37 protein-coding genes, 1 tRNA gene and 1 pseudogene (1 of these 39 only partly in view) are annotated in these 57,671 nt (G+C 38.7%); 23 read left to right on the top strand and 16 right to left on the bottom strand.

Annotation, left to right across the window (positions count from 1 at the left end; genetic code table 11):
• Window positions 1-59 precede the first annotated feature (59 nt).
• Entirely contained in the window at window positions 60-9,641 is a 9,582-nt protein-coding gene (locus V7S76_RS08285; protein ID WP_459509612.1) for an Ig-like domain-containing protein, read from the top strand.
• 40 nt (window positions 9,642-9,681) lie between these two features.
• On the opposite strand, the gene V7S76_RS08290 is transcribed toward V7S76_RS08285, so the two are convergent.
• Window positions 9,682-10,497, bottom strand: a complete 816-nt coding sequence (locus tag V7S76_RS08290; protein WP_459509613.1) for a 1-acyl-sn-glycerol-3-phosphate acyltransferase — start codon at window positions 10,495-10,497, stop codon at window positions 9,682-9,684.
• 156 nt (window positions 10,498-10,653) lie between these two features.
• Here V7S76_RS08290 and V7S76_RS08295 point away from each other — a divergent pair.
• From V7S76_RS08295 to rpmA, 12 genes and pseudogenes are all read left to right on the top strand, one after another.
• Window positions 10,654-10,729, top strand: a tRNA-Phe gene (locus tag V7S76_RS08295).
• Between the two features lie 291 nt (window positions 10,730-11,020).
• Window positions 11,021-12,322, top strand: a complete 1,302-nt coding sequence (locus V7S76_RS08300) for a hypothetical protein (RefSeq protein WP_459509614.1) — start codon at window positions 11,021-11,023, stop codon at window positions 12,320-12,322.
• Between the two features lie 38 nt (window positions 12,323-12,360).
• Window positions 12,361-13,293, top strand: coding sequence for a sugar phosphate isomerase/epimerase family protein (locus tag V7S76_RS08305; RefSeq protein WP_459509616.1), 933 nt, complete (start codon window positions 12,361-12,363; stop codon window positions 13,291-13,293).
• 152 nt (window positions 13,294-13,445) lie between these two features.
• The gene (locus tag V7S76_RS08310) at window positions 13,446-15,848 is read left to right on the top strand and encodes a glycoside hydrolase family 95 protein (protein ID WP_459509617.1); all 2,403 of its coding nucleotides are present in this window, start codon (window positions 13,446-13,448) and stop codon (window positions 15,846-15,848) included.
• 140 nt (window positions 15,849-15,988) lie between these two features.
• A complete protein-coding gene (locus tag V7S76_RS08315; protein ID WP_459509619.1) occupies window positions 15,989-16,282 on the top strand; it encodes a hypothetical protein in 294 nt (97 codons plus the stop codon).
• Window positions 16,283-16,378: 96 nt separating this feature from the next.
• A complete protein-coding gene (locus V7S76_RS08320; protein ID WP_459509620.1) occupies window positions 16,379-17,086 on the top strand; it encodes a 6-phosphogluconolactonase in 708 nt (235 codons plus the stop codon).
• An 18-nt stretch (window positions 17,087-17,104) separates the two neighbouring features.
• Entirely contained in the window at window positions 17,105-18,790 is a 1,686-nt protein-coding gene (locus tag V7S76_RS08325) for a GMC oxidoreductase (RefSeq protein WP_459509621.1), read from the top strand.
• Between the two features lies 1 nt (window position 18,791).
• Window positions 18,792-19,295, top strand: a complete 504-nt coding sequence (locus V7S76_RS08330; protein ID WP_459509622.1) for a gluconate 2-dehydrogenase subunit 3 family protein — start codon at window positions 18,792-18,794, stop codon at window positions 19,293-19,295.
• A 633-nt stretch (window positions 19,296-19,928) separates the two neighbouring features.
• Entirely contained in the window at window positions 19,929-20,900 is a 972-nt protein-coding gene (hemB, locus tag V7S76_RS08335) for a porphobilinogen synthase (RefSeq protein WP_459509623.1), read from the top strand.
• Between the two features lie 6 nt (window positions 20,901-20,906).
• Window positions 20,907-22,073: an AIR synthase related protein gene (locus V7S76_RS08340; protein ID WP_459509624.1), complete on the top strand. Its 1,167-nt coding sequence runs from the start codon at window positions 20,907-20,909 to the stop codon at window positions 22,071-22,073.
• A gap of 96 nt (window positions 22,074-22,169) precedes the next feature.
• Window positions 22,170-22,484, top strand: a complete 315-nt coding sequence (gene rplU / locus V7S76_RS08345; protein ID WP_459489418.1) for a 50S ribosomal protein L21 — start codon at window positions 22,170-22,172, stop codon at window positions 22,482-22,484.
• 39 nt (window positions 22,485-22,523) lie between these two features.
• Window positions 22,524-22,781 (top strand): annotated as a pseudogene (gene rpmA / locus V7S76_RS08350) (50S ribosomal protein L27); the annotation flags it as partial.
• A gap of 382 nt (window positions 22,782-23,163) precedes the next feature.
• Here the strand turns inward: rpmA and V7S76_RS08355 are convergent.
• From V7S76_RS08355 to bshC, 6 genes are all read right to left on the bottom strand, one after another.
• Window positions 23,164-23,451, bottom strand: a complete 288-nt coding sequence (locus V7S76_RS08355) for a helix-turn-helix domain-containing protein (RefSeq protein WP_459509625.1) — start codon at window positions 23,449-23,451, stop codon at window positions 23,164-23,166.
• Window positions 23,448-23,786, bottom strand: coding sequence for a type II toxin-antitoxin system RelE/ParE family toxin (locus V7S76_RS08360; protein WP_459509626.1), 339 nt, complete (start codon window positions 23,784-23,786; stop codon window positions 23,448-23,450). The genes V7S76_RS08355 and V7S76_RS08360 overlap by 4 nt, the downstream gene beginning before the upstream one ends.
• A gap of 346 nt (window positions 23,787-24,132) precedes the next feature.
• Window positions 24,133-25,005: a cysteine synthase CysM gene (cysM, locus tag V7S76_RS08365; RefSeq protein ID WP_459509627.1), complete on the bottom strand. Its 873-nt coding sequence runs from the start codon at window positions 25,003-25,005 to the stop codon at window positions 24,133-24,135.
• 2 nt (window positions 25,006-25,007) lie between these two features.
• Window positions 25,008-25,811, bottom strand: coding sequence for a serine O-acetyltransferase (locus tag V7S76_RS08370; protein ID WP_459509628.1), 804 nt, complete (start codon window positions 25,809-25,811; stop codon window positions 25,008-25,010).
• A gap of 10 nt (window positions 25,812-25,821) precedes the next feature.
• Window positions 25,822-26,856, bottom strand: coding sequence for a tRNA 2-selenouridine(34) synthase MnmH (mnmH, locus tag V7S76_RS08375; protein ID WP_459509629.1), 1,035 nt, complete (start codon window positions 26,854-26,856; stop codon window positions 25,822-25,824).
• A gap of 2 nt (window positions 26,857-26,858) precedes the next feature.
• On the bottom strand, window positions 26,859-28,409 hold the full coding sequence (gene bshC / locus V7S76_RS08380) for a bacillithiol biosynthesis cysteine-adding enzyme BshC (RefSeq protein WP_459509630.1): 1,551 nt from the start codon (window positions 28,407-28,409) through the stop codon (window positions 26,859-26,861).
• A 106-nt stretch (window positions 28,410-28,515) separates the two neighbouring features.
• On the opposite strand from bshC, the gene V7S76_RS08385 reads away from it, so the two are divergent.
• Window positions 28,516-29,544, top strand: coding sequence for a PorP/SprF family type IX secretion system membrane protein (locus tag V7S76_RS08385; RefSeq protein ID WP_459509631.1), 1,029 nt, complete (start codon window positions 28,516-28,518; stop codon window positions 29,542-29,544).
• 1,216 nt (window positions 29,545-30,760) lie between these two features.
• Here the strand turns inward: V7S76_RS08385 and V7S76_RS08390 are convergent.
• Both V7S76_RS08390 and V7S76_RS08395 read right to left on the bottom strand, forming a co-directional pair.
• Window positions 30,761-31,216 (bottom strand): NADH-quinone oxidoreductase subunit A, encoded by a 456-nt coding sequence (locus tag V7S76_RS08390; RefSeq protein WP_459509632.1) that lies wholly within the window; start codon window positions 31,214-31,216, stop codon window positions 30,761-30,763.
• Window positions 31,213-31,830: a DedA family protein gene (locus V7S76_RS08395; protein ID WP_459509633.1), complete on the bottom strand. Its 618-nt coding sequence runs from the start codon at window positions 31,828-31,830 to the stop codon at window positions 31,213-31,215. Before V7S76_RS08395 ends, V7S76_RS08390 begins: the two co-directional genes overlap by 4 nt.
• Before the next feature lie 183 nt (window positions 31,831-32,013).
• Between V7S76_RS08395 and V7S76_RS08400 the strand changes: the two genes are divergently transcribed.
• Genes V7S76_RS08400 through V7S76_RS08410 form a run of 3 tightly spaced genes read left to right on the top strand, consistent with a single transcriptional unit; the run spans window position 32,014 to window position 37,814 of the window.
• On the top strand, window positions 32,014-32,355 hold the full coding sequence (locus tag V7S76_RS08400; protein WP_459509634.1) for a hypothetical protein: 342 nt from the start codon (window positions 32,014-32,016) through the stop codon (window positions 32,353-32,355).
• 10 nt (window positions 32,356-32,365) lie between these two features.
• Window positions 32,366-36,691, top strand: coding sequence for a CusA/CzcA family heavy metal efflux RND transporter (locus tag V7S76_RS08405; RefSeq protein ID WP_459509636.1), 4,326 nt, complete (start codon window positions 32,366-32,368; stop codon window positions 36,689-36,691).
• Entirely contained in the window at window positions 36,684-37,814 is a 1,131-nt protein-coding gene (locus V7S76_RS08410) for an efflux RND transporter periplasmic adaptor subunit (protein ID WP_459509637.1), read from the top strand. The genes V7S76_RS08405 and V7S76_RS08410 overlap by 8 nt, the downstream gene beginning before the upstream one ends.
• Before the next feature lie 328 nt (window positions 37,815-38,142).
• Here V7S76_RS08410 and V7S76_RS08415 read toward each other — a convergent pair whose 3' ends face one another.
• Window positions 38,143-38,745 carry a hypothetical protein gene (locus V7S76_RS08415; protein ID WP_459509638.1) on the bottom strand — a complete coding sequence of 201 codons (603 nt, stop codon included), beginning with the start codon at window positions 38,743-38,745 and terminating at the stop codon, window positions 38,143-38,145.
• Between the two features lie 158 nt (window positions 38,746-38,903).
• Here V7S76_RS08415 and V7S76_RS08420 point away from each other — a divergent pair, with 158 nt between their 5' ends.
• From V7S76_RS08420 to V7S76_RS08440, 5 genes are read left to right on the top strand one after another with little or no spacing between them, the layout of a single operon-like run.
• A complete protein-coding gene (locus V7S76_RS08420) occupies window positions 38,904-39,533 on the top strand; it encodes a TetR/AcrR family transcriptional regulator (protein WP_459509639.1) in 630 nt (209 codons plus the stop codon).
• A 1-nt stretch (window position 39,534) separates the two neighbouring features.
• The gene (locus V7S76_RS08425) at window positions 39,535-40,917 is read left to right on the top strand and encodes a TolC family protein (protein ID WP_459509640.1); all 1,383 of its coding nucleotides are present in this window, start codon (window positions 39,535-39,537) and stop codon (window positions 40,915-40,917) included.
• Between the two features lie 11 nt (window positions 40,918-40,928).
• On the top strand, window positions 40,929-41,996 hold the full coding sequence (locus tag V7S76_RS08430; RefSeq protein WP_459509641.1) for an efflux RND transporter periplasmic adaptor subunit: 1,068 nt from the start codon (window positions 40,929-40,931) through the stop codon (window positions 41,994-41,996).
• 4 nt (window positions 41,997-42,000) lie between these two features.
• A complete protein-coding gene (locus V7S76_RS08435) occupies window positions 42,001-45,039 on the top strand; it encodes an efflux RND transporter permease subunit (protein ID WP_459509642.1) in 3,039 nt (1,012 codons plus the stop codon).
• A gap of 4 nt (window positions 45,040-45,043) precedes the next feature.
• Window positions 45,044-45,505 (top strand): DUF1569 domain-containing protein, encoded by a 462-nt coding sequence (locus V7S76_RS08440; RefSeq protein ID WP_459509643.1) that lies wholly within the window; start codon window positions 45,044-45,046, stop codon window positions 45,503-45,505.
• A 651-nt stretch (window positions 45,506-46,156) separates the two neighbouring features.
• Here V7S76_RS08440 and V7S76_RS08445 read toward each other — a convergent pair.
• From V7S76_RS08445 to V7S76_RS08470, 6 genes are all read right to left on the bottom strand, one after another.
• On the bottom strand, window positions 46,157-46,900 hold the full coding sequence (locus V7S76_RS08445) for a glycosyltransferase family 2 protein (protein ID WP_459509644.1): 744 nt from the start codon (window positions 46,898-46,900) through the stop codon (window positions 46,157-46,159).
• Window positions 46,901-46,902: 2 nt separating this feature from the next.
• Window positions 46,903-47,967: an NAD-dependent epimerase/dehydratase family protein gene (locus V7S76_RS08450; RefSeq protein WP_459509645.1), complete on the bottom strand. Its 1,065-nt coding sequence runs from the start codon at window positions 47,965-47,967 to the stop codon at window positions 46,903-46,905.
• On the bottom strand, window positions 47,964-49,019 hold the full coding sequence (locus V7S76_RS08455) for an NAD-dependent epimerase/dehydratase family protein (RefSeq protein ID WP_459509646.1): 1,056 nt from the start codon (window positions 49,017-49,019) through the stop codon (window positions 47,964-47,966). The genes V7S76_RS08450 and V7S76_RS08455 overlap by 4 nt, the downstream gene beginning before the upstream one ends.
• Before the next feature lie 81 nt (window positions 49,020-49,100).
• The gene (locus V7S76_RS08460; protein ID WP_459509647.1) at window positions 49,101-50,216 is read right to left on the bottom strand and encodes a DUF6351 family protein; all 1,116 of its coding nucleotides are present in this window, start codon (window positions 50,214-50,216) and stop codon (window positions 49,101-49,103) included.
• A gap of 1 nt (window position 50,217) precedes the next feature.
• Window positions 50,218-51,222, bottom strand: a complete 1,005-nt coding sequence (locus V7S76_RS08465; RefSeq protein ID WP_459509648.1) for a phytanoyl-CoA dioxygenase family protein — start codon at window positions 51,220-51,222, stop codon at window positions 50,218-50,220.
• 96 nt (window positions 51,223-51,318) lie between these two features.
• Complete coding sequence (locus tag V7S76_RS08470; RefSeq protein ID WP_459509649.1) at window positions 51,319-54,912, bottom strand: family 78 glycoside hydrolase catalytic domain; 3,594 nt, start codon at window positions 54,910-54,912, stop codon at window positions 51,319-51,321.
• A gap of 174 nt (window positions 54,913-55,086) precedes the next feature.
• Between V7S76_RS08470 and V7S76_RS08475 the strand changes: the two genes are divergently transcribed.
• Window positions 55,087-57,671, top strand: the 5' portion of a protein-coding gene (locus tag V7S76_RS08475; protein WP_459509650.1) for a glycosyl hydrolase. It continues 721 nt past the right edge of the window; the window shows 2,585 of its 3,306 coding nt (coding positions 1-2,585); the start codon lies at window positions 55,087-55,089; the stop codon falls past the right edge of the window.

Raw genomic sequence — 57,671 nt, forward strand, 5'->3', positions numbered from 1 at the left:
CCATTAGCAATGCAACATCGAGTAGCTATAGCGCAAGTCAAGCTGGCAATTACAGTGTCTTGATTAGCGAAAACGGATGTAGCCACGAATCGAGCATCACCAAAATATTACCACCAGCGAATATCAATGTAGGAGTTAGTCCAACGGTATGCGAAGGTACGCAGGTTAATTTATCTGCTTCAACCAATGGATTCAGCAATTCGGCGACTTACCAATGGCAAAAAGATATAGGTTCGGGCTATATCAACCTAAGTACCAATGCTACCTCAGTCAATTATTTGGCTAGTCAAACAGGTGCTTATCGGGTAGTAGTAACGGATGGATTAGTAAGTTCGACATCATGTCCAATAAATGTGACCGTCAATAGTCTACCAAGTGTAAGCATAAGCAGTTTGCCAATTTCATCGGTAACATGTGCCGGCTCAACAGTCGTTTTAACATCATCTGCCTCTGGCAATGGGCCATTGACTTACCAATGGAAAGAATCAGGTATCGCGATAGCTAGCGCCACACAGTCGAGTTATAGCTCTGGAGTAAGTGGAAGTTTTGAGTTATTGGTAAGAGATGCAAACGGTTGTCAGACCACAAGTGCAAGTCAATCGGTTACGATTAACCCTTTACCAATTACTCCTCAGTTGGAGAGCGTCATTCAACCAACTTGTAGTGTTGCTACGGGAACCATTACTCTTGTGAATACAGGCATCAACACGGATGAATACAGCCTTGATGGTACGAATTATCAAAGTAGTCCTGCGTTTACAGGAATAACTGCGGGTACATATACTGCACGTATTCGCAATGCCAATGGATGTATCAGTGCCGCGCTTAAGGTGGTAGTCAATGCACAACCCATTACACCATCCAACTTATCCATCATTAGTGGACCTACAATTGTAGCAAGTGGTAGTGTGTTGACTTATCAAGTAAACCCTGATAATGATGCATCATATTATATTTGGACATTGCCAAATGGCACTTGGTCAGGTAGCTCTCTTTCGAATAGTATTCAAGCAACAGTGGGAACTAATTTATATGGAACCATTACCGTTCGTGCGGTTTCATCTTCCGGCTGCTCGACTGCAACATCATCGTTGGTGGTTGGATATCCAGAGGTGCCAAATGTGAATGGGGGCTCATTTATTTCGGGTGAACCATCCAATCCAAGGGATATTTCAGGAACAGTGAATGCCGCGGCAAATGGCTTAGAAATAGTTTATTGCGATTCAAATGGACTTAATTGTTCAACGACCGCGCCTACTATTTCTACCACTCCAGGTATTTATGTGTACTGCGTTAAGTTACGTGATCCAAATAGTGGTTTTGAGTCGAGCCCTTGCCAATTAGATACAATTACCATTTTGCCTTCAAAACCTTTGGTTAATCCAGTGACGTATTGCCAAAATGCGACAGCCCTTGCATTAACAGCCACAGCTAATCATGGAGGAACCCTAAAATGGTACACCTTGCCAGTTGGAGGAACATCAAGTAATTCGGCTCCAATTCCTGCTACAGCCAACCAAGGGAATGTTAATTATTATGTTAGTGAAGTGGTCAATGGATTAGAATCTGCTCGTGAACGACTATCCGTAACCATCCATCCTCAACCAGCACAGGCCGTTGTTTCAGTTATCCAACCTACTTGTAACCTTGCAACTGGCAGAATTGAAATTTTGAGTCCAACAGCAAACGATTTAACCTACAGCATGGATGGTACGAATTATCAATCAAGCCCTGTATTTGGTTCGGCAAGTGCTGGTGTTTATCAAATTCTAGTCAAAAATACTTCCGCTTGTTTAAGTTTAGCGAATACCATTACAATCAATGCTCAACCATCAACTCCTTCAGCCGCAACAATCACGATGCAGCCGAATTCAGGCCAAGTTTGTGCGGGAAATCCTGTTACTTTAACAAGTAATATTTCCACAGGAAATCAATGGTATGATGCCAATGGTGAGATGGTTGGTGCTACATCATCGACATTCGTTACTTATCAATCAGGCACGTATTCGGTGAAAGTAAGCAATAATTCGGGCTGTATTTCCAACGCAAGTAATACTTTACAAGTTCAGGTGGATAGTCCAATTACGGCTTCAATTACCGAAGGCGCAACGTTAGCTTTCTCCAATTCTTGTAGCAACAATCCAGTCAAATTATCGGTATCTACCAACGCCCAGAATGGCGTATATCAATGGTTTAAAGATGGCCAATTGATTCGCGGTGCCAATACCCAGACCTATGATGTTGCTCAACCTGGTTTATATACGGTAAGTGTGTCATCCGGTGCTTGTTCTGCTATGTCCGCCTCGACCAAAATTTTGCCTTCGGCCTCCATTTCTTCGAGTGTTATTCCTGCAGTATGTTCGGGAGAACAAGTAACATTATTGGCAAATACAAACGGATTTAGTAATTCGGCGACTTATGTTTGGCAAAAATGGACCAACGGGAATTGGTTTGCCATAAACAATGCTACTTCAACTAGCTACAATGCCAATGAAACAGGAGATTACCGCGTAGCTGTTAACGATGGGGCAATTTCTTTCTCTTGTCCAATATCCGTTTTAGTAAATGTACTGCCAGTTGTTAGTATACAGAGTAGCTATGGCAATGCGATTTGTGCTGGGCAAGAAACTACTTTAACGACAAATGTGGTTGGAGCAAATCCATTTAGCTACACCTGGCGAAACAATGGTTTGAATATGTTCAATGAAACAAATTCGACATTCCGAACCCAGTTAGCTGGAACTTTTGATGTTCAAGTGACCGACCAAAACGGTTGTCAAAATGTAAGTTCTACCCAAACAATTTCGGTGAATCAACTTCCGACTCAAGCCACCGTAAGTGTTTTACAACCAACTTGCACAGATCCTTTTGGAAAAATAACGGTCAATTCTCCATTGGGGAATGGACTTCAATATAGTATTGACGGAACGGATTATCGTAATACTAACGGAATATTGACCAATTTGAATCCAGGCAATTATTCATTGACCGTAAAATCAAGTTCAGGATGCGTTGGACCAGCCTTGAATGTGGCTATCCAAGGACAACCCAATACACCTAGTGCACCAAGTGTAATTTTTGGCAGTGCTTATCCTTTTGAGGGCACTCAAGTTGAATATTCAATTGGGGTTGTCAATGGCGCAACTTCCTATGTTTGGACCTTACCAAATGGATGGACGGGAATCTCCAACGCCAAAACCATTCGTGTACAAGTCGGACCAATGGGCGGAAATGTATTTGTGGCCGCACTATCCAATAACGGTTGCTCTTCATCCAATGCAGTTCTTGCGGTACTTAGTCAGCCCGTGTTAGCTCATCCAGACTTTGCGATTGGCAATAATGGCAAGAGCATTCAAGGCAATATGGCCATTAACGATGTTGTGCCTGCTGGATCAACCTATAGCAATGTGGTAGCGGATAATTCAAATCCAAGTGGCGCTGTACTTTCGCTTAATCCAGATGGCACATATACCTTTAATTCACCGAACCCTGGAGTTTATGAGTACCTCGTAAGTGTTTGTTTGCCTGGTCAAACATCCAATTGTCCAACCGAAAAAATACGTTTCACCATATTAGATCCTTTTGCAAACAATAGTCTTCCTTTGGTTAATTCAGATATAGCGAGCACTTCTGCTGGAAATACAGTCAATGTGAGGGTATTAGCAAATGATCGTACACCGAATGTTGGAGCAACATTAAATCCTGCAAGCGTTTCAATATTGAATCGACCATCGCATGGTACCGTGAATGTTTTGAGTGATGGAACAATTTCTTACACGCCTGATAATGGATTTGTTGGCTCAGATAATTTGTCTTACCAAGTATGCGATAATTCCAATCCAGCTAATTGTGGAACATCTACGCTGACAGTACAAGTTGATCCGATCCAAGCGCCAATTCGTACCTCCGCCTCCGACGATTTTATCAAAATGGCTAATTTACAAGCTACCGTCGGAAATGTTTTAGAAAATGATTTCAATACCCATTCAAATGCATTATCCGCTCAATTGATTACAAATGTCCCTGCCGAGAAGGGGACTTTACAATGGAATGCAAATGGAAATTATGTGTTTACTCCGGCTGTTGGCTTCACAGGGTCATTGGATGTTATTTATCAAGTTTGTGATAATTCTTCGCCTGAAAATTGTGCCAATGCTACCTTGCATGTTCTTGTAGAATCCAACCAAAGTTTTGTGGCAGACTTTAATTCTGGCATTATCAATCAACCAATCGCAGGGAATCTTTCCAGCAATGATACCGGAATCGGCATCTCATACGGCACTCCGGTGGCCAACATCAATAATCCATTGGGGGCAAATTTGGGATTGAATGCCAATGGAACATATCAATTTACCGCTAGTTTGGCTGGAACGTATGTGTATACTGTGCCAAATTGTGGCCCTGGTCAAACAAGCCAATGTGAAGAGACTTTATTAAGCTTTACCGTAAAAGATCCGAGCGGGAATAATAATCCGCCAATCATTAACGCGGATGTCGCCACAGTGACATCCGGCACCACCGTTCGCACAAATGTATTGTCCAATGATAAATTTAGTAACCAAGGTGGCAACTTAAACCTTGTATCCTTGAATATCATCAGTCAGCCTGCGCACGGCCAAGTGGTCATCAATAATGATGGAACGCTAAGCTATACTCCGAACAATGGATTCGTTGGATCAGATGTGTTGACCTATCAAATTTGTCAAAACAGTACTCCAACGCTTTGTTCTACTGCATCGGTAAGCTATCAGGTTCTGCCGACTTCCAATGCTGCGATTACGTTTGCTTCAGATGATTATGCACAAACCAAAGGAACTGCTCAAATCAGCGGAAATGTATTATCCAATGATGCAAGTACATCTGGATCGGCGACTTTAAGCATCGCTCAAACGGGCAATATTTCGGCGGATAAAGGAAGCATTTCAATGAATCCAAATGGTACTTATGTATTCATTCCTGCCAATGGTTTTGTTGGAACGGTGGATGTTCCTTACACGATTTGTGATCAAGCGAATACGCCTTCTTGTGTTCAAGCCACCTTGCATATTGTCGTAGAACCTAGTCTCACAAGCTCAAATGACATTATTACCAATCAAACCAATGGGGTTTTTGAAGGCAACATATTGTATAATGACCAAATTAAACCAGGGAATGGAATTGCTATCACTCGACAAACCGGCGCTGGTGCAGGAACAGCTACAGGTTTAGTTCAATTGGATCCAGCAACAGGAAATATTCGTTACACTCCTCAACCAGGCGACCCTAATACCGTCACTGTTCGATATACCGTTTGCGATAATAACTATTATCCAGCTCAATGTGCTAGTGCGATCGTGAGCATCGTTGTTTGTGATCCAGCCAATCCAGCGCATGATTGTGACAATGATGGAGTAAGCAATGGACAGGAATTATTGGATCAAACCGATCCCGCTAATCCATGTAGTTTCATTTTGACTCATCAAACCTTGGCACTTAATAATGTTTGGAACTCACTCGATTGTGACGGTGATGGAGTAAATAATGGAACGGAAAAACAAGATGGAACCAATCCTCAAGACGTGTGCGATTACCAATCCATTCATCAAAACAGATTGAATACGACATTGGCTTGGCAACAAGAAGATTGTGATGGCGATGGAACGAAAAACGCAAGCGACACTGCGCCACAGGATTTCTGTATAGGTGGCACAGGACGGATACCATCTTTGGGAAGTAGAGGCTATGAAGCCTATTTATCAGCAGATTGTGATAATGATGGAATTCCAAATTCGATGGAATGTTTCGGGGCGGTAGGCAATTGCCAAGATTTTGATGGAGATGGAATTCCAAATTTCCGGGATGCGGATTCAGACGGCGATGGCTTGAACGATGCCGTGGAATTAAACAAACAATCAGATGTGGATGGATGGCCAAATTATTTGGATCTTGATTCAGACAATGATGGGGTGTCTGATCAATGTGAAGGTTTGACAGATACGGATGGAGATAGCCTTCCAAATTACTTGGATTTAGATGCTGATAATGATGGCATTTTAGATGCTTGGGAAACAGTGGCTGTTTATTTATGGCACGATGATGCCAATTTCGATGGCACATTAAATGAACATACCGATGCCAATGGAAATGGATGGGCAGATATTGCAGAAAAACGGAACGCTAATAGATGTGGTGCAGATTCCGATGGAGATACTATTCCAGATCGATTAGATATTGATTCTGACAACGATTGTATTCCAGATTCAGTGGAATTTACAGCTGACCCTGACAAAGATAATAGCCCAAGCTACCGTGATACGGATTCGGATGGCGATGGAATTCCTGATCGGGTAGAAGCAGGTTCAAATTGTTCGAAACCTTGGGATGCGGATAGTGATGGGACACCTGATTATTTAGACCTAGATTCAGATAATGACGGAATTCCTGATGCTGTCGAAGTGGGAGCAAATCCAACAAAACCTGTGGATACAGATGGCGATGGTTTATCAGATTTCCAAGATATTGATTCTGATAATGATGGTATTTTAGATTCGATTGAAAGGGGAGCGGATTCAAATGTGCCATTGGACACCGATAAAGATGGAACGCCAGATTATCAAGATGTAGATTCGGATAATGACGGAATTCCAGATTCAGCGGAAGTTGGAAAAAATCCATCAAAACCAATCGATTCAGATGGGGACGGATTCCCGGATTACCAAGATGCTGATTCGGACAATGATAGCATTTCAGATGGACTTGAATTTGGCACAAATCCAAGCACGGCCTTGGATACCGATAAAGATGGAACACCAGACTTCCAAGATTTAGATTCCGATGATGATGGTATTCCAGATTCAGTGGAAGTAGGGAAAAATCCATTCAATCCAGCGGATTCAGACAGCGATGGTTTACCCGATTTCCAAGATCCTGATTCGGACAATGATGGTATTGCTGATGTGATTGAAATCGGCACGAATCCGAGCGATCCATTGGATACCGACAAAGACGGAACACCCGATTTCCAAGATTTGGATTCCGATAACGACGGTATTCCGGACTCAGTGGAAGTAGGTAAAAATCCATTAAAACCAATCGATTCAGATGGCGATGGTGCTCCCGATTTCCAAGATTCTGATTCGGACAATGATAGCATTTCTGATGGACTTGAAATTGGCACGAATCCGAACGAGCCATTAGATACCGACAAAGATGGAACATTCGATTATTTGGATGTAGATTCGGATAATGACGGAATTCCAGATTCGCTGGAAGTAGGAAATAATCCGAAAAAACCAGTGGATTCAGATGGGGATGGGACTCCAGATTTCCAAGATTTGGATTCGGATAATGACTCTATTCCTGATCAAATAGAAATTGGTTTACAAGTAAACGATCCATTAGATACAGATAAAGATGGCGTTTCGGATTATTTAGATTTAGATTCAGATAATGACGGAATTCCGGATTCGGTGGAAGTAGGTAAAAATCCAATCAAACCATTGGATTCAGATGGTGATGGTGCTCCTGATTTCCGTGATACTGATTCAGATAACGATGGCATTATGGATGAGCTTGAAATCGGCACGAATCCGAATGCACCAGTGGATACCGATAATGATGGAAGTCCTGATTATTTGGATATCGATTCGGATAATGACGGAATTCCAGATTCTGTGGAAGTGGGCAAAAATCCAACAAAACCTGAGGATACGGATGGGGATGGCATTCCAGATTTCCAAGATTTCGATTCTGACAATGATGGAATGGAAGACGCATTAGAAAATGGAGCTAGTTCAAATCAACGATTGGATACCGATAAAGATGGAACACCCGATTATTTAGATCAAGATTCGGATAATGACAGTTTACCGGATGCAATTGAAGCAGGTAAAAATCCGAAAAAACCATTGGATACGGATGGCGATGGCATTTCAGATTTCCAAGATACGGATTCCGATAATGATGGTATACCAGATTCGGTGGAGAAAGGGCCTAATGGAACTACACCGCTGGATTCAGATGGAGATGGAATATTCGATTATTTGGATGTAGATTCTGACAATGATGGCATTCCTGATTCTGTGGAGAAAGGACCTAATGGAGTTGCGCCAATCGATACAGACGGAGACGGAATTTCGGACTATTTAGACATCGATTCGGATAATGATGGTATCCCAGATGTAGTAGAAGCAGGGAAGAATCCAGCGATTCCAACAGATACCGATAAAGATGGAATCCCTGATTATATAGAGACAGATTCGGACAATGACGGCATTCCAGATATTGTAGAGGCAGGTAAAAATCCATTGATACCTTTGGACTCGGATAAAGATGGCAGCCCTGATTACCAAGATTTAGATGCTGACAATGATGGAATAGTTGATGCCACCGAAAAAGGAGCCAATGGAGCAAAACCTGTTGATACGGATGGTGATGGAACGCCCGATTACTTAGACTTAGATGCTGATAATGACAGTATCCCAGATGCAGTTGAGAAAGGACCCAATGGAGTTACACCAACTGATACAGATGGCGATGGTATTCCCAATTATTTGGACTTAGATTCCGATAATGATGGCATTTTGGATGCTTGTGAAGGCATTTTGGATACAGATAAGGATAGTTTGGCCAATTATATGGATGTAGATTCGGATAACGATGGCATTTTTGATACTTGGGAGGGAGTACCATTGTTCATCCTCAACAAAGATGTAAATCTAGATGGGAAATTAAATGAATTGGCAGATGTGAATAAAAATGGTTGGGTTGATCAAGCAGAAAATGATCCCCTATTCATTAATTGTCAACTCGCAGATACCGATAAAGATGGTATTTTTGACTACCAAGATTTGGATTCAGATAATGACTGTATTTTAGATGCACTTGAACTTATTCTTGATTTGGATCAAGATCAGATTCCAAATTATCGAGATGTGGATAGTGACGGAGATGGAATGTTAGACAATTTTGAGTCGAAAAACTGCAGTAATCCAATAGATACGGATAAAGATGGTACTCCTGACTATCAAGATAAAGATTCGGATAATGATGGTATACCAGATGCGGTGGAGGCGCTTGTAAGTGGAGGCACTTCTGTTAATCCAATTCTTGTGCCAGCAGATACGGATAAAGATGGTATTCCAGATTATCAAGATGTAGATTCCGACAATGATACAATTTTGGACGACATAGAAAAAGGTCCAAATGGGGCAATTCCAGTTGATACAGATAAAGATGGTGCCCCGGATTACAGAGATTTGGATAGTGATTCAGATGGAATTGCAGATAAATTGGAGGATATATTGAATTATGGCGATTTTGTGGATTGCGACAATGATGGTGTGCCGAATCGAATTGATAATGATGAATGTGAGCCATTATTAAGACAAGGAATTTCTCCAAATGGCGATGGAATCAATGATGTTTTGGTGGTTCCTGGCGTATTGAGTTATAAAAATAAAATTACGGTATTCAATAGATGGGGAGGTATTGTGTTTGAAACAGAAAATTATGAGAATAATTGGGGAGGTCAAGCCAATAAAGTCTATGACCCAACCACCCTAACAGGAGAATTGCCAGATGGCATGTACTATTACATCGTAGATTTCTTTGGAATAAAACCAACGGTTGGAACATTCATCTTTATCAATAGACAACTTTAATGGAATATTTGACTAAAAGAGAGGACTAAGATTCTCTCTTTTAGTTGATTAATAAAGCATAGAGAATGGCAAGAATGCCAAATACATACAGCGGAAAAGTAAACAACAACACCGCAAATAAAACAGAATCGTAAAATACCGTTCCATGCGTTTTTTTATCCACGAATTTTTGGACAATCTGAAAATACGGTTTGATTAAGTAATACAAAACATTTTTCTGGATCGGAAGGATTTTTGTGGGGACCACTAAATTTTTACGCATGATTTCATCCACTTGGGCATTAAAATCCAAACGGTCTTTCGGCTCCATAATAGGCTTAGTGTACTCCAGTCGTTCAATTTGAATATCAACTACTTTGCCAAAAGCTCTAAAACTATTGTATCCCAAACTTGCTACATGAATGATGGGGAATACCCCTTGCTGATGCGCACTTTCTAAAATACGAGTTGCACCCTTTTTGAAAGGTTGTATCTCATGATGATTCAAACAAATTCCCTCGATAAATATCAGAACCGCTCCCCCTTTTTTCAATATTTCCACGGATTCCTGAAAAGTTGAGCTGTTTCGGTGCAAATGCTCTTTGCCTTCTCGGATCCGATGGATGGGAATCATTCCTATTTTTCGTAGCAAATATCCAAACAAAGGTTTTTCAAAAACATCACCTCGAGCCAAAAAATGCATTTTTCTTTGGTAATAGGCTCCTAAAATGATGGCATCTAAAAATGAATCGGGATGATTGGCTACCAATAAGATAGGCCCTTTTTCGGCTAATGCCGATTGGTTTCGAATATGTATTTCTGGACAAAATACCGAAAGACCCAATCGAACAAATTGTTTTAGAAAAATGAGGAACATATGAATAGCTGTGTGAACCAAAATCCTAGGCAAAATAGAGATAAAGGCTTATTAATGAAAATATATTGGCTTTTTTATTGTTTATTTTGAACGCAAAATTGTGATTTAAAAATATTTTTCCTAGTTTTGCAGTCCCGAATCACTTCGGGCCAATGAGGTGGATTAGCTCAGTTGGTAGAGCATCGGACTGAAAATCCGTGTGTCCCCGGTTCGAGTCCGGGATCTACCACCACATTGAAATCGAAAACCCTGTCAGCAATGATGGGGTTTTTTGTTTTGAATAAAAACGGTCTTGTGTCATTTACCTAGTGAAAAGAGGAGAGAGAAAATGGGAAAAGAGAAAAGTAACCTATTACCTATTACCTATTACCTATTACCCATTACCTATTACCTATTACCTTTTACCTATTACCTATTACCTTTTACCTATTACCTATTTTCATTTTCCCTACAAAAAATGGTAAATCTAAACAGATTATTTTCTAATTTACCAGCTGAAAATTAACCTATTTTTCTTTCTTCTATGAAAATCTCTTTTACCCTATTTTGTTTAGGAGTTCTTGTTCTGTTCAATTCTTGCCAGTCGGATTCTTCCAAAGAATTTAGTCCCAATTTTCGACTAACACTTGTTGAAAAAATTAAATTCAATTCCTTTGTCGATTGTAACATGGCCGAAGCATGGATTGGCGATACCCTTCGAATTTTTCCAGGAAAATATGGGGAAGATCCTCTTTGGGGAAATGCTAGAGACCTTAAATATTCCGATGGCTTACATTCCATCGATGTTTTTAGCAATGAAAAAGAAGAATTTCATAATCCAGTGATGCCCTTGAACGTGAAGCCTGAAGAAGAAGGCCTCCATGGAGCTGTTTGGTTTGAAACGGTGTACCAAGACCCTAATGATTCTTCCGGGAAAACTCTTTTTGGTGTATACCACAATGAAAACTATCCAGAAACCTTTCCTTATCGTCCAAAAACAGGAAAAGGCTATCAAAACTCACCGCTATGGCCTCAAGGTCTAACCGGTAAAGATAGCCCTGCTGCCGTTTGCCGAATCGGTATCATGAAGTCGAAAGACGGTGGAAAGTCGTGGGAAAATAAAGGAATTTTCATAGAAGACTTGAACGAACGAATGTCCTTAAAACCACACAGTATTTCCAATGCTTTTGCCGGTGGTGTCGGCGATCCTTCGGCCGTAGCCAATGGCGAATATCTGTACCTTTTTTACAGTGAATATGGCTATCCTGGAACCTATAATGCCACTACTTTTGACCCATTTAAAGAAAAAAACGGGCAATGTATCAGTGTAGCTAGAATCGCCCTGAAAGATTTAGATCAACCCCAAGGAAAAGCCAAAAGATGGGATGGGAAAGGTTTTAATGCACCTTTTGATGGGGTAGGTGCTCCCATCAAATCTTTGCAAATTGCCAAAAAAGATGGTGGCGGACCAGTCACTTCTCCCAAAGCCGGATTTTATTGGGGGCCCTCGGTCAGTTGGAATGAATATTTAAACTGTTGGGTCATGCTCATGGCCAAATCCGAAGGTTTATCATGGAGAGGCAGCCGTGTCTTTATTTCATTTAACCCAAATAAAAACCTTGAAGAGGGAAATAATTCGCAAGATTGGACCAAGCCTCGACTACTTTTTGAAAAACCAGGGTATATTTTGTGGTATCCTTCTTTACAGCCATTGGACGACAAGGAATCGCTTCAGAAGAAATACACTTCACTTCGACTAGGAAAGAAGGCCCGTTTTTTTGTCAAACGAATCAAACCCGGAGACGATTCTTATGCTTCGGATCACATCATTGAATTTGAAAAATAATTGGATAAGTTTACGTAAAATTTAATACCTATTAACCTATGAAACTTACGCGAAGAGAAATGCTTCAATCCTCTGGATTATTCGCAGGAGCCGCAGCTATTCCTCAGATGGAACAACAGTTGAGTAAAGAAAACAAAAAGGAATTTACCCTATGCCTGAATTTAAGTACCATCATGGGGCAAAATTTGGGTTTCATCAAAGAATTGCAAATTGCTGCACAAGCGGGTTTTCGATCCGTTGAAATTTGGGTACCAACCTTAGAAAAATATTTACAGTCAGGGGGATCTATTCAAGAAGCCAAAAAAGTCATATCCGATTTAGGTTTGAAAATTGAAAATACCATCGGTTTTGCGCCTTGGATTGTGGATGATAATGCGGTCCGCGGCAAGGGTTTGGAACAATTGAAAAAAGAAATGTCTTGGGTTCGAGAATTAGGTTGCTTGCGAACCGCTGCTCCACCCATGGGTGCCACTCAGCAAGCCGATTTAAACTTAAAAGCAGCCGCTGAGCGATATCGCATCATTTTAGATCTTGGGAAACAAATGGAGGTAATCCCGCAATTGGAAATGTGGGGACATTCTAAATGCTTGAACCGAGTGGCCGACGTGCTTTTTGTTGCGGCGGAGGCAGGGCAACCAGATGCGAAATTGTTATTGGATGTTTTCCATATTTACAAAGGAGAAACCAGCCTGGACAGTCTACATTTGGTTGGCGAAAATGCCATTGATATCTTCCATGTGAATGATTATCACACCCATTTAAAACCTGAAACCATCAAAGATGCCGACCGAATTTATGTAGGCGATGGCGATGCACCAATCGAAAAAATTATCCATAGCCTAAATGCTGGAAACAAGCCATTGGTTATTTCTTTGGAACTTTTTAACAAAGAATTATATGCCAAAGATGCCTTGGTCGTTGCCAAAGATGGCTTTGCAAAAATGACTAATTTGAAAAAGAAACTTGTTTAGTTATTAGTGTTAAGTTATTAGGTATTAGTTTTTTAAATTACCTATTACCTATTACCTATTACCTATTACCTATTACCTATTACCTATTACCTATTACCTATTACCTATTACCTATTACCTATTACCTATTACCTATTACCTATTTAATTTTTATGAAAAAACTCCTCTTATCCTTCCTCCTAATAAACACATTTGCCTACGGACAAAAAAAGCCGATTATCCAGGCTCCTATGAAACTTTGGTACGATAAACCAGCCACCTATTTTGAAGAGGCTTTGGTATTAGGAAACGGCCGAGTAGGGGCAACGGTCTTTGGCGGAACTTCTACCGATAAAATCTTTTTGAACGATATAACCTTATGGTCTGGTGAACCCGTGGATCCTTATATGAACAAAGAGGCCTATAAACACTTGCCAGGCGTTCGTGAAGCTTTGAAACAAGAAAATTACCGCTTGGCCGATTCATTGGTGAAAAAATTACAGGGTAAATTCTCCGAATCTTATGCTCCTTTGGGAACACTTTACCTAGATTTTGATGCCAAAAATCCGAAAAATTATTACCGAGAATTAGATCTCGACAAAGCTATTGCTTCGGTTAAATATCAAGAGGCGGATAATCTAATTCAAAAAGAATATTTTGTTTCCTATCCAGATAAAGTCATTGTGATTCATCTTAAAAGCTCTCAAAAGGGAGGTTTAAGTTTTAAGGTACGATTTGATTCCCAATTAAAATACAAAAATAAAGCTACGATCAATCATCTTCATTTTCAAGGCAATGCCCCTGTTCGAGCTGAACCAAATTATGTACGGAAAAAAGGTAATCCCATTATTTATATGGAAAATCGAGGTACCCGATTTTCTACAGATGTCTTAATCCAACAAACGGATGGCCGCGTGGTGCAAACTGATTCTACTTTGAGCTTGGAAAAAGGTACGGAGGCTACTGTCTTGGTTTCTTTGGCCACTAGTTTCAACGGCTTTGATAAAAATCCCAATACCCAAGGTTTGGACGATGATGCAATTGCCGAAAAACAATTACAAGAGGCAAGTAAAATTAAAGTGGAGGATTTACGCAAAAAGCATATTCAAGATTATCAAACATATTACCAACGTGTCCAATTGGCCTTGGGAGGAAATAAAGCGCCTGAATTGCCAACAGATGAACGCTTGAGAAGATATGCCAAGGGAGAATCGGATCCTTATTTAGAAACCTTGTATTTCCAATTCGGCCGATATTTATTGATCAGTTCTTCTCGTACACCTGGTGTTCCTGCCAATTTGCAAGGATTGTGGAATCCTCACATCCAACCACCTTGGAGTTCGAATTACACGATGAATATCAATGCCGAAGAAAATTATTGGTTGGCCGAAAATACCAATTTGTCGGAAATGCACACGCCCTTTTTAACCTTCTTAGAAAATTTGGAAAAGACGGGTAAAATAACAGCCAAAACATTTTATGATGCACCTGGATGGACCGTTCACCATAATTCCGACATTTGGGCAATGAGTAATCCAGTTGGCGATTTTGGAAATGGAAGCCCAAGTTGGGCCAATTGGTACATGGGAGGAGCCTGGGCTTCTACCCATTTATGGGAACATTATTTGTTTACCAAAGACGAAATTTTCTTGAAACAAAAAGCCTATCCTTTGATGAAAGGAGCAGCTGAATTTTGCTTGGCTATGCTCATTCCAGATAAAAACGGGAATCTGATGACTTCGCCTTCTACTTCCCCCGAGAACCGCTATATCACTCCTTCAGGATATCAAGGGGAAACTATCTATGGCGGCTCTGCTGATTTGGCGATGATTCGCGAGTTGTTCGCGGATGTCATTGCTGCCCAAGAAAGGTTGAATGTAGATAAGGAAATGAAAGCGAAATTGCAAAGTGCTTTAGGGAATTTGTATCCATATAAAGTGGGTAAAAAAGGCAATTTACAGGAGTGGTATTATGATTGGGAAGATACAGATTCCAAACATCGGCATCAAAGCCATTTGTTCGGCTTGTATCCGGGTTCGCATTTGACCGTGGAGAAAACACCTGAGTTGACTAATGCGGCTAAACGCACTTTGGAAATAAAAGGTGATGAAACTACCGGTTGGTCAAAGGGCTGGAGAATTAATCTTTGGGCTCGATTGAAAGACGGAGATCATGCATATAAAATGTATCGAGAGTTATTGAAATATGTAGAGCCCGATGGCGTGAAAGTGAATTATCAAAGAGGTGGAGGAACCTATCCGAATTTATTCGATGCGCATCCTCCTTTCCAAATTGATGGAAATTTTGGGGGAGCAGCTGCCGTAGCAGAAATGTTGTTGCAATCAGGGCCTAATGAAATTCAAATACTTCCTGCCTTGCCATCGAATTGGAAGGACGGACAAGTTAAGGGATTAAAAGCGAGAGGCGGTTTTGAAATTGATATGACTTGGAAAAATGGCCAATTGACTGATTTACATGTACTTAGTTCCGCAGGTACAAAAAGTAAAATAGTTTATCAAGGAAAATCCTTTGATTTGAATTTGAAAAAAGGAGAATCAAAAAATATGATATTTTAAAGGAAAACAATGATTATTTTTTCAAAACGGAACTAAGTTTTTCATTTTGGAACTGTTAAAAATTCGGCTCAAAAGTTTTAATTTTTACTTTTGAGCCGAATTTTTAAAATATATAAGCCACATTAATTTATAAAACCTAAATGAATAAGTATTTACGGTTTAAGGAAGTTAAATCTTCTAATTCCGGAATTGAAAAATTTGGTGTAAGTTTTGTCAATTTCTCTCTAGTTCATAATTTATCCATTCAATGGGACGAGCAATATACGCGAGCTCGTTTGGAATTTAAAATCCATCAGTCTACAGACGGTCCAGAAACTCGCATCCTTTTCAAAAAATTTGATTCAGAAAAACATTTTATTTTTTGGAAAAAAGAATTCACCGAATTCAGCAAAAACGAATCCATGTATTTTGATTTAGGAGTCAATGAATTATAAGTGCTGAATTAAGAGGTATGAATTATTTTTTCTCATAAGCCATCATTCATAATTCAGAACTCATTTACGTATCTTTGATTTTCTAAACACACCTAAATGAAAATTACTCGATTCTCCGACTATGCCTCAATGAGTGCGCATGCTAGTCAAATTATCATTGACGACTTAACAAACAAAAAAGATGTACGATTAGGAGCTGCTACAGGCGGATCGCCCACAGGCATGTATGCCGAATTGGCAAAAAGTTTCCAAAATAATCCCGTTTTATTCAATCATTTACAAGTGATAAAACTTGACGAGTGGGGAATTATTCCCATGTCGCATCCAGATTCTTGTCAGTCGTATCTGAAAAAACATCTTTTAGAACCCTTGCAAATTCCAACTCAGCGTTATGAAGAATTTGACACAACCAATCCGGACTTATTAGCCGAATGTAAACGTATTCAAGATTCAATCGACGAGAATGGCCCTTTGGATATTGTTATTTTAGGTTTAGGAAAAAATGGACATATCGGTTTTAATGAACCTGCCGATAATTTGCAGGTAGATTGCCATAAAGCGATTTTAGCAGAAAGCACCATCCAACATGATCCAGCTTTGTCGCAAGGAACTGAACCTGCTTTTGGTTTAACCTTGGGTTTACGTAGTATTCTTCAAGCCAAAAAAATCATTTTTTTGGTGACAGGATCTGGCAAAAAGGATGCCATTCAGCAATTCATGGAAAGAAAAATTTCTACTCATTTGCCGGCTTCATTCCTTTGGTTGCATCCCAATGTGGAATGTTTGATCAACGAAAACGCCTAGTTTCAAAACCTTGTTGCTATGAATACATTTGATGCCATTGTGGTGGGTTCGGGCATTTCAGGAGGCTGGGCCGCGAAAGAACTTTGTGAAAAAGGTTTGAAAACCCTGGTCTTGGAACGTGGCCGCAATGTAGATCACATCAAAGATTATCCGACTGCCATGAAAGCGCCATGGGAATTTTCGCACAGAGGGAAAATCACCAGGCAATACAAAGAACAAAATCCATTGATTTCCAAAGCAGCAGGTTTTGGAGAAGATACGGCTCATTTTTTTATCAAAGACGCCGATCATCCCTATGTTCAAAAGCGGCCTTTTGATTGGATCAGAGGCTATCAAGTAGGCGGAAAATCCCTCATTTGGGGCCGTGCAACACAGCGTTGGAGCCAGTCGGAATTTGAAGCTCCAGCCAAATATGGCTATGGCATTGAATGGCCTATTCAGTACAAAGACATCGCTCCATGGTATTCACATGTAGAAAAGTTTATTGGAGTTTGCGGAAACAAAGATGGGATTGAAGCCATGCCGGATGGCGAATTTTTGCCACCTTTTGATTTCAATTGTGTCGAACAATATATGTCGGATAAAATCAAGGCATTTTACCCTGATAGACACGTGGTTCAAGGCCGTTGGGCGCAATTGAGCAAAGCTTCTGAAGTTCAAAAAGAGCAAGGTCGGAGCGATTGTCAAGGCCGTAATTTATGTATGCGAGGTTGCCCTTATGGTGGATATTTTAGTTCCAATGCCTCCACTTTGCCTTGGGCGAAGAAGACAGGCAATTTGACATTAAGGCCGCATTCCGTGGTTCATTCGCTTATTTATGATGAACAAACAGGTAAGGCGAAAGGGGTAAAAATCATTGATTCAGAAACCCATCAAGAAGAAATTTTTTACGCCAAAATCATCTTTTTAAATGCTTCTGCTCTAAATACCAATTTGATTTTATTGAATTCTATTTCTCCTCGTTTTCCTAATGGATTAGGAAATGACAACGATATTCTTGGTCGGTACATTTGTTTCCATAATTACCGCGCTTCTGCGAATGCCCGAATAGAGGGTTTTCAAGATAAATATGTGTATGGAAATAATCCGACGGAAGCCATTTTAGCCAATTTTCGGAATCTATACCAAAAAGACATGGATTTTGTGGGTGGGTACACCACGTTTACGGGCGCTTATCGGACCAAGAAAACAGGAACAGAAGGTGGTCCGCAGATTGGTGCCGATTACAAAAAGGCTTTGACAGAGCTGGGCGATTGGCATATTTACATGTACATGCAAGGGGAAACTATCCCTAAGGCGAGTAATCGGGTTTATTTAAGCAAAGACCAAAAAGATGCTTGGGGAATTCCATTATTGGTGACGGATGTAGGCTATGATGAAAACGACGAGTTGATGGTGAAGGATTTCTTGGAACAAAGCAAAGAAATGTTGGAGAAAATTGGCTGTGTGGATTATGAATCCAGGGATAGCAAGCAAGCGCCTGGGTTAGATATTCATGAAATGGGAGGGGTTCGAATGGGCAAAGACCCACGGACTTCCATGTTAAACGAAAACAATCAATTACATAGTTGTCTAAATGTCTATGTAACAGATGGAGCTTGCATGACCAGTACGGGAAATCAGAGCCCATCCATTTTGTACATGGCTTTAACCGCTCGGGCTGTGGCCCATGCGGTTGTTGAATTCAAAAAAGGGAATTTGTAAAATGAACAGAAGAGAATCGATTCAAGCAGGTGCGACTTTATTTTTTGCTGGATTTATAGGAGCGGAGGCATTTTTGTCGGCTTGTCAAACTTCCGACAAAAGAATTTCCTTTTCCAAAGAGGAACGAAAGCAATTAGGTGAGATCGCGGAAATAATTATTCCTGCCACAAAAAAATCGCCAGGCGCCAAAGCCGCTAAGATTGTAGATTTCATGCAAAACATCGTTTCAGATTGTTACACCCTGGAGGAGCAAAAAATATTCATGGAAGGATTGGCCAGTATACCCAAGGATTTACTAACATATTCACCCCAACAAAAATGGGATTTTGTCCTTGAATGGGACAATGCCGCTAGTCAATCAAAAGGCCAGAACGGACAGACCCATTTTTTCACCATGATCAAAGAATTAACCACTTGGGGTTATTTCACCTCCGAAGTGGGACTCACCCAAGAGTTGGGTTATAATCCCATTCCAGGAAAATATGTGGGGTGTGTGGAAGTATGAATTATTAATGCGAGTCAAGGGTTAAAATATCCAATTTACGCTTCTATTCTTATTACATTTGGCTTCGACTCCACTCAGCCAACGCTATTTTTTCTTTTTTCGAACCTATAAATGAACTTACGGTTAATCCGACGAAAGATTTGAGCGAAGCGGTAGGCGGGGCTTTGACAATGCGCATGGGAAAGCGTGCGTCGGGGTCAAAGAAAATAGCCGATAGCGAAGTGAAAATCGGTCAGTCAGCTGACTGAATCGTCTTGGATTAACTTGAAGCAAATAAGTTTTTTTGTTTCTTTTTTTCTAAAAAAAAGAAATGCCTTAGAAAATGAATTAGCCAATAAATGGCAATGTGATATCGGAAGTTGAGAAAATAATGAAGGAGGTAATTGACATCAATGAGTATTTGCGTTAAATAAGGGATTTGTTTTTAACACTAGGGACATAAAGAGTATTCAACCCGACTATCTTGGTTTTTTTATTGGTTCAAATAGGTTTTTGACCCTTAATTCGCATTTTAGGTATTAGTTATTAGTTTTTTCTTTTTTATGACTTTCTCTCTTCTCCTAATAACTAAAAACTAATACCTAATAACTAAATCACCGCTTTTCTGTAAATTGCGCCTTAATTCAAAAAACTATGTTGCAAAGACCCCGAAGAAATCGCCAAAGTGCAGTTATTCGTACAATGGTAGAGGAAAATAGATTATCTGTGAAAGACATGATGTTTCCATTGTTTGTCATGGATGGTGTGAATAAAAAGTCGGCCATCGCATCTATGCCGGGCATTCATCGCTTTAGTTTGGATTTATTATTGAAGGAAATTGAAGAATGTGTGGAATTAGGCATACAATCTTTTGCTTTATTTCCTCAAATCGCAGAAGATAAAAAAGATTCAATAGCCTCTGAGAGTTACCGCAAAGGCAATTTATATTTGGAGTCCATTTATGCTATTTCCAGCAGATTCCCAGAAATTAGTTTATTAACCGATGTGGCCATGGATCCTTATAGTTCCGATGGGCATGACGGTGTGGTAAAAAATGGTCAAATCATCAATGATGAAACCTTGCCCATTTTAGCCAAAATGGCCATTGCTCAAGCACAAGCAGGTAGTCAATTGATGGGGCCATCTGATATGATGGATGGCCGAGTGGGTTATTTGAGGGAATCATTGGATGATGCAGGTTTTTCCAACGTTGGAATCATGGCTTACACAGCCAAATACGCATCGGCATTTTACGGACCATTTAGGGATGCTTTGGAATCTGCCCCTAAATTTGGCGACAAAAAAACCTATCAAATGAATCCAGCGAATCAGCGAGAGGCATTGAGAGAAGCGGAATTAGACGAATTGGAAGGAGCGGATTTTCTGATGGTAAAGCCTGCCTTGGCTTATTTGGACATCATTGCCTTATTGAAAGAGAACAGTAATTTACCGATTGCAGCTTACAATGTTTCGGGTGAATATGCCATGGTAAAAGCTGCGGCATTAAATGGTTGGATAGATGGAGAAAAGGCCATGTTAGAAAGTCTTTTATCAATCAAAAGGGCAGGTGCTCAAGTTATCTTGACGTATTTTGCTAAAGAATTTGCACAATTAAAAATATCATAAAAAATTATGTCATCTGAGCGCTATTTGCAACGTGGAGTTTCTGCCTCCAAAGAAGATGTTCATCAAGCGATTTCGAAGCTAGATAAAGGACTATTTCCTCAAGCATTTTGTAAAATTTCACCTGATATTTTGGGTGGAGATGCCGATTATTGCAACATCATGCATGCAGATGGAGCTGGAACAAAATCATCTTTGGCTTATTTGTATTGGAAAGAAACAGGAGATATTTCTGTTTGGAGGGGAATTGCGCAAGATGCGGTTGTGATGAACACCGACGATTTAATTTGCGTAGGTGCTACGGATCAAATGTTGTTGTCTAGTACCATTGGAAGAAATAAAAATTTAATTCCGGGGGAAGTGATTGCTGAAATCATCAATGGAACGGAGGAAGTTTTGCAAATGCTTCGTGACAATGGCATTGGCATTTATTCGACGGGTGGAGAAACGGCCGATGTGGGAGATTTGGTAAGAACCATTATTGTGGATAGTACAGTGATTGGTAGAATGAAACGTTCTGATGTAATTTCCAATGGAAATATTCAAGCAGGGGATGTCATCATTGGTTTGGCTTCGGACGGTCAAGCGAATTATGAAAAAGTATATAATGGAGGAATGGGAAGTAACGGATTGACTTCCGCTCGCCATGATGTATTGGGGAATTATTTAGCCAAAAAATATCCGGAGAGTTTTGATCCACAGGTACCCTCGGATTTGGTGTATTCAGGATCCAAGCAATTAACGGAAGCTGTGGCGGGTACGCCATTGAACGTTGGACAATTGATTTTATCGCCAACTAGAACCTATGCTCCAGTGGTAAAAGCTTTGTTGACAGAATTGAGACCACATTTACATGGGATGGTTCATTGTTCGGGTGGTGCTCAAACGAAAGTGATGCATTTTGTTGACCATGTGCATGTTATCAAAGATAATTTATTCAAAGTTCCAGCACTTTTTGAATTGATTCAACAGGAAAGTGGTACTTCTTACAGCGAAATGTACAAAGTTTTTAACATGGGTCATCGATTGGAGATTTATGCAAATCCGGCGTATGCGGACCAAATTATGGCCATTTCTGAATCCTTTGGCATTCCAGCACAAGTGGTAGGTCGAGTGGAGGCATCGGCGGTCAAGAAGCTGACGATAAAAAGTGAATTCGGGGAGTTTGTTTATTAGAAATAATCTTCTTAACTTCGCATCCCCATTTAAAAGGCTCATTAAAGACGATCGTGTCTGGCCTCGTGGGATTGTTTCACTTAAATACATAACAAAATGTACGCAATCGTAGAAATTGCCGGGCAGCAATTTAAAGTAGAAAAAGACCGTACCGTTTATACCCACCGTTTGGCGGGAGCGGAAGGCGCTGCACTGGTATTCGACAAGGTTTTACTTGTTGACAAAGACGGAGATGTGACCGTAGGAGCCCCAACAGTAGAGGGAGCTAAAATCACAGGTAAAATAGTTGCTCACGTTCGTGGAGAAAAAGTATTGGTTTTCAAGAAGAAACGTAGAAAAACTTACCAAAAAATGAATGGTCACCGTCAAGACTTAACAAAAGTGTTGATTGAATCAATTTCTTTAAAATAATTGTCAAATACTCGCATATAGCGTATAAATTAACATAACATGGCACACAAAAAAGGAGCCGGATCATCGAAAAACGGTCGTGAATCGCATAGTAAGCGATTAGGCGTTAAGTTATTTGGAGGACAGGCTGTCATCGCAGGAAATATCATTGTACGTCAACGTGGAACTGCACATAATCCAGGAGAAAACGTTGGTTTAGGAAAAGATCATACATTATTTGCTTTAGCTGATGGTGTAGTGGCTTTCAAAAAAGGATTTAAAGGACGTTCTTTCGTTCACGTATTGCCAGCTGTTGCTGCTGCTCCAGTGGAGAAAAAAGCACCAGCGAAAGCTGCTGCTCCAGCTGTTGAGGCTGCACCGGCTGTTGAAGCTGCTGTAGAAGAAGTTGCTGCTCCAAAAGCAAAGAAAGCTCCAGCGAAAAAAGCTGCTGCTGATTCAGCTGAGTAATTACAACTCAATTATCAACTTTAAGGCACGAAGATGTATTTCTTCGTGCCTTTGTGTTTTTCTCTCTTTTTATTTCCGCCACGGACTAAAGTCCATGGCTACAATTTTGTATTCCCTACGGGATTAATTTGAAACACGGGAACCCTTGTGTTAACAACTATTATTTAACACAAAGTCACGGATTTTTTTCTCTTTTCTTGTTTTCTCTTTTCCCGTTTTCTCTATTCCTCTTTTACATTTCAATTTGAAGTTTCACCTGAGCTTTTAGTGCATGAAAAACTCGAATGAGCGTTTCGATGGTCACATTTCTTGGGTTTTTTTCTAATCTTGAAATTTGAGCCTTTTGCACCCCAATTAGTTTACCTAATTCCTCCTGGGTGAGCCTTCTTTCTTTTCTGGATTGCTTAATTGCATGACCAATCAGGTCCATTTGTAGATCATATTCAAAACGATCTCTAGTAGGGCTTCCAATAGGACCAATTAATTGATCCTGAACTTCTTCGATGGAATAGGTTTTCATATGTTTTGATTGAAATATTGGATTCTATATTGTTCTGCTTTTTGAATTTCGTTTGTAGGTATTTTGCTTCTTTTCTTGATAAAAATGAAACAAGCAATTACTAGTGTCTCCTCTTTCGTTTTTTTATCCCAAAATGCGAGCGTTCTGTACTGAATACCGTTGTATAAACATCGAAATTCCCATATTTCTTCGTTAATTTTTTTGAATAATTGGGTATTTTGTTCCGTTTGAGCTTTTCTAATATTATATAATATCTTTTTTGAATGTTTCTTATCAATCGATTTCAAAAATTGAAATACCTCTTCCGATATTTCGACTTTAAAATATGCATGCATTTCTATATTAGTGGAGATAATATTACGTAAATTAACAAAAGTTTCGTTATAATGAAACTTTTGTTATGAATAAAGGTTTAATTTTATAAAATTATAAGCCATTTTAGAAAAGAAAAATGAGCACATTCATTTATCAAGAAGCTGATAACTAAGTTGGTAAAATCCTTTTTATGATCGCCAAATAGGGGATTAATTTGAAACACGGAACCCTTGTGTTAACAACTATTATTTAACACAAAGTCACGGATTTTTTTCTATTTTCTTGTTTTCTCTTTTCTCGTTTTCTCTTTTCTCTTTTCTCGTTTTCTCTCTTCTCTTTTCTCTTTTCCCGTTTTCTCTCTTCTCTCTACCCAAAAAGCCCACTTGATAAATATCGATCTCCTCGATCACAAATAATACAAACAATCAAACCAGTTTCCAACTCCTCGGCTAATCGTAAACTAGCCGATACCGCTCCACCGCTACTCATTCCGCCAAAAACACCTTCGACCTTGGCCAATTGGCGGGTTGTTTCTGTTGCCTCCACTTCCGAAATATCCAAAATTCGATCAACCCGATTCGGTTGGTAAATTTTAGGACGATATTCTTCTGGCCAGCGTCTAATACCTGGAATTTTAGATCCTTCCGTTGGCTGACAACCTACAATTTGTATCCCTGGATTTTGTTCCTTCAAATACATGGAAGTCCCCATAATGGTACCCGTAGTACCCATGGAACTAACAAAATGAGTAATTTGTCCTTGGGTATCTTTCCAAATTTCAGGCCCAGTCGTTTTATAATGAGCCAAATAATTATCCGGATTTTCAAATTGATTCAATAAAATATAATCTCCTTGAGCCGCTTTTTCTACAGCATAATCTCGTGCGGATTCAATGCTTTCAGTTAGGACCACCTTCGCACCAAAGGCTTCCATGGTTAAAACCCTTTCACGAGTAGAATTCGCCGGCATGGCCAATTCAATTTCTAAATCGTATAATCGAGCAATCATGGCTAAAGCTATCCCCGTATTTCCCGAAGTTGCCTCCACCAACTTGGTGCCTGCTTTAATTTCGCCACGCAAGATGGCTCCTTCAATCATACTTTTGGCCGCACGGTCCTTCACCGAACCACCTGGATTATTCCCTTCTAATTTCCCAAAAATGCGAACATTGGGATTGGGATTCATTTTTTTTATCTCAACCAATGGGGTATTCCCTACAAGTTCTAATAATTGATGCATGCTTAATCGGTTATTTCTTTGGTATTTGACTGAAAATATAATTTGGTATTGGGCTTAACGCTTTTAGTCAACCACACATTTCCTCCAATGATGGAATTGCTCCCAACAATGGTATCTCCGCCTAAAATAGTCGCCCCAGAATAAATGACCACTCCATCTTCTATCGTTGGATGACGCTTTGTGGATGCCATGCTCTTATCAACAGAAAGAGCCCCAAGCGTTACTCCTTGATAAATCTTAACTCTTTCCCCTATGGTACAAGTTTCTCCAATCACGATTCCAGTACCATGATCCATAAAAAAATATTTACCAATACTCGCGCCAGGGTGAATGTCAATCCCCGTTTTGGAATGGGCATATTCAGTTAAAATTCTTGGAATCAATGGAACATTTTCTTCTTGTAAACCATGGGCTAACCGATAGAAAACCATGGCATAAAATCCAGGATAAGTACGAATTACCTCGTAATCAGTCGTCGCCGCGGGATCCCCATTCACCATTGCCTCCACATCCGTCAATAACAAATCATAAATACTTGGAATTTTATCCATATATCGATTGGCGATTTGTGCAGGCGAATCCGATAACTCCGACTTCATTGTATGTAAAAGGCTCTCCAAGCCATTTTCAATACTTTCCCAAACAAGGGTTAAATCTTCTATTTGAGTAAAATGCTTTTGCGTTTGTTCTGGAAAAAGCGTCAATAATATTTTGGTGAAAAGCTTTTTTATATCAGACGTAGCAGGAAAAGATTTCGTGCTTTGATGCTTCTGTAAAATATGTTGCAAAAAATTATTTGAAGACATACGATTTTCTTTAAAATGTAAATTTACTCAATGAATGACTTAAAATGGCTTCCATTTGCAAATTTGTGTCGAGCGTATTCACTTCCAAACGATGAACAGAATCGGGATCTCTTTGCGCTAATCCATGCAAATAGGCTTTGTCATAATACTGCAAAGTAATGGCCGCCACATCTCGGAAGTCTCCTTCCTCTAATTTTTGAATGGCATTTTGATAATGTTGTCCACCCAAGCGTTTTTTAATTTTTCCCAATGCCACTTCCAATTGATCTTTGGGATATTGTGCATAAACATCGACTAAATGAGGTAAACGGTATTCAGCATCTATGTCCATAAATAACAAGGTAGCCTTTCTCAATTGTTCATAAAAATGAAAATTCATAAATACCTGTCCAATGTGCCTGCTCTCATCCTCCACCCAAATGGGCTTTGTCCAATCAAATTTCATTAATTCAAGATGAAGTAAATTCTCAAAATGCTCGCTACTAGGTTGAACTTCGAGTCCCAAATGACCAAATGCAGAACCACGATGATGAGCAAGTCCTTCTAAATCAATAATTTGAAAATTCTTCTCGCCCAAACCCTTTAAAATTTCTGTTTTACCCGAACCTGTTTTTCCTCCTAAAACAATTAAAGGTATTTTTTCTTGAAATTTCTCCAATACACATTGACGATAGGCTTTATAACCCCCCATCAATATCTTCACTTTTAATCCTGCGGTTTCAAATAACCATGCCATACTGCCACTGCGCATGCCTCCTCTCCAACAATGGACTAAAATCGTACCTTCAACAGCGATTTTTTTTGCTTCTTTCACCCAATCCGCCAAATTCGGGCCTACGAAAGTTAAACCTAGTTCAACAGCTTTATCTTTCCCTTCATTTTTATAACAGGTGCCAACAGCCGCTCGTTCCGAATTGGAAAAAATGGGAAAAGAAATCGCCCCAGGAATATGTGCCCGTTCGAATTCGGCAGGTGAGCGGACGTCCAGTATGGGAAAGCTTTTGGCCGCCTCAAGAAATTCGGAAGGAGTTAGTTTCTGTGGCATGTTTAGGCTAATTCAAGCACGTATAATTCGAAATTCAGAGCATCAAACGTTTCCAATAGGTCAGAAATTAGATTCGGATAATTGATGTAGAAATTCAATAAATTATCATGTCTTTCTTGCCAATGACCCTCTGGAAATAATTTGGATTTGAGACCCATCAATTGTTGAACTTGTGTTTCCTGATTACGTTCCTCCGCCTTTTTCATCCGTTTTTCTAAATTCTCAAGGCCACTCAGCCATTTATGTTTTTCAGCTAAAACAGCGGCTTCCAAGGTTTTATCCACAGCCACAATTTTTGACAAGACTTGATCCATAATGGGATCAATCAATTTTTGTTCTGCTTGAAAATCCAAGGTATTCTCCGAATGTTGCTCGACAAATTTCTTTTTCAATGTGATATCATCCAAGAATAAATCAGGTATGGTAACATTCAATTTTTGGATTCTTTGTTGTTGTTGCGGACTTAAAATCAAGCCAAAATTACGAGGCAATAAAATCGGGTAAGGAACTTGATGCAAGTCAAATATCCCTTTTAATTGTAACCAATACGACACTTCTGCACCCCCTCCCAAATAGGCTAAATTAGGCAAAATACTTTCTTGGTAAATCGGTCTCAACACAACATTGGGACTAAATCGCTCAGGATGTGATTGTATTTCAAGCTCCAAATCAGAAGTAGTCCAAGAAATTGGACTATTCAAAACAGTATATCGGCCTTCCTGATATTCAATTCGCTCTCTAAATCCATCTTGTAAATAGAAAAAATTGATTTCTCTGGCATGGATTTGAGGTTTATAACCCAATTTTTCTAATTCCGAATTCGCTTTTTTCACCAAATCCACATGCGCAAAATCGATCAAATCGGATTTGATAACCGAAGTAAATTCGCTTTTTAAGTCACGATCATCCGCATCCAAACAAATCAAATTTTCATCAGGGAATAAAGCATGTATATAGATTCGAACTGCTTCGCTAAGGGTTTTTCCCGTCAAATAAGCGTGCTCAAAAATTTCTGATTTTTCGGGCAAGGAGGCCAAAAAAGCTGGCATTTGTTGTAAATGAAACTTCCCTACTGGCCCTTTTTGATCCGTTTCAAAAGTGTATTTTTTCCCAAACCAATGGAAATGGTTGATTTCATCCCAGTCATGGTCTTCCGTTGCCATCCAATAAACAGGTACAAAATTGAATTCAGGATATTGTTCTTTCAATTTCTTTGCCAAATTAATGGTCGAAACAATTTTGAAAATTAGATATAATGGGCCCGTAAATAAATTCAATTGATGACCTGTAGTAACCGTAAAAGTTTTTGATTCCAATAAAAGATCTAGGTTGGGAGCTTTTTCAAATGAATCGTATTGTTTTTTCAAAACGTCCACCAATACTTTCCGATTATTTACAGGAAAATTAGATTTCGCTTGGATTTGATTTTCGAAAGAAGATAAAACGGGCGATTGGCCGTAAAGGTTTTTCAAACTTTCTTTACCGGACAAATAATCCAATAAAAGGCCAGAAAACGAATGTAATTGATTTAAGGGATAGCTTTTGTAGCGCATATAATTGGATTATCAGACCTTTAATTTCTAAAAACCTGATAAATTTTCTTAAAGTTCAAACGAATTTAAATATATTTAAGCAATTTTTAGGTTCTAATCATTCTGAATGAGATATTTTAAAATTCTAGTTTTAATACTATTACCACTTAGCTTTCTTGGGCAACAAGGGCCCCAATTTACTCAATACATGATGAATAAATACCTTTATAACCCTGCATTTGCTGGTTATGAAGATTATATTGATATAAAAACTGGTTTTCGACAACAATGGCTGGGTTTAGGAGTTCCATCCAAAACATTTTATGTGACAGCCAATTTAGCTATAGACAAAGAAGACAGAACTTCCGATGGCCCAACGCCCTACATTTCAAAATCGATTCGTAGAAACTTTACCCCAACACAAATTCGCAAAAAAGATGTTAAAGGGAATTTTCATCAAGGATTTGGAGTGCAGTTAATGTCTGACCAATTCGGTCCTTTGTTCGACTATTCACTTGCTTTAACTTATGCCTATCATTTGCCCTTGGGTGGAGAAAGGAAAATTTCTGTCGGTGGCTCGGTAGGGGTACATCAACGACTTGTCGATTTCAATGTTGGCAATTTTGATGCAAGAGATCCCATTGATAATCGATTACTTTCGGAAGGACAATTAACAGGTGGCCATCCATTAATCAACATCGGTGCTTTATATTATACTAGAGAAGGTTATATTGGATTAGCTGCCAATCAAATTGTTTTACAAAGTGTCAATTATGAACGTTTAGCTAAACAAGCAAAAGCAGATACCGTTTCTTGGCTAGGAGAAACCAGCCCAAGTTACCAACTTCAAACAGGAATTACCAAAAGAATTAATAACGCAATTAGCATTAGTCCATCCCTTTTGATCAAAAGTACCAATTTTAAAAATGTGGTATTAGAAGGAAATGTTAAAGCAAATTTTAATGATCTCTTTTGGCTAGGTGCCTCTTATCGACACAAAGAAGCTGTTTCTGCGTTATTAGGACTACAAATTAGTCAAACAAGTCAACTATCCTATTCCTACGACTTCCATTTCAATGGTATTTTTGACCGAAATTACGGATCTCATGAAATCGTTTTTGGAATTAATTTTAACAATAAACGAACGAGGAGGTAGGAGAGAAAACGGGAAAAAGAGAAAAAAATCGTGACTTTGTGTTAATTAATAGTTGTTAACAGAAAGTTCACAGAGTTGCAAATTAATCCCGAAGGGTCCATCAATTTTGTAGCCGTGGAATTTAGTCCGTGGAAAAAATAGCAGTTGCTAAGCCTGTCGAAGTATCGAAGTCAAAATCGGAACGAAAAAATCGACTTATTGATTAAAAATATCAGTTTACCTTTAGCGATACTGCTAATCATTTTTTATGGGGAAAAGGGACCCCTTACCCCCTGCAATTTAAGATTTTAAAAGTTCAGTTGTTTGATAAAATCATTCGATGGGTAAATTTTGGGAAGGTGAGAAAACTGGGAGAGAAAAGAGAAAAAAACCGTGACTTTGTGTTAAATAATAGTTGTTAACAGAAAGTTCACAGAGTTGCAAATTAATCCCGAAGGGAAGATCAATTTTGTAGCAGTGGAATTTAGTCCGTGGAGAAAATCGCGGTTGCTAAGCCTGTCGAAGTATCGAAGTCAAAATCGGAACGAAAAAATCGACTTATTGATTAAAAATATCAGTTTACCTTTAGCAATACTGCTAATCATTTTTTATGGGGAAATGGGACCCCTTACCCCCTGCAATTTAAGATTTTAAAAGTTCAGTTGTTTGATAAAATCATTCGATGGGTAAATTTTGGGAAGGAGAGAAAACTAAAGGAGAGAAAAGAGAAAAAAACCGTGACTTTGTGTTAAATAATAGTTGTTAACAGAAAGTTCACAGAGTTGCAGATTAATCCCGAAGGGAAGATCAATTTTGTAGCAGTGGAATTTAGTCCGCGGAGAAAATAGCAGTTGCTAAGCCTGTCGAAGTATCGAAGTCAAAATCGGAACGAAAAAATCGACTTATTGATTAAAAATATCAGCTTACATTTAACGATACTGCTAATCATTTTTTATGGGGAAATGGGACCCCTTACCCCCTGCAATTTAAGATTTTAAAAGTTCAGTTGTTTGATAAAATCATTCGATGGGTAAATTTTGGGAAGGAGAGAAAAACTGGAGAGAAAAGAGAAAAAAAACCGTGACTTTGTGTTAAATAATAGTTGTTAACAGAAAGTTCACAGAGTTGCAAATTAATCCCGAAGGGAACATCCATATTGTAGCCGTGGAATTTAGTCAGTGGAGAAAATCGTGGTTACGGAGCCTGTCGAAGTATCGAGGCCATTACCTATTAAATCTCATTTCTTCCCAACCTTTTCATACGCCTTAGCTGGAATAGGAGACTCGAATTCTTCTGGTTTGATAGCTGGCTTATCCCAGTTGAGGTACCCTTTTACCCAAGCAAAAGCCAATCCCAAAGCTAAAATTCCAATAAAAATCAGCATTTCGATGATGGCATATTTACTCCATGAGGAACTAGAAGCGACCAATTCTTTGTCTTGAAAAACAACGGCCCAAGGAAACAAAAAGATTAATTCAATTTCAAAAAGAAGAAATAACAAGGCAATCACATAAAATCGGGGATTGAAACGGATATTCGCATTTCCAACTGGTTCTTCTCCCGATTCATAGGTACTTAATTTTTCTACATTGGGTCTATTCGGCCGGATCCATTTGGCCAAAAACAAAACAAACGCCATAAAAAAAATGCCGGCCAACAAAAAGGCCCCAACATAGCCGAATTGCTCAATCATTTTTTAAATTTTATATATCCTTTAATAACGGTGAAAGTAGTAACTGCTAAGAAGAACAAAATGATGTATTGAACATAATTAATGATCCATGGAAATTGATGTCCCAAATAATATCCTCCAGTCACCAATATTCCTACCCAAAGAAACGCGCCTAAAAGATTCAGAAAAATATAACTTAACCACGACATTCGACTAATCCCCGCTAAAATGGGCGCAAAAGTTCTAACTACGGGTAAAAATCGACTTATCACCAAAGCCATAAAACCAAATTTCTCAAAAAATTCCCGAGTAGAATCCAGGTGTTTCCGTTTAAATAATAGACTATCAGGCCGTTTTTCAACCGATTTCCCAAAATACCGCCCAATTAAATACCCCAAAAGTGAACCTAAAACGGCTGCAGAAAAAATGCTAACCAATAAAGTGGCTAGTGGCTCTTTCAGAACTCCTGTCCCACCAAAAACCCCCGTTAAAAACAATAAATAATCCCCAGGAAGAAAAAAGGCAAAAAACAAACCATTTTCCGCAAAAACGATTAATGTTATGACCAAAAGTCCAGAACGAATGATTGTTTCAGAATCGGTTAATTGATGCCATAAAAGGTTAATTTCATCCATATGTAATAGAATCTCTTAAGCGATAGACTGATTATTAGGCCTTTGTTTCAAATTGATTTTAAAATCAGAGCATAAATATCGATTAAAATTTCTATTTTTTATTACATTTACCACGTGAAAACTTATTTAGCTATAATATTGTTCCTAATCTTCTTCCTTGGAAGCCTGATCCCCAAAGTTGGGATGGAACAATCTTTTAAAGCAAATGAGCTTTTAAAACACTTTCAAGATCATAAAAAACAAACTCCTAATAATTTCAATTTCTTCGATTTTCTTTGGTTGCATTATTCAGCAGATTCCAAACACCCCAAAACCACCCAACATCCTAATTTACCAAGTTTGGACCTAAGCGGTGCCGCAGGTTATATTATCCCTTCCTTCTATTTAATTTTCATTCTTCCAGCTTTGGTCTTCTTTTCCAGAAGATACCAACACACTTGGAAAAACTTCTATCATTTTTCTGTCATTAGCATCATTATCGCTCCTCCTAGGGCAAATACAAAACTCTGTTTTGTTACATGCTAATTCAATCAATATGATCAATTCAATAATTAATTTTAGTATCCGCAATAAACTTATTGTGGGTTTAATGGTAATAGGTTTAGTCGTTTGGGGAGGTTTCTCTTTGAGTAAATTACCCATCGATGCTTTACCGGATATTACCTCTAATCAAGTACAAGTCATCACCCAGTCGCCCGCCTTGGCAGCCTCTGAAGTAGAAAAATTTGTCACCTATCCTTTAGAAATTTCTTTACGAACCATCCCGAATGTCAAAGGAATTCGCTCGATTTCAAGGATGGGACTGTCCATCATCACCGTTGTATTCGAAGATGGAATCGCAACCGAGGTCACGAGGCAACAAGTAGCTGAAAAACTAAAAGCCGCTGAACCCTATTTACTTCAAGGTGCCGGAATTCCCGAAATGGCACCCATCACTACGGGTTTAGGTGAATTTTTTCAATATACCTTAACCGTAAATCCTGAATTCAAAAATCAATATTCCTTGGCGGATCTTAGAACCTACCAAGACTGGATGGTTAAAAGACAATTGTTAGGAATTCCAGGTGTGGTAGAAGTGAGCTCTTTTGGTGGCGACTTAAAACAATACGAGGTGGCCATTAATCCGGAACACCTTCGTTCCATGAATGTAACTTTAAGCGAAGTTTTCAAAGCTTTAGAGTCCAACAATTCCAACTCAGGTGGTAGCTATATTGAAAAAGGTTCTGATGCTTATTTCATTCGTTCCGAGGGAATGATTGGTTCCATAGAAGACATTGAAAATATTGTCGTTTCTCAAAAAGGAGGCAATAATGTTCCCGTTTTGATTAAAAATGTGGCCAAAGTTCAGTTTGGAAAAGCAATGCGCTATGGTGCAATGGCCCGAAATGGGGAGGGCGAATCCGTGGGAGGAGTTATGCTTTTACTCAAAGGCGCAGACGCCAACCAAGTAGTGAAAGATGTGAAAGTCCAAATGGAAATTATTCAAAAAACGCTTCCTCAAGGAATTATCATTGAACCCTATCTAGATCGAAGCGTTTTGATCGGCAAATCTATTTCGACAGTGGAGAAAAACCTGATCGAAGGAGCCTTGATTGTGGTTTTCATTCTGGTATTACTACTAGGGAATTTCCGTGCTGGATTAATCGTTGCCTCCATGATTCCCCTTTGTTTGTTATTCGCCTTTGCCATGATGAATATCTTTGGGGTTTCAGCCAATTTAATGAGTCTAGGAGCTATCGATTTTGGCTTGATCGTGGATGGTGCTGTCATTATTGTGGAATCCATTATTCACCGACTCCATAGTCACCGAAAAGGCGAAGTCCTTTCTCAACACGCCATGGATGAAGAGGTTTCCATATCCGCCAAAGCCATTTTTAAATCCGCCGCTTTTGGAGTAATCATCATTCTAATTGTTTATTTGCCCATCATGGCGTTAGGGGGAATTGAAGGTAAAATGTTTCGTCCAATGGCAGAAACAGTAAGTTTCGCGATTTTTGGGGCATTGATTTTATCCTTGACTTACGTCCCCATGATGTCGGCTTTGTTTTTAAACAAAAAAATCGACCATTCTGTCACTTGGGCAGATCGCATCATGAATTTCATGTATGGAGGTTACAAGAAAATGGCCTATTGGGCTTTGGAAAATAGAAAAACAGTTGCTGCGGCGTCCGTGGGTTTATTGATTTCTAGCTTGGCTTTATTCACCACTTTAGGTGGCGAGTTTATTCCTGAATTAAATGAAGGAGATTTTGCGGTAGAAACTCTTTTGCCTACGAATGCATCGCTTTCACAAAGCATCAAAATGAATACCGAAGCTCAGAAATTATTGTTGAAAAAATTCCCAAATGAAATCAAACAAGTCGTTTCTAGAATTGGTGCTTCTGAAATTCCAACCGACCCTATGGGAATTAATTCCTGCGATTTAATCATTCAACTGAAAGACTCCAAAGAATGGAAAGAGGCAGAAACCATGGACGAATTGGAGGAAAAAATGGATCGAGCATTGGACGTTTTCCCAGAAGTTAATTTTGAATTTACACAACCCATTCAAATGCGATTCAATGAATTAATCGCGGGGGTTAAATCGGATATTGCCATCAAAATTTTTGGTGAAGATTTAGAGGAATTGTTTCAGCATGCCACCGAAGCGGCTCGCCATATCCGCAATATTGAAGGTGTCGGCGACTTAAAAGTGCAGCAAATTGATGGAATTCCTCAATTGGTGGTGAGTTACAACCGCGCGAAAATGGCCCAATATGGCTTGAATATTCAAGACATCAATCAATTGGTCAAAATGACTTTTGCTGGAGAGACAGCAGGAATTGTGATGGAAGGGGAAAAGCGATTTGATTTAGTCATTCGCTTGGATTCAGCGCATCGGAAAGACATTCAAAATCTGCGCGAATTATATGTGAGTTTACCCAATGGTGGTCAAATACCTTTGCAAGAAGTGGCCAATGTAGATTTCCAAAATGCCCCTGTTGAAATTTCTAGAGATAACACTCACCGAAGAATTACAATTGGTATCAATGTTAGAAATAGAGATGTGGAAAGTGTGGTGGCAGACATCCAAAAAGTGATGAAAAATAAAGTCACTTTACCTGCTGGCTACTATGTCACATACGGCGGAACATTTGAAAATTTACAAGCCGCAAAATCCAGATTATCTATTGTGGTGCCCATTGCCCTATTATTGATCTTTGCTTTGTTGTTTTTTACATTCAATTCCATCATCGAGGCAGCGATTATCTTTTTAGCCATACCCTTATCGGCTATTGGAGGCATTTGGGCCTTATGGATACGTGATATGCCATTTTCTGTTTCAGCGGGAATCGGATTTATTGCCCTGTTCGGCGTTGCTGTGTTAAATGGAATTGTCTTATTATCGTTTTTCAAACAATTGGCAGAAGAAGGATTAAGTGTTTCCGAGCGATTGAAAAAAGGATTGGAAATGCGTTTTAGGCCCGTCATCATGACAGCTTCGGTGGCTTCCTTGGGATTCCTTCCTATGGCTTTAAGTCATTCGCCGGGAGCGGAAGTACAAAGACCATTAGCGACGGTGGTAATCGGCGGATTGATCACTGCAACGTTTTTAACTTTAATTGTTATTCCAGTCGTTTATTCCATCATCATGACGAGAAGAGAAAATAAATTAAAAATGAAACCATTTGCCGGTGTATTGTTGATGGGCCTGTTTGTGTCATGGACAAGTTTTGGTCAAACAGCTACTCCAGTTTTAAGTTTGCAAGATTGCTTGAAAGAAGCAATGTCCAAAAATGCATTGTTGAAAACCGGAAATTTAGAAATAGATGCATCAGAAGCCTTAATCGCCTCGGGAAAGGAATTACCGAAAGCAAGTTTTGATGTACAATACGGTAAAACACAAACCTATTACAGTAGGGATTACACGGTCATTGCTGCACAAAGTATTCCATGGCCGACTCAATTGAAAGCCCAGGTAAACGCATTGCGTTCACAGAAAAACTTAGCCGAAAAGCGATTGAAAATAGCTCAAAATTTAGTGGTCTCAAGCGTGAAATATTTCTATTATGGACTTTTGGTACAACATGAACAATCGACTTACCTAAAAAAACAGGATAGTATTTATACGCAAATGACCAAAGCGGCCCGCTTGAAATTTAGTCAGGGAGAAACCAATAAATTGGAATATGTTGCTTCGGAAGCGAGATTAAAAGAATTTCAACAAAAGCGAAAATCCTTAGAGGTGGATATTCAAAGCAACTATCAAAATTTAGCTTATTGGATCAATCGACAAGGTTCATTTTTGATTCAAACAAAGCAGAAAGTTCAAATGGATTTGAACTTAAGTCATCAAGATTTATCGAAAAACCCCTATTTAACCTTGTTGAATCAACAAGTAGAACATGGCAAATTATTGACCCAAATAGAACGGGAGAAGTTGAAACCCGACATTCGTGTGGGGCTTACAACACAAAGTATTGAGAATTTTGGAGGACAAAATTTTGTTCAGGCCGGATTAAGCATTCCTATTTTCAGGTCTGCTCAAAAGTCGAAAATTGCCAGTGCAGAAAAGCAAGAATTAGTAGCATTGAGCCAATTAGAACAACAAAAATCTCAATTAACTACCGACTTGCAAACGCAAATTTCGCAGTACGAAAAACTCCGTCAATCCCTGCAATATTACCAATCTACAGCCTTGGATCAGGCCAATTGGTTGGAAAATACCGCATTAAAGAGTTATCAACAAGGGGAAATTGAATATGTGGAGATGTTGCAAAATACGCAACAGGCTTGGCAAATTAGAGAACAATATTTACAAGAAGTTTTGGCATATAACCAAAGCATTATACAAATCGAAACTATTTTAGGCAATGAATAAGCAGCCATATATCAAGATCATTTTTGCTTTATTAATCTTGGGAATCGTATCGATTTCCTGTGAAAAGAAAGCAGAGGAAACGGCAGTCGCGGAGTCGACTGCCATTCAATTAACCGCAGAACAGAAGCAAAATGCGGGCATTACCTTTGGACAATTGGAAGAAAGGGAATTGCCGCAAGAAGTTTCTTGCAATGGATTAGTGGATGTTCCACCTGTTTCCGCCGCATCGGTTTCTGTACCTATCAATGGATATATTAAATCAACAAGTGAATTATTACCGGGCAAAAAAGTGGCTAAGGGAGAAGTTTTAGCGACTATCGCCAGTTTGGAATATATTCAAATGCAACAAGATTATTTACAAGCGAGTAGCCAATTAGGTTTGTTGACTAGTGAGAAATCGAGGCAACAAGTATTATCCAATGAAGAGGTTGGGTCCAAAAAGAAATTGCAACAAGCGGAAGCAGATTTGGGGAATTTACAAGCGCAACAAAAAGGACTGGCATTGAAATTGGACTTGTTGGGTTGCGACTTGAAGGCATTAACGGCAGGGAATATTAACTCCATTTTGAAGGTTAAATCGCCAATAGATGGATATATACAAAATGTTAATATCTCGATAGGAAAATACATTACTTCATCGGATGTGATAGCTACGATTGTCGGAGTTAATCACAAGCATGTAGAATTAAAGGTATTTGAAAAAGACCTTATGAAATTAAAAATTGGTCAGCGTATTCAAATTGAGGCGGAGGGCAACAGTTCGACGGGAAAAGTGTTTTTGATAGGGAAGCAAGTAGATTTAGAAACAAGAACAACGTCCGTTCATGGTCACTTTTCAAGTGATGCCGAAGAGCAAAAATTCACTATTGGCCAATTTGTGAATGCCAAGATATTGGTAAATAATGTCAAAATGTTGACGATTCCACAAGGAGGATTTGCACGAGTAGGCAAAGGTGGATTTATTTATGTAGAAACGCCAAAGGGTCAAATGGCACAAGTACCCGTAGAGGTTTTGGGGTCCAATACAGATTTTGTTGGTATTCGAGCATTGAAGGCTATTCCAGAGGGGAAAGTTGTTTTGTCAGGGGCATCAGCTTTGGAAGCCATTTTTGCGAAAGACTAGTAGGGAGAGAGAAAAAGGGAAAAGAGGAGAGAGAAGATAGAAAATAGAAGAGAGAAAAGAGAAGAGAGAAAATAGAAGAGAGAAAAGAGAAGATAGAAAATAGAAGAGAGAAAAGAGAAGAGAGAAAAGAGAAAAAACTCCGGGACTTTGTGTTAAAAACTATTTATTATCGCATGGCTCACGGAGTTTTTCATATTAATCCCTTAGGGATCATAAAAATTGTAGCCATAGACTTTAGTCCGTGGCGAAGATAAGAAGAGAGAAAGCGGGAAAAGAGAAAAAAGTACGGAGTCGAAACCACTATAAATGAAGCAGTAAATTTGATTTTCTAAAACAAAATCACCCCCATTAGACGGTAGGTAGTCGGTTCCAGAAAACGAATTTTCTGATTGCCTTCAATGGAATAGGTTTCTACATGTCCATCAATGATATTCATATTAAGCTTTTTAGAACTTTCGAAAAGGAAATTGGATTGTGAGACGATTATTTCTACTTGGAGTGGCCTACCGATGGCATCTAAATGCATTTTAAAAGCTTTCACTGGGACTTTTTCACCTATTTTAGCCGAATACCAAATTAGGCCATCTTCTGATAGATTGTCATAACTCAATTGATAGGCTGGTTTGTTTAAATCTGCCTCTAAAAAGACTGCCCATTCTTTTTCCCAATTCATGGATTTAATGACTTTTTCTTCTTGCTTATCGCCCAAAAAAATGGATTTTTGAACCATTTTGGGACGGGTTTTCAAATCATGAATCGCTCCTTGTAAAAAACCTTCCCAATCATAATAGGTGTCGCCTTTCGTATTTGAATCCGGTGCAGAACATGATATTTGGCTCATTGAAAAAAGGCCTAAAACCATCAAAATCAACAGTAGTTGTAACTGTTTTTTGATCCGTAAGTGAGAAGATTGTTGTTGATTAAAATTCATCCCAACAAAGGTAGGTATTTTGGTTTAAGTCTGATTAGGGTGACGCATTTAGTTTTATAAATTGTACTTGGATTATGGAGAATGCCTTTTTCGATTTTCAAATAAATTATTTTTATTTATTAACACTGTTCATTAAATTTGCGATGTAAATTTTTTCTATGGGAATTCAGGAAAGAAAAGAAAAGCAAAAGTTAGAAATTCGGAATGCTATTTTGGAAGCTTCCATAAAGCTATTCAAAGAAGAGGGTTTTGATAATGTGTCAATTCGGAAAATTGCTGAAATTATTCAATATAGCCCCACCACCATTTACCTCTATTTTAAGGATAAAAAAGAAATTCTCTATGTTCTTTGCGAACAAGGATTTGAAATGATTTTTCAATTCACCGACACCTTAAATGAGATCAAAGATCCCCTGAAAAAGCTACATAAAATGGGTGAATTTTATATTCTTTTTGGTTTGAATTATCCGGAATATTATGATTTGATGCTGATTCAAGAGGCTCCAATGATCCATCATGCAGATCTTCAACTTCAAGACTGGCAAGGTGCAAATAAGGTTTTTAATCGATTAAAAGAGATTGTACAAGAATGTATTGAGGAAGGTAAAATACCTAGTGGGGATGTGGATTTGATCTCCATTACACTTTGGAGCACCTTGCATGGATTAATTTCCCTAAATGTTCGAATGAGATTAGAAAAATTGGTGCCCAAGGAAACTATTCAGCAAACAATGAACAATTCATTGAACTGGATTATTGAAAGTTTAATAACTAAAAATACGAAATGATATGAAAAAGAGAACATATCCATTTTTGGCCATTTTTTTCTCGTTGTGCTTTTCGCAAATGGTATTCGCCCAAGAAGTGGTTGTCGACAAATACATTCAGGAAGCATTCCAAAATAATTTAGTTATTCAACAAAAAAATCTTTCCATCGAGAAAGCACTTTATACCCTTCGATCGGCCAAAACCATGTATTTCCCCAACCTTGCCTTACAAGGTGGATATCAAACAGGTGAAGGAGGAAGAAGTATTTCGATTCCCGTGGATGAAATTATTGCACCTATTTATGCTACTTTGAATAAGGCCCTCCAAATACCTGTCACCGATCCCGTTGCAGGAAAGACCTCCAGAAATTTTGAATCGTATTTCTTGCCTAAGAATTTTTATGATGTGAAAATGGTTGCGACAATGCCCATCTACAACAAAGAAATATCCATCAATAAACAGATTCAAGAGCAGCAATATGATTTACAAAAAAACGATTTAGCGACTTATAAACGAGAACTTGTCGCTCAAGTCAAAACAGCCTATTTTACCTATTTAAACTCGCTAGGTGCGGTTGATATTTACAAAAATGCCATGATTCGTGCACAGGAAACCAAAAAAATAACGGAAAAATTAATTGCGAACGGGAAAGGCTTGCCCGCACATTTAGTTCGAAGTGAGAGTGAAGTATATTCCACCCAATCTTTGATCGTGGAGGCAGAAAAACAATCCAATTTGGCAAAAATGTACTTCAATTTTCTACTGAACGTAGATTTACAAAGAGACATTAATCATCAACCCAATCAAGCTGATCTAGAAAAATTTGCTCGTAAGAGTCTGGCATCTGAACCAGCATTGGAGCGAAGAGAGGAGTTGAGATTACTGAAAGGCTTAGAATCCATTAATCAAAGTGCCTTGAAATTAAGCCAAAGTGTTTGGCTTCCCAAAGTGAATGGTTTTGTGAATTTGGGGTCTCAGTCCACCAATTGGGACTTAAATAGTAAATCAGCCTATTACTTTTTAGGTCTTCAAATGGATTTACCTATTTATTCCGGGAAGCGGAATAACATGAAAATTTCCCAGGCCGAAATAGATGTAAAACTTTCCCAAAATAAATTGGAGCAAGCAAGTCATCAACTGAACCTAGCCGCAGAATCTGCTAAAAAAACCTTGCAAAGCGATGTTGTAAAATTCACTTCAGCTGAAAAGCAATTGGAGTCGGCAAGTACCTATTACCACCTAATTCAAAAAGGCTTTGCCGAAGGTGTTAATTCTTATATCGAAACAATCGAAGCTCGGACGCATTGTTTAATTGCACAAACACAATTAAACAATGCTCGATTAAAAGTTCTGATTTCTGCTACTAATTACGAAAGAGAAATTGCCGCATATTCCATGCCTTAATCCATATTCAAATGACTCACTCAACCCATTCATTTTTTGTTGTTTTAATTGTCTTTGGTATCTTATCGTGTACCAAAGAGAAGCAAGTGGCGCAACAATCCCTTGCCCATCAGGAACAAATTCCAGTGACCATTCAGCCGCTCAATACTTCTTCAGCTAACTCCAGCGTGGAGGCGTCTGGCCAGTTCTCAACGGATGATGAAACGTTTTTGGGTTTTAAAATCGGAGGGATTGTTCAACATGTTTTTGTTAAAGAAGGGGATGCCGTAAAAGCAGGACAATTATTAGCAACCTTAAATTTGACCGAAATAAAATCTCAAGTGCAACAAGCACAAATTGGTTTAGAAAAAGCAAAACGTGATTTTCAACGAGCGAGCAATTTATACCGCGATAGCGTTGCAACTTTAGAACAATTTCAAAATGCTAAAACAGCTTTTGATATTGCTCAACAGCAAATAAATCAATTGAATTTTAATCGCGATTTTGCCGAAATACGCGCCAATAAATCCGGTTTTGTATTGCGAAAATTAGCCAATGACGGACAAGTGGTGGGTCCCGGAACCCCCATTGTTCAAGTAAACGGCGCGAGTAGTGCAAATTGGATTTTGAAAGTCGCTTTGAGTGACAGAGATTGGGCATCTGTGAAGATGGGAGATGCTGCAGATGTATTAGTCGAGTCTTTTTCCAACAAATCTTTTTCTGGAAAAGTTGTAAAGAAATCAGAAGGAGTGGACCCTGTGACGGGAACACTTTGGGTGAATATTAGTGCGAATAACATTCCTCGAAATCATTTGGCTTCAGGTCTATTTGGTAAAGCTCAAATTCGCTTAAAAACCAATCAATCTACCTGGAAAGTGCCTTATGATGCCTTAATGGACGGTGATGATGAAGAAGGCTTTTTGTTTATCAGCAATGATTTGAAAACCGCCCAAAAGGTGAAAGTGACCTTAGGGAAATTGGAAAATGGCCAAATCAATGTTCTTTCCGGTTTAGAAAATGCCAAATATGTGATTACTTCCGGCAATGCCTATTTGGATGATCAATCGGCCATCAAAGTCATTTCACCATTAGCGAAATAATAAGATGAAAATTTCGAATTACGCAGTTAAAAATTATCAGTTTACCCTGATCATTTTCTTAATGGTGATTGTGGTGGGAATAACCACGATTTTAAATATGCCTAGGGCGGAGGATCCCGATATGAATGCTCCACAATTTCCAATTATCGTCGTTTTTCCTGGGACAAGTCCCGAAGACATGGAAGACTTGATTGTGGATCCCATCGAAAAGAAAGTGAATAGCCTAGAGGATATTAAAAAAATCAACACCCGCATCAGCGACGGCTTGGCTGTTTTCGAAGTTCAATACAAATATGGCGTGAATGTTGATGATAAACATTCCGAATTAGTTCGTGAGTTAAATAATTTGCGCTCTCAATTACCCAAAGAAATCGTTCGATTGGAGGTAAATAAAGCTGGTCCCTCCAGTGTCAATGTTCTTCAAATGGCTTTGGTTTCAAATAATGCCTCCAGAAAACAATTAAAAGAAACGGCTGAGCGACTTCAAGATGAATTGGAAAAGGTTCGATCCTTGAAAAATGTGGAAATATTTGGCTTGCCCAATGAGCTCATCAAAATTGATTTGAATTTGGAGAAGATGGCTCAAATGCAGGTGAGTCCAGAACGAGTGATGCAGGCCGTTCAAAGTGAATTAGCCAATATTCCTGCAGGAAGTATTGTCGAAAATAATCGGTCCTTTAATATCAAAACGAGTGGCAATTATCAAAACATCGATGAGGTAAAAAATACAGTTGTGTTTAGTTATGCCGGCAAAAATGTCCTATTGAAAGATGTTGCTCATGTGTATTTTGATTATGATAAAGATAAACAAATCACACGAATCAATGGAAATAGATGTGTGTTGGTCGCTGCAGCTCAAAAAACTGGGGAAAATATTTCTAAAACGCAGCAATCGTATTTGCCAATATTGGATCAGTTCAAAAAATCATTGCCTCAAAACATTGATTTGATTGTCAATTTTGACCAAGCAGATAATGTAAATGATCGTTTGAGTGGTTTGTTTATCGACTTTCTCATCGCTATTTTATTAGTCGCGATTACACTTTTGCCTTTGGGATATCGTGCGGCCATTGTCGTAATGATATCCATTCCATTGTCTTTGTCGATCGGAATTGTATTATTGAATTTAATGGGTTATAGTTTGAATCAATTAAGCATTGTTGGTTTTGTGGTTGCCTTGGGACTTTTGGTCGATGATAGCATTGTGGTGGTTGAAAATATTGAGCGGTGGATTCGGGAAGGGTATTCCAAATTGGATGCTACCTTGAAGGCCACGGAACAAATTGGCATGGCGGTATTGGGTTGTACAGTTACCTTGATCATTGCATTTATGCCTTTGGTATTTTTACCTGAGATGTCGGGAGAATTTATCCGAAGTTTACCAATTGCGGTTATTTCCTCCATTTTGGCATCCATGTTGGTGTCATTAACCATCGTTCCTTTTCTATCGAGTCGGTTTTTGAAAAAACATGAAGGACACGAAGAGGGTAATATTTTTCTACGGTTACTCAAAAAAGGCATTTCTGGCACCTATTCCAAATGGCTTGATACGGCGATTCAAAAGCCTTGGATTACCTTAAGTATTGCTTTTGCTATTTTCCTAGGTTCGCTTCAATTGATTCCTGTCATTGGTTTTAGCCTTTTTCCTGCCTCGGAAAAACCACAGTTTTTGGTTAATATATACGCTCCTCCTCAATCTAGCTTAGTTTATACCGATTCCCTAACCAAAAAGGTGGAAAAGGAATTAAAGAAAATCAAAGAAGTTGAATTTATCACATCCAATGTGGGTAAGGGGAATCCTCGAATTTATTACAACGCCATTCCCTTAAATGAACGGGCGGATTACGCAGGTTTATTTGTTCAATTGAGGAAACAAACATCGGTTACACGTAAATTGGAGATTATTGAACAATTAAGAACAGCGTGGGAAATTTATCCAAATGCCAAAATTGAAGTGAAAAATTTTGAGCAAGGTCCTCCTGTGGTTGCGCCTGTAGAAGTCCGATTATTGGGAGCGAACATTGACACGCTTCGAATGTTATCCAAGCAAGTGGAGCAAATGTTGATTCAAACCCAAGGGACCATTTATGTCAATAATCCCTTGAAAAATTTGAAATCGGATATCAAAGTGGATATTGATAAATCGAAAGCGAGTATGTTGGGAATTCCGACTGTTTCCATTGATCGAATGGTTCGTTTGGTGGTAGCAGGAATAGAATTGGGTAGTTTTTCCGATAAAGAAGGCAATGAATTTCAATTGTTGGTTTCCAAGGAAAATGAGCATCAGCCTAGTTTGACAGTTTTCAATAATGTGTTTGTCAACAATGTTCAAGGAACGGCAATACCCCTTTCGCAAGTGGCTAAATTGAAATTGGAACCTAGCCCGGTAAGTATCAATCACTTTAATACGGCTCGAATGGTTTCAGTCAATTCTTTTGTAGAGAAAGGATTTTTGAACGCAGATGTCATCAAAATGGTGGAAGATAAAATGGCGAAAATGAAGCTTCCAAGAGGATATCATTTTATGATGGGTGGGGAAGTGGAGTCGAGAAATGATTCATTTGGGGGCTTTGGGAGTATCATTATAGTGACAATTTTCATATTTATTGCGGTTTTGATTTTGGAATTTAAAACTTTCAAAAGCACCATTATTGTTCTTTCTGTGATTCCCTTGGGAATTGTAGGAGCCGTTTTGGCCTTGTTATTTACCGGCAATTCCTTGTCTTTCGTTGCTACCGTTGGTATGATTGCACTGGCAGGTATAGAAGTCAAGAATACCATTTTATTAGTCGATTTTACCAACCAATTACGGTCCGAAGGCAAATCCTTGGAAGAAGCCATCCGAGAAGCTGGAGAAGTCAGGTTTTTACCCATTATATTGACCACATTAACTGCTATTGGGGGTTTAATCCCGATTGCTATTTCAACGAATCCATTAATTTCACCTCTGGCCATTGTCATGATTGGTGGATTAATCAGTTCGACCTTACTTTCTAGAATAGTTACTCCAGTTGTCTATAAATTAATTCCGCCTAAAATATAATCCGATGAGAAATTTAATGAAAAAGTTAATGGTGATTGATGTTCATATTGAAGAATACACAATTCAAAACAAAGCGATATCAGACGGTTCGGTAGGCTGGCATTTAGAACATTGTTTGATTGTTATTAATGAGGTAATTGAAGGACTAAGTAAGTCGGATGAACGATTATATCGACCCGTTTTTTCACTAGGGAAATGGGTAGTTTTGTTTTCTGGTTTCATACCAAGAGGAAAAGTCAAAGCTCCGAAAGGAATAGTTCCTAAACAGGAGCCAACGTTGGATGGTTTGAATGAAAAACTTCTTTTGGCCAAATCGAATATACAACGATTAAATGAAGCAAAACCGAATCAGTATTTAACGCATCCGATGTTCGGACATTTAAATACCAAACAAGTGAAAAGATTTTTGGCTATTCACACAGAACATCATTTGAAGATTGTGAGGGATATACTAAATAATTCCTAAGTATCGGAGCCAAAAGCGGTAATTAAGAGATTAATAATTGGAAATTTCAACCCTTAATTCGCATTAACACCTATTACCTATTACCTTTTACCTATTACCTATTACCTATTACCTCTTCTCACCCCAACTTCATTCTTTGAAATATCAAATAGAGAAACGTCTAAAAAACAAATCAGTTAATTGATGAAAAATATAAGTCTTCCATTAGTAATAACCTTGTCCTTTTTTTATGGGGAATGGGACCCCTTACCCCCTGCAATTTAATGGTTTAAAAGTTCACTTGTTTGATAAAATTATTTGGGTTGATTACCGTTTGATCATGGTAGTATTTTTAACTGTTACCTATGACCGATAAATGCGAATTAAGAGTTAAACTCCTTTTGGAACAAATCATTCATGAATAGAAAATGGATTCAATAATCTTTGTGGTTAACCGGTCATTTTAACACGGGCACAAAGTTTTTTCATATTTTATTGGAAATTTCAACGCTTAATTCGCATTGTTGGTGTTTAGTTATTAGGTATTAGCTATTAGTGTTGTCTTGTCCTGAAATAGGCAGACTAATTATTTTACTAACAACTAATAACTAATAACTAAACACTATTACCTATTACCTTTTACCTATTACCTTTTACCTATTACCTATAATCTCACCCTTTCTTCCGAAAATCATTTCTAGAAAAAAACTTCTCAATCAAGACATAAAGTAAGATAAACAGGTATCTACTACCCATTTCTTTGATTTTCAAATTAGATTTTCCTGCTTTTCTATTGCGCCACGAGTTGGGTAATACTTCATAGGAATATCCTCTGATGATAGCTTTTAGGGGCAATTCAATTGTTAAATTAAAATGAGGTGCTAGAAATGGTTTTATGCCTTCAATCGTATGTTTTCGATACATTTTAAAGGCATTGGTGGAATCATTGTATTTAATCCCAACGCTAACTTTGATGATGAAATTAGCAATCCGATTGATGATTAATTTGTGTTTAGGATAATCATATACTTTTCCTCCCGATATGAAACGAGATCCAAATACACAGTCCAAATTTTTGGTAACCATTAAACGATAATACGCCACTAAATCTTTGGGGTCATCCGATAAATCGGCCATCATGACTGCCACCATATCTCCTTGAAATCTTTCTAAGCCGTATCTAACAGCATATCCAAATCCATTGGGTCCTTTATTCGTGTGTATTGTTAAAGTGGGTATTGAGCTAGCTTTTAATTCCTCTAAAATAGATAAGGTACTGTCTTTGGAATTGTCATTCACGACCACTATTTCGTGGTCAATATTCTCTTCGATCAATTTGGCGTATAGCGTACTTAATGTCTCTTCAATGGAACCTTCTTCATTGTAGGCTGGAATGACAATGCTTAATTTTTCCATGCTTATCCTAAAATGGGTTGTAAAAAGGTTTGGTCGGCTTCAATCCATTGATGGACTTCTTGCAATAATTGTTTTACCCCTATTTTCGGCTCCCAAGAGCTAATGGAATTGATTTTGGTATTATCGGTAATAAATACAGGAATGTCTCCCGGGCGATTATCTGAATCGGAAGAAATACTTATTTTATTGCCTGTAATCTCTTCACAAAGGGCAGTTAATTCTGCCAAGGATACTGAATTGGCTAAGCCTCCGCCTACGTTGAAAATTTGATTATGTACTTTTTCGGTATGATTGATTTCCCAAAGAATGCACTCAAAAAGATCTTTGATGTGGATCACATCTCTCGATTGTTGTCCTAATCCACCAAAACCAATATAACTCAAATTCTTTTTCCAAAAATGTCGAGCCATCCAAAGTACTACAACTCCTTGATCAATTTTACCCATTTGAAATGGACCGCTAATGACCCCACAACGATTGATAATGGTTGGGATATCAAAATTATGTCCAAATTCTTTGATGATATATTCGGAAGACAATTTGGTCGCGCCATACAAGGAACGAACACCTTCTAATGGAAAATCTTCCGAAATGCCCGCTTTAGAAACTCCGGGGATGGTTTGATCATTCAAAAAATCAAACCTTTTTTCACTCGTTTCCAATTCTACCTCCAAAAGTCGGTCATATGGATAAACCCGACTCGTAGATAAAAACACAAATTTTGCTTGATGTCTTCTAGCAAAATACAAGGTATTAATGGTTCCGTTTAAATTCGTGTCAATCAAATTTTCTAACTCACCAGGAACCGTACCCGCCAAAACCGATGGTTCAGCTGCTGCATCAATGACTAAATCAACTTTCGGAATTCGATCAAAATCGGTTTTTATGCGTACGTCTCCGTGCACAAATTGAATACCGTAAGACAAAATTTTACGTAAGTTTAACTCTGAACCTCTTCGGGATAAATTGTCTAAACAATAGATTTCCGATTGTTGGAAATACTCTTTAAACAAAATGGCCAAATTTGATCCGACAAATCCACAGCCTCCCGTAATTAAAATTTTCATGATTTTGCTTCCATGTAACGGTTGTAAATATCATTGAAAACATCTTCCAAGGATTTCGTAATATCCCAATTTGGATAATGCGCTTTCATCTTTCTCAAATCGCTATAGTAGCAAATATGATCACCAATACGATTGGTTTCATCGTATTTGTACTTCATGGGAATACCGCTAATTTTTGAAATCAAATCAAATGCCTCCAAAATGGAAACCGAATTGGCTTTTCCTCCACCAATGTTATACACTTCACCCACGCGTGGTGCTTGAATAAATTCTTCTATGAATCTCGCAACATCCAATGAATGGATATTATCTCTTACTTGTTTTCCTTTATAACCAAAAACGGTGTATTCTTTTTGCTCCAAATTGCATTTGATTAAATAGCTCAAAAAGCCATGCAATTCCACCCCTGCATGGTTTGGGCCAGTTAAGCAACCGCCACGCAAACAAGCAGTAGGCATATTGAAATATCTACCATATTCTTGAACCGAAATGTCCGCTGAAACTTTAGATGCTCCAAAAAGAGAGTGTTTCGACTGGTCAATACTAAAACTCTCAGCTATTCCATGCTCATAGGTGTCATCATCATAGTCGAAACGAGTCTCTAACTCCTTCATTTTGATAAAGTTAGGTGCATCGCCATAGACCTTATTGGTGGATAAATGGACAAAAGGAATATTCGTGCTATAACGTCTCAAAGATTCCAATAAATTGAATGTTCCTACGGCGTTGGTGTCAAAATCTTCAAATGGAATGGAAGCAGCTCTGTCGTGACTAGGCTGAGCGGCCGTATGAACAATCGCATCTGGTTGAATGGAAGGAATAAGATCCAATACACTTTGTCTATCGCGAATATCAACCGTATGATGCTGATAACGATCTCCAAACTTGGCTAATCGATCTTGATTGGAGGAATTGTCTCCTTGAGAGCCAAAAAATACTGCTCTTTGATTATTGTCGACACCGTGAACAGTCCAACCTTTTTCCAGAAAATATTCACTTACTTCAGAACCAATTAAACCTAAAGATCCCGTTACTATTAATTTATTAGGCATTTTATTGAGAATTAAGTCGCAAATATAATATATATAATGATTATTGAGGGGATAAATTATCTAAGTTCAGAATATTATCGCTTAATATTTTTCGATAAATACGGGCTTTTTACCCGATTTTACCCAAGCCCTAAGCGCATCAAAAGCTTCGGAACTTTGTTGATTGGTAAAGGCGCAATGGGCTTGTCCATTGGTATATTTTACCGCAAAATAGGCGTGTTTATTTTGCTGTATCACCATATTTTCAAAATTGCTTACCGCATAAGTGGGTGGAATTAATTGATCATAAATAGTGTGCATCAATAATACGGGTTTGTTGATATTTCCCGTGCGATCATATTTACTATAAAGAATATCCGGATTCTTTGTTGCGGCCAATCGTTCAGCTAGCAAATTCACTTTTTCATCATCCGGGAAACCCGTGTAGAGGGTTTGTGTATTATCAAATGGATTTCCTTTGGCTTTTAATGCGATATCTCTCAAGACATTCAAATTAAAAAATAAGGCCGCTGGTAAATCTTTTAATTTTAAATCAAATTTTTTGGCAAATCCAACAGCTAATAAGGAATCTTTGGTCAGCATCGCCCGATTTATTTCTTGCATTCTGGATCCAGCCTGCTGAAATGATGCAAATTGTATTCCACTTTGTGGATCAAAAATTTCCTTTAAACTTGGTACAATTCCAGGAAATAATCCATTGAAGGTGGCATACATATCAAATTCTTTTCTTGTTTGTACATAGGGCCGAGACGCCAAAGGACACATGGGCAAAGCGCCCTGATAATATTGACCATAATTTTCCATGATGGCTAGAGAAATTCCTCCCCCCATGGATTGTCCCACCATAAAAGTAGAATCTGGTTGGCCATATTTTTCGATAAACTTCTTCCTTAACTCTTCCGTTGCATCCACCGCCTCTGGAAGCGCCCAGCCTTGAATCGGATAATCCGATGCCGCTAAAGCAAAACCTCTATCCAAAATATACTGCATCTTTTTCTCCAAACCCGCATTAGCACTTGCGGCCGGAGATCCCATGAATTGATATCCATGCGCAAACATGACCAGTTTTTTATTCCAATTTTTAGGAATGAATACCTGATAGCCTCCACCTTTTAAGGGCCCCAAATCTATTTTTTCTTGTGAAAAACTTAAGAAAGAAATCGTGCAAAAAGCAAGAAATAATAATCCTCTATTCATTTTATTTGAATTTATTAAGTGCCAAATGCATCAATTTGCCGATTCCCTGTTTTTTTAAGATATAAATGATATCAGTGAAAAATCGAAGAAATTTTGGATAGAAAAGATGTTCGTTAATCACATACAAATGTTTAAATGTTCTCGTTAATCTTGGACGATATCCATTGTAATTCATTTTTTCCAATTGACCCGTACGTATATTTTTTAAAGTCACTCTCATCAATAATTCGCCTGATATGGTATTGGAACCCATCGGAGAATAGTATAAACAGTCTTTGAAAAAATAATGGGTAACTTGAGATAAACGGGTTGTTCCTTCTTTCAATACAGGACTACCCCCATGAATAATGTTGGATGACCAAATCAAAATATCTCCCTTTTTGGCTAAAAAAACTTGTTTTTCATAAGGAGAATGGTCCATTAATTCACCAATGAAATTTTCATACTCCGGATAATTGTCATAACTATTATCCAACAAATCTTCTTTAAAATCGTTGAAATTATATTCCGGCATTCTATGCGAACCTGGATAATAGAAGAGCGGTCCATTTTCCTCTGTGATGTCTTCCAAAGCTATCCAAACTCCAGCCATGTATCTGGCAGGTAAGGAACTAAAATGAATGGTATCCGAATGTGCTTTTTGTTGTGTACCCCTTAAAAAATTCAATGTTTGGAAGGGTACAACTTCTCTGCCATAAAGCATTTCTAAAGTCTCCAAAACACTAGGCTTGATCGATAAATTCTTTACCGAATCGGAATAAGTCCATAAATCTTGACAACGATTGGCATCTCGGTGGTTTTCATAGTTGAAATCAACATTAAAACCTTTCGTGTGCATTTCTTGGATGACGGCATCTAATTCTTCCTCACTAAACTGGTTTTTAATAACAACGAATCCATTTTTATGATAATCGCGTGCTATTTGCTCATTTTCGCTTGATAATTTTTTTTCCTTAATTATTTTCTCAAAAAATGGGGATTCCACCCAAGGGGTATTCATTTTCATTGGTATGAATTTTATTAAACTACAATTTCTTGTTTTTTTTAATCAAACAAAAATTTCATACCTAGGAATTTAGCTAAAGGTCAAAAATGACAATTTTTAGTCAACAATGAATTCATATTCCCCCGACTCAACATCCAATTCCAAATGCCCATCTTTTTTCAATAAATGAAATTGTTTACTCCATTCTTTCCCTTTTTCTTTTATTCTTTGACCCAGCAAAACTACATGCGCGCTGCTATTAGCTGGAATGCTAAATCGATAAACCACAGAATTCCCTTGGCGCTTCCATTCACTTTTGATTGGACCATACATCGTTTCAATATGTCCTTTTGCAAATTGGATTTTGCCTGTTTCATCTGGCGAGGGTTGTAAATTGAAATGCTGATAACCTGGAGAATCCATATCCCTTTGTATGCCCAAAGATCGCGTGTACATCCATCCTGCTACCGCCCCAAAAGAATAATGATTGAATGAATTCATGCTGTTGTTTCCACCAAAGCCATTTTCAATGGTGTAAGAATTTAATCGCTCCCAAATGGTCGTTGCTCCATTCGCCACGGAATATAGCCAAGAAGGATAAGTCCTTTGAGTTAACAATCCATAAGCTACTCCCGTTTTTTGATTGGCAGATAATGCTTCACTGATGGATGCCGTTCCAATAAATCCAGTCATTAAGGAATATCCAGGTCTCGCAATTCCTTCATCATCTTTATTAGACCTCTCAACAGTCTCCACTAAATTTTGAATGGCAAATGGCTTATTGGTATCGTCAAAAATATCCAAAGCCAATGGAATCGCGTAAGATGCCTGTGTATCTATTAATTGGCCTTTATCTGAAACAGGAGTCGACGCATTATTCGCAGCTGCTGCACCTGGAGGGCCCATTCTCGCTGCTTTTACCCCTGATTTTATGGTTTTATGTGTCTTTGAATCGACATAAATGGCATTAAAGGCTTTCTTTTTAGCCTCGTGTTGATTCATATAGGCGCTTTCATCGACTTTATTTCCCCAAATACGCGCCACTTTCGACATGATTTTTAAATTGTAGGCTTGATAGGCCATCCAAAATAAGGTATTATCGTTTTTATTATTTTCTGGACTCAGCCAATCGCCCAAAGGTCCTTCGTTTAAAACACCAGAATTTGCTTCTACTTTCGTATCTAAAAATTGTATGTATCGCTTCATGGCGTCATAATGTTCCGCCAACATGGCTTTGTCTCCATATTGTTGGTACGCTTCCCAAGGGATAATAATTCCTGCACTTCCCCATAAGGTTCCTCCAAATCCTCCTCCCATAGGTGCCACATCGGTAAAACGGCCATCTGCCCGTTGAACATCTCGCATACCCAATAAATGTCTTCTCAAGAAATTGTTCACAGGCGCCATCATGGTTGCTGTTTTGGAAAAAACATTGATGTCTCCACTCCAGCCCATTCTTTCATTTCTTGCAGGCGTATCTGTTGGAATCGACAAGAAGTTTCCTCTCATGCTCCAAGTAATATTTTCCCATAATTTATTGACCAATGGGTCGGAAGTTTCATAAGAGGAGGAAATTTCCGTCAAGGAAGACAATACCAATCCCGCTACTTGTGGCAATTCAGGCGCTTTCTCAATCCCACTAATTTCCAAATAGCGATATCCATGGAAGGTAAAGCGAGGTTGAATATATTGATCACCTTCTTTTAAGACATAAATATCTTGAGCCAAAGCCGCTCGAATATTTTCCAACATAATCATTCCTTTTTGTGCCGCATATTCAGCCAAATCTGGGTACAAGACTTCCGCATATCGCAAGGCAATAACTTGCCCAGCTTTCCCATTTTTGATGAAAATTTTGGGAAAACCAACCATGTTTTGTCCCATGTCATACACAAAAACTCCTTTTCGTGGTTCGGTCATGGATTTGGCTTGTAAGACTTTTCTTATTTGCACCTTATCATCTAGTTGACCTATCAATTGCATATGATCATACTTCAAGGCATTGTTGGCATTGCCCACAAAGCTGGTTCCTTCTAAGTCGATTTTAGCTGCTTTTTTCCAATCCTTCGCTACATATTCATGGGTAGACCAACCTTGGACAGCCTCTTCTTTCAAAGCATCGTAAATCTCCCCTTGGAAAAAACTACCATAACGAATAGGACCGTTGTTGTAACTTGACCATTGGTCTGGATTACTTGTGATTACCTGCTCGGTTCCGTCGGTATATTGAATTACCAATTTAGCTAACAAGGATTGACGATCACCAAAATAATTCCAGCTGTCGCCACTAAAGGTAATATTCCCACTCCACCAACCTTCACTCAGCCAAGCTCCCCACGCATTTTTACCTGTTTTGATCAGATCACTTACATCAAAACTTTGGTACAAATGGGTTTTGTTGTATTGGGTTAACCCTGGATTGAAATAATCAGTACCCACGCGTTTTCCATTGAGGTACAATTCATAAATACCTCTGGCTGTTGCATAAATTCGGGCTTTTTTAATTGTTTTTTGAGCAGTTTCAAATTGAGTTCTTAACATCGGTGCCGCAAATCTACTTGGGTTTTTAGCCACCAATACGTCTTGAGAAGAAGATATATGAAAAACCTTTCCATCCCATTCCACTCCTTTTTCTAGGAATAATGGAGGATTTTCAGAAGCATCAAAAAGAATATTGCTCGGTGAACGATAGTTCTTTATTTGAACATCCGAGAAATGCGCTTTTTGATTGGCGGGAACCTGAAAACCAATTTCCGATAGCATCGGGAAACTGATAAAGTTATTTCCTCGGCCGACTGGATTTAAATTCAAGCCATTGGATCCTCCGAATTGAGCACCTGGATTTGCGGATTTTGGACTTGGAATGATTTTGTGTTCAGGATCAATTTTGTCCAAATAAAGATCAAAAACACCAAAATTACACAAGGCAAATACGGTGTGTTTTTGGTATTTATTTTCGATTGAAAGTAAACTTTTATTCAATTTATAAGAAACAAAAGGAACATCGGCTTTGTCTTTTTTGTCGTAACCAACGCGGTAAACATGGAAATTGGCTCGACTAGCCGTGTCACTATCCGATAAAGAGGAAATGTCTAATTCAAAACGAATGTAATTGCCATTTCTTCCACTTTCGACATCCTGTATGTTTTGATTTCTGTTGAACAAGCGAGGATCATTGGCCCCAAAAACAAAGGAGGCTTTGGTGGATTTTGCTTCTGCATCCAATTGGATGCCATATTGAAATTTGTAAACAGATAAATAATGACTCGAAAATGGCAAATCGTTGCTGCCTATCCATTGTGCTCCATTCCATGCGGCTTGACTCGTTGCCATCAGGCCCGTTTCAAACCATGAACTAGCAGTGGAAACCTGATTTTTTTGATTCCAAACTTGTAATTTCCAAGTGTATCGAGTCGTCGGGTTCAAGGATTTTCCTTCATAGGCAATTCCTAAGGAAAGGCCAGAAAGTTGTTTTTGAGAATCCCAAACCATTTGTTTTGCTTCATCTTCCACCCAAATACGATAGGCTTGCTGCTTTTCAGCTCTCAGCTTAGGATTGGCCACCATGTTCCATGAAAATCTAGGATGCTGCTCGTCTAAACCCAAAGGTTGTTTTTGGTACTCAACTTTTAAATTGTCGAGTTTATTTTGAGAAAAAAGTGGAAAAAGGCCGAATAGCAAACAGAAGAGCAAGAAGAACTTTAATTTCATGTGATAAACGATTAAGAGGATAATAATTCAACCAAGATTTAAACTAAAGGATGGATGTTAGAGATTATTCGTCGAAATTAGGGAATCATGAGATGAATTCATCCTTATTACAAAAAGGATGGTTGTGTACCTAATTTTCTATAATTTTCAATTTATCATTACTTATACCTCGAAATGAAAACCTTTAACCGAATATTAGGTAGTTCTATTCTTCTACTGATTTCAACTAGCTTATTTGCTCAAGATGCCTTTAAGGCAGGATTTTTGAATCCACCACAAGCAGCAAAACCCCGAGTATGGTGGCATTGGATGAATGGTAATATTTCCAAAGAAGGTATCCAAAAAGATTTAGAATGGATGTCCAAATCGGGTATTGGAGGTTTTCAAAATTTTGATGCTTCTTTGATGTCGCCTATCATGGTGAAAGAAAAACTATCTTATATGACAGCCCCATGGAAGGAGGCTTTTAAATTTACCACGCAATTGGCCAAAGAAAAAGGCCTAGAAATGGCCATTGCAGGCTCTCCAGGTTGGTCTGTTACCGGAGGTCCTTGGGTGAAACCCGGTGATGCCATGAAAAAATATGTTTGGACGGAAACGATGGTTGAAGGAGGTAAAATGATTTCAACATTAATTGCTCGTCCTTCTTCTGCTACGGGACCTATGCAAAATGTACAATTAGAAGCCGGGGGATTCGGTGTTTTAGAACAAACCAAAGCGAAGGAACCTGAATTTTATCAAGATATAGCCGTCATCGCCTATCCAATTTTAAACAAAGAATCATCCTTACAGGAATTAAAATCCCTTTTAACTACCTCAGGGGGTAATTTTTCCATAACTAAGTTATCCGATGGCGATTTAGAAAATTTCGATTACCTAGAACCCAAAAAACCGGGGGAAGAAACCTATATTCAATACGAATTTGCGCAGCCGACGAAAATTTATGGCATCACTTTTGCCAATGAAGGGTATGGCGAATTGGCCGTTTTTAGAGGCGCTGGCAATAATCGTTTTGTGCAATACAGCGAAGATGGAATCAATTTCAAAGAATTAGTTAAAGTGCCTGGATTGATCACTTCGCAAAATACCCTGACTTTCGCACCTTTGATGATGAAAAAAATTCGTTTGGTGTATGTGACACTTCCGCCAGCACCTGCGGGTATCGAAGCAATGTTTGGAGCGAAAGCAGATCCCAATCCAAAAGGAACAAAAATCTCCGAATTCGTTGTACATACAAGTCCCAAAGTTCATTTATTTGAAGCTAAAGCAGGTTTTGTTCCATGGAAAGAAAGTTTTAATGAAACGGTTTCTACGGAAATGGGCGCAAAATCCGAAGATGTATTGGATATTACGTCCTTTATGAAACCGGATGGTAGTTTAGCTTGGAATGCGCCTGCCGGTAAATGGGCCATTATACGTTTTGGATATTCTTTGACGGGCAAGAAAAATCACCCCGCTTCTCCTGAAGCAACGGGATTGGAAGTTGATAAATTAGACCGAGAAGCTGTAACCCGTTACCTAGAAAATTATTTGGATCAATACAAAGATGCTTCTGGTGGATTAATGGGTAACGAAGGATTAACTCATATGGTGCTGGATAGTTATGAAGCAGGACACATGACTTGGACACCAAGCATGATGGAAGAATTTAAGACTCGAAGAGGGTATGATTTAAAACCTTTCATGCCCGTTTTAGTGGGCCGAATTATTAATTCAGCTGCAGAAAGCGAGAAATTTCTATGGGATTTCCGTAAAACCATCGGGGAATTAATTGTGGAAAATCATTATGAATTGATTGGCGAATTATTGTCGAAAAGAGGCATGAAACGCTATACAGAATCACATGAAAGCGGCCGTATTTATTTAGCTGATGGCATGGATGTGAAACGTTTTGCGGATGTGCCCATGTCTGCCATGTGGCAACCAGGCGCCTTGGCAGCTGGGAAAGATGAAGAAATTCGAAGTAGGGCCGATATACGTGAATCGGCATCAGTGGCACATATTTATGGACAAAATATAGCAGCCGGCGAGTCAATGACCACCATTGGAAATTCCTTTTCTCCACATCCCGGAACCTTAAAACGCACCGCAGATATGGAAATGGCCTCGGGATTGAATCGTTTTGTGATTCATACTTCCGTTCATCAACCTTTGGATAATTTATATCCAGGCTTTTCTTTGGGGCCTTTCGGACAATGGTTTACTCGTCAAGAAACATGGGCCGATCAGGCAAAAGTTTGGGCCGAATATTTGGGAAGAAGTTCCTATTTGTTACAAGCAGGTAAAAACGTGGCTGATGTGCTCTATTATTATGGCGAAAATACGAATATCACTTCTCAATTTGCCAATGCACTTCCGGCAGTTCCAGCAGGATATGAATTTGACTTTGTCAATTCAACGGCTTTGAAGAATGCTATTTCAGTCGAAGATAAAGTTCTTGTTAGTAAAGGTGGTACTAAATATTCGGTATTGGCTTTGGACGAATCAGCTCAAAAAATGACTCTAGGGACTTTGAAAAGAATCCTTGAATTAGCCAAAGATGGAGCCATTGTCACCGGAACGGCTCCCATGGCGAGTCCAACTTTAGTAGATAATCCCAAAGAATACGCTTCCACCTTGCAATCCTTGAAAGCCTTGGCCAATGTGCATTTTGGCAAAGATTTAAAAACCGTTTTGATTGAAAATAAGGTTAGAGAAGACCTCTTGGTTTCCGAGCAAAAAGCAGAAGTTTTGTTTCAACATCGCAAAGCGGATGGGAA

Source organism: Aquirufa sp. ROCK2-A2, assembly GCF_054558485.1.

What these genes read in the sequence shown, in the direction of transcription:
- V7S76_RS08370 (WP_459509628.1), bottom strand. Translation starts at nt 25,811, where the DNA reads ATGTCTTCAAATAATTTTTTGCAACATATTTTACAGAAGCATCAAAGC.
- rplU (WP_459489418.1), top strand. Translation starts at nt 22,170, where the DNA reads ATGTACGCAATCGTAGAAATTGCCGGGCAGCAATTTAAAGTAGAAAAA.
- cysM (WP_459509627.1), bottom strand. Translation starts at nt 25,005, where the DNA reads ATGCATCAATTATTAGAACTTGTAGGGAATACCCCATTGGTTGAGATA.
- V7S76_RS08290 (WP_459509613.1), bottom strand. Translation starts at nt 10,497, where the DNA reads ATGTTCCTCATTTTTCTAAAACAATTTGTTCGATTGGGTCTTTCGGTA.
- bshC (WP_459509630.1), bottom strand. Translation starts at nt 28,409, where the DNA reads ATGCGCTACAAAAGCTATCCCTTAAATCAATTACATTCGTTTTCTGGC.
- V7S76_RS08330 (WP_459509622.1), top strand. Translation starts at nt 18,792, where the DNA reads ATGAACAGAAGAGAATCGATTCAAGCAGGTGCGACTTTATTTTTTGCT.
- V7S76_RS08450 (WP_459509645.1), bottom strand. Translation starts at nt 47,967, where the DNA reads ATGAAAATTTTAATTACGGGAGGCTGTGGATTTGTCGGATCAAATTTG.
- V7S76_RS08360 (WP_459509626.1), bottom strand. Translation starts at nt 23,786, where the DNA reads ATGCATGCATATTTTAAAGTCGAAATATCGGAAGAGGTATTTCAATTT.
- V7S76_RS08325 (WP_459509621.1), top strand. Translation starts at nt 17,105, where the DNA reads ATGAATACATTTGATGCCATTGTGGTGGGTTCGGGCATTTCAGGAGGC.
- V7S76_RS08395 (WP_459509633.1), bottom strand. Translation starts at nt 31,830, where the DNA reads ATGGATGAAATTAACCTTTTATGGCATCAATTAACCGATTCTGAAACA.
- V7S76_RS08430 (WP_459509641.1), top strand. Translation starts at nt 40,929, where the DNA reads ATGACTCACTCAACCCATTCATTTTTTGTTGTTTTAATTGTCTTTGGT.
- V7S76_RS08385 (WP_459509631.1), top strand. Translation starts at nt 28,516, where the DNA reads ATGAGATATTTTAAAATTCTAGTTTTAATACTATTACCACTTAGCTTT.
- V7S76_RS08410 (WP_459509637.1), top strand. Translation starts at nt 36,684, where the DNA reads ATGAATAAGCAGCCATATATCAAGATCATTTTTGCTTTATTAATCTTG.
- mnmH (WP_459509629.1), bottom strand. Translation starts at nt 26,856, where the DNA reads ATGCCACAGAAACTAACTCCTTCCGAATTTCTTGAGGCGGCCAAAAGC.
- V7S76_RS08415 (WP_459509638.1), bottom strand. Translation starts at nt 38,745, where the DNA reads ATGAATTTTAATCAACAACAATCTTCTCACTTACGGATCAAAAAACAG.
- V7S76_RS08390 (WP_459509632.1), bottom strand. Translation starts at nt 31,216, where the DNA reads ATGATTGAGCAATTCGGCTATGTTGGGGCCTTTTTGTTGGCCGGCATT.
- V7S76_RS08355 (WP_459509625.1), bottom strand. Translation starts at nt 23,451, where the DNA reads ATGAAAACCTATTCCATCGAAGAAGTTCAGGATCAATTAATTGGTCCT.
- V7S76_RS08340 (WP_459509624.1), top strand. Translation starts at nt 20,907, where the DNA reads ATGTCATCTGAGCGCTATTTGCAACGTGGAGTTTCTGCCTCCAAAGAA.
- V7S76_RS08405 (WP_459509636.1), top strand. Translation starts at nt 32,366, where the DNA reads ATGATCAATTCAATAATTAATTTTAGTATCCGCAATAAACTTATTGTG.
- V7S76_RS08315 (WP_459509619.1), top strand. Translation starts at nt 15,989, where the DNA reads ATGAATAAGTATTTACGGTTTAAGGAAGTTAAATCTTCTAATTCCGGA.
- V7S76_RS08440 (WP_459509643.1), top strand. Translation starts at nt 45,044, where the DNA reads ATGAGAAATTTAATGAAAAAGTTAATGGTGATTGATGTTCATATTGAA.
- V7S76_RS08305 (WP_459509616.1), top strand. Translation starts at nt 12,361, where the DNA reads ATGAAACTTACGCGAAGAGAAATGCTTCAATCCTCTGGATTATTCGCA.
- V7S76_RS08420 (WP_459509639.1), top strand. Translation starts at nt 38,904, where the DNA reads ATGGGAATTCAGGAAAGAAAAGAAAAGCAAAAGTTAGAAATTCGGAAT.
- V7S76_RS08425 (WP_459509640.1), top strand. Translation starts at nt 39,535, where the DNA reads ATGAAAAAGAGAACATATCCATTTTTGGCCATTTTTTTCTCGTTGTGC.
- V7S76_RS08400 (WP_459509634.1), top strand. Translation starts at nt 32,014, where the DNA reads ATGGAACAATCTTTTAAAGCAAATGAGCTTTTAAAACACTTTCAAGAT.
- V7S76_RS08465 (WP_459509648.1), bottom strand. Translation starts at nt 51,222, where the DNA reads ATGAAAATGAATACCCCTTGGGTGGAATCCCCATTTTTTGAGAAAATA.
- V7S76_RS08455 (WP_459509646.1), bottom strand. Translation starts at nt 49,019, where the DNA reads ATGCCTAATAAATTAATAGTAACGGGATCTTTAGGTTTAATTGGTTCT.
- V7S76_RS08320 (WP_459509620.1), top strand. Translation starts at nt 16,379, where the DNA reads ATGAAAATTACTCGATTCTCCGACTATGCCTCAATGAGTGCGCATGCT.
- hemB (WP_459509623.1), top strand. Translation starts at nt 19,929, where the DNA reads ATGTTGCAAAGACCCCGAAGAAATCGCCAAAGTGCAGTTATTCGTACA.
- V7S76_RS08310 (WP_459509617.1), top strand. Translation starts at nt 13,446, where the DNA reads ATGAAAAAACTCCTCTTATCCTTCCTCCTAATAAACACATTTGCCTAC.
- V7S76_RS08460 (WP_459509647.1), bottom strand. Translation starts at nt 50,216, where the DNA reads ATGAATAGAGGATTATTATTTCTTGCTTTTTGCACGATTTCTTTCTTA.
- V7S76_RS08300 (WP_459509614.1), top strand. Translation starts at nt 11,021, where the DNA reads ATGAAAATCTCTTTTACCCTATTTTGTTTAGGAGTTCTTGTTCTGTTC.
- V7S76_RS08470 (WP_459509649.1), bottom strand. Translation starts at nt 54,912, where the DNA reads ATGAAATTAAAGTTCTTCTTGCTCTTCTGTTTGCTATTCGGCCTTTTT.
- V7S76_RS08435 (WP_459509642.1), top strand. Translation starts at nt 42,001, where the DNA reads ATGAAAATTTCGAATTACGCAGTTAAAAATTATCAGTTTACCCTGATC.
- V7S76_RS08445 (WP_459509644.1), bottom strand. Translation starts at nt 46,900, where the DNA reads ATGGAAAAATTAAGCATTGTCATTCCAGCCTACAATGAAGAAGGTTCC.